This is a genomic window from Salmonella sp. 741265073_HBA, assembly GCF_046569105.1.
GTDB lineage: Bacteria > Pseudomonadota > Gammaproteobacteria > Enterobacterales > Enterobacteriaceae > Salmonella > Salmonella enterica.
Map to the genome: position 1 here is coordinate 230,687 of NZ_JBKFRY010000004.1, position 57,671 is coordinate 288,357.

The following is a 57,671-nucleotide window of genomic DNA, read 5'->3' on the forward strand; positions in this document are numbered from 1 at the left end:
GGCGCTGTCCGCGACGTTGTGGCTGGTGATGAACCTACCGTTTCCGCAGTTAATTAGCTTGCTTAAGCGCGCGCATATTCCACGCCTGCTTACCGAGCAAATCCTGTTAACGTGGCGCTTTCTCTTTATTCTTCTGGATGAGGCGGTGGCAATTCGTCGCGCGCAAACGCTGCGTTTTGGTTATTGCAGCCTGCCGAACGGTTATCGATCTCTGGCAATGCTGACTGGACTCCTGTTTACGCGGGTGTTAATGCGTTATCAGCAAATGACTACCACGCTGGATATCAAACTGTATCAGGGTGATTTTCACCTGTAAGGACTATTATGCTTGCCACTTCAGACCTGTGGTTTCGTTATCAGGATGAGCCGGTACTTAAAGGGTTAAATCTGGATTTTTCGCTTTCGCCTGTTACCGGTTTGGTGGGCGCGAACGGCTGTGGGAAGTCTACGCTTTTTATGAACCTGAGCGGCCTGTTGCGTCCGCAAAAAGGGGCCGTGTTGTGGCAGGGAAAACCGCTGGATTACAGCAAGCGCGGACTACTGGCGCTGCGCCAGCAAGTTGCGACGGTTTTTCAGGACCCTGAACAGCAGATTTTTTATACTGATATCGATAGCGATATTGCGTTTAGTTTACGTAATTTGGGGGTGCCGGAAGCGGAAATCACGCGCCGCGTCGACGAGGCGCTAACGCTGGTTGACGCCCAACATTTTCGCCATCAGCCCATTCAGTGTTTGAGTCATGGGCAAAAAAAACGTGTGGCTATTGCCGGAGCGCTGGTGCTACAGGCGCGCTATCTATTGCTGGATGAACCCACTGCTGGTCTCGATCCCGCAGGGCGCACTCAGATGCTTGCTATCATCAGGCGGATTGTGGCGCAGGGAAATCATGTCATTATCTCCAGCCATGATATCGATCTTATTTATGAAATTAGCGATGCCGTATACGTGTTACGTCAGGGCCAGGTCCTGACGCATGGCGCGCCTGGCGAGGTTTTCGCGTGTACGGAAGCGATGGAACAAGCGGGGCTAACCCAGCCCTGGCTGGTCAAACTTCATACTCAACTGGGACTGCCGCTGTGTAAAACAGAAACGGAGTTTTTTCATCGAATGCAAAAGTGCGCATTCAGGGAGGCGTCATGACACAGGCAGTTATGTTGCAGGGGACGGCATCCGACGTCGGCAAAAGTGTGCTGGCGGCGGGTTTATGCCGCATTTTTTATCAGGATGGTCTGCGTACCGCGCCGTTTAAATCGCAAAATATGGCGCTTAATTCTGGTATTACGCCGGATGGCAAAGAGATGGGGCGGGCGCAGATTTTTCAGGCGGAAGCCGCGGGGATCACGCCAGATGTGCGTATGAATCCGGTGCTGCTCAAACCGACCAGCGATCGCCAGGCGCAGGTCGTGCTGATGGGGAAAGTGGCGACCAATATGGATGCGGTTAGTTACCATGACTATAAACCGCGTTTGCGTGAGCAAATCCTTGCGGTCTATAACAGCCTGGCGCAGGAATATGACGTTATTGTGCTGGAAGGCGCCGGAAGCCCGGCGGAAATCAATCTGCGCGATCGTGATATCGTCAATATGGGAATGGCGGAAATGGCCCAGTGTCCGGTTATTCTGGTGGCGGATATCGACCGGGGCGGCGTATTCGCCGCTATTTATGGCACGCTGGCGCTGCTGCATAAACAGGAGCGTGACAGAGTAAAGGGCGTCATTATCAACAAATTCCGCGGCGACGTGGCGCTACTCTATTCCGGTATCGAACAAATCGAATCGCTTACTGGCGTCCCGGTCCTGGGAGTGATGCCATGGCTGGATGTGGATCTGGAAGATGAAGATGGCGTCGCGCTGCAAAACGATAAATATCGCGGTAACGCCCCCCGTGATATCACTATTGCCATTGTGCAACTGCCACATATTTCTAACTTTACGGATTTTAACGCTCTGGCGGCGCAGCCGGATGTGCGCATACGCTATATTCGCCGCCCGGAAGCGTTGACTGACGTTGATCTGGTGATCCTGCCGGGCAGTAAGAATACGCTGAGCGACCTCTCCTGGCTGCGCGAAAGCGGGATGGCGGATGCGGTATTGCAGACACATCGGCAGGGCGTGCCAGTGATGGGAATTTGCGGCGGCTACCAGATGCTGGGCGACACCATTGTGGATGAGGTGGAGTCGGGGCTGGGTACGCAGCCGGGCCTGGGGCTGCTTAATACGATCACTCGCTTTGCACAGGATAAAACCACGACGCAGGTTAACGCGACAATGTCAGACGAGCTGCCCGGCTGGCTGGTTGCCGCGGCGGGGCTACCGGTACGCGGTTATGAAATTCACATGGGGGAAACGGTGCTACAGGAAGGATGCTGTACGGCCATGACGTTACAGAAAAATGGATGCTCTGTGGCGGATGGCGCGGTCACCGCCGATGGACTGGCGTTTGGCACTTACCTTCATGGCCTGTTTGACAGCGATGCGTTTACCCGTGCGGTGGTCAATGGGTTACGGGCGCGAAAAGGACTTGCGCCGTGGGAAACGACTTTTTGTTATGCGGAGCATAAAGCGCGGCAATTTGATCTGCTGGCGGAAGCGATGCGGCAACATATTGATATTGATAAAATTTATACCATCATGCAACAACATCAGGAGCCGGTATGATGATTCTGGTGACGGGCGGGGCGCGTAGTGGTAAAAGCCGTCATGCTGAAGCCTTAATTGGCGATGCGCCGCAGGTACTGTATATCGCCACCTCGCAGATTCTTGATGACGAGATGGCGGCGAGAATTCAGCATCATAAAGATGGCAGGCCGGCACACTGGCGGACCGCAGAATGCTGGCGGCATCTTGATACGTTGATTACCGCGGATCTTGCCCCTGACGACGCGATTTTGCTGGAATGTATTACCACCATGGTGACGAATCTGCTGTTTGCGCTGGGAGGCGAAAACGATCCCGAGCAGTGGGATTATGCGGCGATGGAGCGCGCCATTGACGATGAAATTCAGATTTTAATTGCAGCCTGCCAGCGCTGCCCGGCGAAAGTGGTACTGGTGACAAATGAGGTGGGAATGGGGATCGTCCCGGAAAACCGTCTGGCGCGCCATTTTCGTGATATTGCCGGTCGGGTCAACCAACGACTGGCGGCAGCGGCGGATGAGGTCTGGCTGGTAGTCTCAGGTATTGGAGTCAAAATTAAATGAGTAAGCTGTTTTGGGCCATGCTCGCTTTTATTAGCCGCTTGCCCGTGCCGTCACGCTGGTCGCAGGGACTGGATTTCGAGCAGTATTCGCGTGGGATCGTGATGTTTCCCTTTATCGGGTTGATTCTGGGGGGCGTAAGCGGCCTGATTTTCATCCTCCTGCAACCCTGGTGCGGTATTCCGCTAGCGGCGTTGTTCTGTATTCTGGCGCTGGCGCTGCTGACCGGTGGTTTTCACCTGGATGGGCTGGCCGATACCTGCGATGGCATTTTTTCCGCGCGCCGCCGTGAGCGAATGCTGGAGATTATGCGTGATAGTCGCCTGGGAACCCATGGCGGGCTGGCGCTTATTTTCGTGCTACTGGCAAAAATTCTGGTGGTCAGTGAACTGGCGTTACGTGGAACGCCAATGTTGGCGGCGCTGGCGGCGGCCTGTGCGGCTGGGCGTGGCAGCGCCGTTTTATTGATGTACCGTCATCGCTACGCCCGTGACGAGGGGCTCGGCAATGTATTTATCGGTAAAGTCAGCGGACGGCAAACCTGCATTACTCTGGGATTGGCGGTAATCGTCGCCACGGTATTACTGCCTGGTATGCAAGGACTGGCCGCAATGGTGGTCACACTCGCGGCGATTTTCATCCTTGGCCAGTTGCTTAAACGTACGCTTGGCGGTCAAACCGGCGATACGCTGGGCGCGGCGATCGAACTTGGCGAACTGATCTTTCTGCTGGCTCTGTTATGAGCCGATTATTACGGACGAGACATCTTATGCAGACACTACACGCTTTACTCCATGACATTCCTGCGCCGGACGCCGAGGCGATGGCGCGTGCGCAGCAACATATTGACGGCCTACTCAAACCGCCGGGCAGCCTGGGCAGGCTGGAGGCCTTAGCCGTTCAGCTCGCAGGAATGCCGGGTCTTAACGGTATGCCGCAGGTAGGTGAAAAGGCGATGCTGGTGATGTGCGCCGACCATGGCGTCTGGGATGAAGGCGTGGCGGTTTCGCCCAAAATCGTGACGGCGATTCAGGCGGCGAATATGACGCGGGGAACAACCGGCGTATGCGTGCTTGCCGCTCAGGCCGGTGCGAAGGTGCATGTCATTGATGTTGGTATTGATGCTGAACCTATTCCTGGCGTAGTTAATATGCGCGTCGCGCGCGGCTGCGGAAATATTGCCGTTGGCCCGGCGATGAGTCGCTCGCAGGCTGAGGAGCTTTTGTTGGAGGTTTCCCGCTACACCTGCGACCTGGCGCAACGCGGCGTGACCTTATTTGGCGTAGGGGAGCTGGGGATGGCGAACACTACGCCAGCCGCCGCGATGGTCAGCGTTTTTACAGGAAGTGATGCAAAAGAGGTGGTGGGGATTGGCGCTAATCTTCCGCCTTCCCGCATCGATAATAAAGTGGACGTCGTGCGGCGGGCGATTGCGATTAATCAGCCCAATCCGCGCGACGGCATTGATGTGTTGTCGAAGGTGGGTGGTTTTGATTTGGTCGGGATGACCGGCGTGATGCTTGGCGCGGCAAGGTGTGGCTTACCCGTATTGCTGGATGGCTTTCTTTCCTACTCGGCAGCGCTGGCGGCCTGTCAGATTGCGCCTGCGGTGAGACCTTATCTGATCCCGTCGCACTTTTCGGCGGAAAAGGGCACCCGCATCGCGCTCGCGCATTTGTCTATGGAGCCCTATTTGCATATGGCGATGCGGTTAGGTGAAGGAAGCGGCGCGGCGCTGGCGATGCCGATCGTGGAAGCCGCGTGCGCCATGTTCCACAACATGGGGGAGTTGGCGGCCAGTAATATTGTCCTGCCGGAGGGGAACGCAAACGCAACATACCCCTGAGGCACAACACCAGCCATGTGAGAAAAAAGCTATACTTAACGCACACCTGCCGCGACAGAGGAAGGGATATAATGCGTCGTACCACACCTTTTTTTCCGTTTTTCGTCTTGTTGGTAAGCCATTTCTCGCTGGCTATAAGCTATCCGTTGCCGCCCGAAGGCAGTCGTCTGGTAGGACAACCTGTCACAATTGCCGTACCGCAGAACAATACTCAGCCCTTAGAGTCATTTGCCGCCCGCTACGGTCAGGGGCTGAGTAATATGCTTGAAGCGAATCCCGGCGTGGATGTGTTTTTACCTCAGTCTGGTTCCACACTGGTGGTGCCGCAGCAGTTGATTCTGCCTGACACCGTTCGTGAAGGTATTGTGGTAAACGTCGCCGAGATGCGCCTTTATTATTATCCCGCAGGCACGAATACGGTTGAGGTGCTACCCATTGGTATTGGTCAGGCTGGCCGTGAAACGCCGCGCAATTGGGTAACTGCGGTTGAACGCAAACAAGATGGCCCGGTTTGGGTGCCAACGGCTAATACGCGTCGGGAATATGCTAAAGAGGGAAAAACGCTGCCCGCGATGGTGCCTGCGGGGCCGGATAACCCTATGGGGCTATACGCAATATATATCGGCAGGTTATATGCCATCCATGGCACTAATGCTAACTTTGGCATTGGCCTTCGCGTCAGTCAGGGCTGTATCCGTTTACGCAATGACGATATTAAATATTTATTCGACCATGTTCCTGTAGGAACCCGCGTTCAGATTATCGACAGGCCCGTTAAATTTTCGGTAGAGCCGGATGGCAGTCGTTGGCTGGAGGTACACGAACCGCTTTCTCGCAACCGTGCTGAATTTGAGTCAGACAAAAAAGTTCCATTGCCCGTTACGCCAGTGCTGCGCACGTTTATCAAAGGGGATGACGTTGATACTTCGCGGGTTAATGAGGTGCTGGAGCGCCGTTCCGGAATGCCGGTCAACATTAGCGCGGGCAGGTCTGGCCTTTAAATATCCTGCCACATTGCTGGTTTTCATGGGCTGGAGTATCTGTATTAGTAGTGAGTGTCATGGCAGGGGCTCCATTTTCTCAACGAACCGTGAGACCCCCGATTAAGTCCCCAAAGACTATGGGGGGCAAAAAACCCGGTAAACCTTATCAGGTCAACCGGGTAAAGATAATTTCTTGTTTTTTAAACGTCTCCGGACTCACCAGGATGTCCCGAAACTAAAATTTGGCTCCTCTGACTGGACTCGAACCAGTGACATACGGATTAACAGTCCGCCGTTCTACCGACTGAACTACAGAGGAATCGTGTGGGGTCGTATATTAGCGGCGGAAAAATTTTTGTCAAACCCCATTTAACCCCTTACAGATTCGATTGCGGGTTATCTCATCACTTTGTTGCATTTGCAGACATTTTTTCTGCAAAAAGCTTTGCAGCCTTACGATTTCTCGCTCATTATTGAAATGTGGTTTCAACTCTCTTCTTTAAGGTCCATTTTGAACGTCTCCACTGCCTTACGCCAGGTTGTCGTCCGTACGCCCTGGTATGCCAAACGCAAGAGTTACAAGGTGTTGTTCTGGCGTGAAATCACCCCACTTGCTATCCCCATTTTTCTGGAAAATACCTGTGTTTTGCTAATGGGCGTGCTCAGTACTTTTCTCGTCAGTTGGCTGGGCAAGGAAGCAATGGCGGGCGTGGGGCTTGCCGACAGTTTTAATATGGTAATTATGGCTTTTTTTGCGGCTATCGATCTTGGTACTACGGTGGTGGTCGCCTTTAGCCTGGGCAAGCGCGACAGGCGACGGGCAAGGGCGGCGGCGCGCCAGTCGCTGGTGATTATGACGCTATTTGCCGTTGTGTTGGCAGTGGTCATTCATTATTTCGGCAGTGAAATTATTAATATTGTCGCAGGCGAGGCGACGCCAGAAGTAAAGGGGCTGGCGTTAACGTACCTTGAACTGACGGTGCTGAGTTATCCGGCTGCGGCAATTGCGCTAATCGGTAGCGGTGCGCTGCGTGGGGCTGGTAATACGAAAATCCCGTTGATGATTAACGGCGGGATGAACATTCTCAATATTATCATCAGCAGCATCCTGATTTACGGGGCTTTCTCCTGGCAAGGGCTGGGTTTTGCCGGCGCGGGGCTGGGGTTAACCATTTCGCGCTACATCGGCGCGGTAGCGATTATTTGGGTGCTGATGATTGGTTTTAATCCGGCGCTGCGCATTCCGCTGAAAAGCTATCTGAAGCCGCTGAATTTCGGCATTATCTGGGAAGTGATGGGTATCGGTATTCCGGCGAGCATTGAATCAGTGCTGTTCAATGGTGGCAAGCTACTGACGCAAATGTTTGTCGCCGGAATGGGCACTAACGTTATTGCTGGCAACTTTATTGCCTTTTCCGTGGCGGCGCTTATCAACCTGCCGGGTAACGCCCTTGGTTCGGCGTCGACTATTATCACCGGTAAGCGTCTTGGTACCGGGCAAATTGGTCAGGCAGAGCGTCAACTGCGCCATGTATTCTGGATGTCAACTATCGTACTTACGGCAATCGCCTGGGGGACAGCGCCGTTCGCGGGTCTGTTTGCCTCATTTTATACCCAGGAGCAGGACGTAAAAGAGGTAGTGAAAGTTCTGCTCTGGCTTAATGCCGCCTTTATGCCAATTTGGGCGGCCGCGTGGGTGTTGCCGTCGGGTTTTAAAGGCGCGCGCGATGTGCGATTTGCGATGTGGGTATCAATGCTGGGGATGTGGGGCTGTCGCGTTGTGGCAGGGTATACGCTTGGTATTGTGCTGGGTATGGGGGTTGTAGGGGTTTGGCTGGGGATGTTTCTTGACTGGGCCGTGCGCGGCGCGCTGTTTTACTGGCGTCTGGTAAGCGGGCGCTGGCTGTGGAGATACCCGCGCGTAAAGAGGGAGTAAGCGCTTTTTGCTGTGAAAATCATCAGGAAACGGTGAATTTTAACCGAAGTGTGGAATAAAACAGCAAACGAACTTTTTTTGTGAAAACAGGCTTTGACAAGCCAGGGGCACCTCGTTAATATTCGCCCCGTTCAAACGATTCCTCTGTAGTTCAGTCGGTAGAACGGCGGACTGTTAATCCGTATGTCACTGGTTCGAGTCCAGTCAGAGGAGCCAAATTTTAGTTTCGGGACATCCTGGCGAGTCCGGAAACGTTTAAAAAACAAGAAATTATCTTTGCCCGGTTGACCTGAGAAGGTTTGCCGGGTTTTTTGACATCCATAGTTTCTTGAGGGCTTAATCGGAGGCTTCACGGTTCGTTGGAAAAATGGAGCCCCCGCCGATGGCATTAACCGATACCGCTATCCGCAAGATCAAACCCGTATCAGTATGCTGACATATAGATGTGTTCGGTTCAAACGGAGCGATCACACAAGCTTGCCAGGTGATGCCCCTGGTGGGAATCGCGACTGTCTCTTTCATCTGATTTCAGATATTTCCCGTGATCTTGATCCGTTCTTTCCCAAAAGATTGATTTCTTTCATTCGAAACAAGGCTGTATAATAAGTAAACCAAAATAGCAGCTATAGAGTTTCTAATGGATACAGTAGAAGAACTAAATGGAACATACTTCTATGCAGGAAAATTCAATCTGACTGCTGCCGAACTTCTGTTTATGATTTTTTGTGAGAATACCGCAAGCCAGTTTGGGATTGGTGTTGCAGATTTCGGGGCCGTTGTTGCTCTGGTATCAGGTCGCAATAATCTCTGGACAAGGGCGAAACCCGCTGGAGCGACTAAAGGCACATCATACGCGTCCAGGACTGCACGTGCAGTGTTTAAAAAGTCAAAATTTCCCTTTGGAATATCCCTTCCGACATGGTTAGGCGGTTACACCCCGTGGACAGCCAGACGTGTTATGGTTCGTAACATTGCGCCGTTTGTTGGACGTTCCATTCCTTTGATCGGGGAAATTATCCTTGCCGCAGATGTGTCACAAATAACATATCGCACTATACGCGACTACAATACCATTGCTCGGGGCAATGATAAGTTATGGTAGACAATATTGAACAGCAAGTTTACGAGCTTGTACGGCCTTATGCTGGCACATATCTGTTCAACATTAAGCAAGTGGAATTAACACCAGAGATTGACCTTGATACTGATCTGAGCATTGATGAACTTGAAGCCGAAGATCTCATGAATAAGTTCTTCGAGAAACTCAATGTCGAGCGAGGTAACTTCAGAATAGAAACCTATTTTCCTAATCACCCTTTTTCATGGCATCCGTTCAAGAAAACGGAGCCTGTACCCGTCCCAGATTTCACTATCAGCATGCTGATCGAGTCAGCAAAAGCCGGGAAATGGTTATATGACTAATTTTAATGAATTTAACAAATGGCTGTACCAGTGCCCTTCTTTTTGAGCGATGATGGTGGCGCTAAGATAGTTCTCTTTTCTTTTTAAAGGGTTCATGTTTACTGCCGCCGCCCTTACGCTAACCCTTTTAGTTTCTTCCTTTGCTGTCATACTATCGAATGACGTGCCTCACCTGTGAACGCTAAGGAGAATAATATGGAAAATAAAGGCACAAACCTGACGCCCGAGCAAGCGCTGGATCGCCTGGAGGAGCTGTACGAGCAGTCGGTTAACGCGCTCCGTGAAGCCATCGCTGACTATGTTGATAACGGCACGCTGCCCGATCCCCATGCCAGGCTTAACGGACTGTTTGTTTATCCTTCGCTGTCTGTAAGCTGGGATGGCGCGACACCGAACCCGCCTAAAACACGCGCTTTTGGACGCTTTACTCATCCCGGCTGTTATACCACTACCGTTACGCGGCCTGCGCTATTTCGCACTTATCTTCTGGAACAGCTTAACCTCGTTTACCATGATTATGGCGCGCATATTACGGTGGAGGCCTCGCACCATGAGATCCCGTATCCTTACGTGATCGACGGCTCAGCTCTGACGCTGGATCGTTCTATGAGCGCCGGGCTAACGCGCCATTTTCCTACCACAGAACTGGCGCAGATTGGCGATGAGACAGCAGACGGTCTGTTCCACCCCGGCGAATTCTATCCGTTATCGCACTTCGACGCGCGTCGTGTTGACTTCTCGTTGGCCCGGTTACGGCACTATACCGGTACGCCGGTTGAACATTTTCAGCCCTTCGTTTTGTTTACCAACTACACCCGCTATGTCGATGAGTTTGTGCGCTGGGGATGCAGCCAAATTCTTGATCCTGACAGCCCCTATATCGCGCTTTCCTGTGCTGGCGGAATTTGGATCACGGCAGAAACGGAAGCGCCGGAAGAGGCTATTTCCGATCTGGCCTGGAAGAAACATCAGATGCCCGCCTGGCACCTGGTAACGGCAGATGGGCAGGGGATTACGCTGGTAAATATCGGTGTTGGCCCTTCAAATGCTAAAACGATTTGCGACCATTTGGCCGTGTTGCGGCCTGACGTCTGGCTTATGATTGGGCACTGTGGAGGGTTACGAGAAAGTCAGGCGATTGGCGATTATGTGCTGGCCCATGCCTACTTACGCGATGATCATGTGCTGGATGCCGTTCTGCCGCCTGATATTCCGATTCCAAGCATTGCGGAAGTACAGCGTGCGCTGTACGACGCTACCAAAGCGGTTAGCGGAATGCCCGGCGAAGAGGTGAAACAGCGACTGCGCACGGGAACCGTCGTCACCACGGATGACCGTAACTGGGAGCTTCGTTATTCCGCATCGGCGCTGCGATTCAACCTTAGCCGCGCGGTTGCGATTGATATGGAGAGCGCGACGATTGCAGCCCAGGGCTATCGCTTCCGCGTGCCTTACGGCACGCTGCTTTGTGTTTCTGACAAACCTTTACACGGTGAAATTAAACTGCCCGGGCAGGCAAACCGGTTTTATGAGGGGGCTATTTCAGAACATTTGCAAATTGGTATTCGTGCTATTGATTTACTACGCGCAGAAGGTGATCGTTTGCACTCACGTAAATTACGCACGTTTAATGAGCCACCGTTTCGCTAACGAAATGAACTGTCGTCTGCTGTTGGACAGGAGCGGAAGAGGCGTATTTATGTGATATGAAAAGCGGCTGAATGAAGCCTTAGCGGGAGGCGATTTTGCATCCCGCTAAGGCCTTATTGTGCCGCGAGCTCCATCACCATCGCCGGAGACCTGTCGCCGATAATCGCGTTTACGCCAGGAAACGCGCCGGAAGGCGAAAACATTGCGCCGCACTTCACGCTCCTTGAGCGCCTGACCCACAAGCCCTGCTTGACAAGCAAATACCGACCGTGAGAAGCGGTCAGCTTAAAGGGGTTATCAGAATGCTTGATACTGCGGATTTGTGCGCTGGTTAGAGACACAGGATGGTCACTCCATTATCGAACTGAAATGGCCTAAAGTTTCGCCGGATGCGCAGGAAAAACCAGATGCGCATCGGGAGAGATTTTAACGCTAACTTATTGAAATCTGCGGTAATAAGAATTTATAAGTAAGCCTGAAAACAGGAATTTGGCTCCTCTGACTGGATACTGATATTGATTTATCATATTGAATTTATGAAGATTTTATTTTTAAAATTGGAGTGAAGCCCTCAATAAGGCTCCAAACGCAATAACTATTCTGAAATGTGATATTTGTCATGTTTTAGATTACTCTTTGGCCGTAAGTGGGCATAACAGACAGCTTTGTGTCAAAGTGGACATCGGTTATGTAATTACCTGAGTGCCAAAGCCAAAATATCAGTACGATAACCAACTCAATACGAAATTTGTGAGTTGGTTTGTAATGGTTCGGTTAAATTTCACTGTGTTCTTTTGGCTTAATTACAAGTAAGGCAATCAAGACACTAATTGATGCAGCAAGCAGAACCATATTATTTACTGCATCATAAGCGAAAATATATGAGAATGGTCTATCAAATTAACATTAATTACTTGTTACTAACTCACTGTAAGTTAATTTAGTTAAGTACTTAACATAGTCTACTGCGTTTTCTTTAATCACTTCTTTGGAAGGGTTATATTCTGCACCATAAAAGGCAAAGTGTGGAACATATTCAGCACCAACATATTTAATCGTCATTTCAAATGGGCGAAGTACTTCTTGCATGGTAAATTTATAACGGCCATTCGCCATATAGTCTGCAAGTTCAATACCGGCAGTTACAGCCAAAGCTATTTTTTTATTCTTCAGCTTATCGCCTGTAGAGCCGTATGCCCATCCATAAAGAAACACTTCATCCAGCCATTGTTTCAACATGGGAGGGCAGTTGAACCAGTAAACTGGGAACTGCAAAACCAGCGACTCATGTTGCTCAACCAGTCTTTGCTCAGTCTCGATATTGATCCTGCCGTCAGGATATGCTTTATAAAGCTCATGGACAGTAAACTGATCAGGATACTTTTTTAACTCATTTATCCAACACTGATTAACAACTGAATTTTCAATATTTGGATGAGCGACAACTATAAGCGTTTTTTTCATCATTTCCTCATTCAGGACTGACTTGCGATTGGGTTACTCAGGAGTATATGATTGGCCCTGTCGTTTGTGAAGTACGCAAATTTAGGTTATATACTTACCAAAAGGAGAGTGTAAATGATGACTGAGACATGCTCACAGACTGGTATCAACCTGGAGGAAACCGATTTTGGTTATACTCTTTCCTTAATTAGCGGGAAATATAAAATGATAGTTATGTACTGGTTAAATGAAAATAAACCAGTCATGCGATACAACGAGCTTAAACGCCGCATCGGTACGATTTCTTTCAAAACTCTGAGTAATACTCTGAAAGAACTCGAACAAGATGGAATAATCAATAGGGTGGAGTATCCTCAAATACCGCCCAAAGTTGAATACAGTCTTTCAAAACGAGGGGAATCATTAATGCCAATTCTGGATTTAATGTGTGATTGGGGTGGGAAAAACCGCAACTAATAATTTAGTGGTGTGGATACAGATGATGAACAACTCTGAGTAATTCTCAACTGTTCATAGCAGACTTCGGCGATCGGTGTAATGATTGGCATCGCTCAATCCGGCTGGTGACTGGTGATGTTTAGCGATTGATCAGATCGCACAATCCGGGCTGAGTTCCTTCAAAGCGATCTGCTATTCCACACTATTTAGGAACACGTTATCGTAGTTTAGCTGATAGCCTGCATATCATGATAGATAAATGCAGATATTTTCTGAATCACTTCAAAGTGTAAGCCTTAGGGGGCGAATGGCTATATCCCGTTTTTAGCCGACTGTCAGAACTGGCTATACACCTGCGCCACATACCGCCCACGCCCGTCACCATGCCCCAAATCCATCGCTACCATCGCCAGCGCCTCTTTCCTGCTAAACCCCTGCGCCAGATAGTAACGAAGGCTAGCTTCTAGCTTCTTCTCTTTGCCATCAACGCGGTACTTCATGTACCAGAGTTTTGAGCCGTTGGGTTTGAGCAGCAGGTTGGGTCCTGAACTGTCGGTGATCTTGAAGGATTTCTCGGTGGATTTGATCTTGCGGATAGCGGTATCGGTTAATGCCATAGGAGGGGGCTCCATTTACTCAACGAACCGTGAGGCCCCGATTAAGCCCCAAAAACTATGGATGTCAAAAAACCCGGCAAATCTTCTCAGATCAACCGGGTAAAGATAACTTCTTGTTTTTTAATACGTCTCCGGACTCGCCAGGATGTCCCGAAACTAAAATCTGGCTCCTCTGACTGGACTCGAACCAGTGACATACGGATTAACAGTCCGCCGTTCTACCGACTGAACTACAGAGGAATCGTGTGAACGGGGCGCATAGTAACGATGTGCGATCGGCTTGTCAAAGGGGGAAATAAGATTGCGCGTTTGTTTGCTGACAAAAACAACAAAACGTTGAAGTTTTGATCTAATCCCTGCTTTGCCCCGGCATGGCGCAACTTTGTCTGTAATTGCACAAGTCAAATGCTGTGACCTTACCGCAATGGCTATGTACCAGCGTCTGATGAAACGTGAAAAACTGGCAGGCACTTGGCAAATAATTCTGAGACATAACGCCGTAGAGATTAAGGGCAGGGGGTAGAATGAACTTTAGACGTGAAATATTTTGTGAAAATGGTTGATACAGGCAGTCTGACGCCGGTAGCGGAAATGGCAGATAAATTTCTGGTGAAGGCGAAAAGATTTCCGTCAATATCATAGGCAGAATTATGGCGCATCAGCTTTTGGCGACGACACGGGACGAGCGGGTTTTATCGCGCTTTTCCTGAAGGATTTTTTCATCAGCCTGTTTTTTGCGTTCGGGTCAATCCCCTGAGCCAGCAGCCTTTTGGCCTCGTCACGGCGTTGTCTGGCATCAGCAAGCGATACAGCAAGGTAAACCCCAATAGAAAACACCTTCTGTTTGCCATCGAAGCGATAGCCTGTCTGCCAGTATTTTGAATCGATAGAGGCCAAACCCGTCAGTGAGCTTGACGGCCTTTTCCGCTGGTCTGGCATTTTTTACTTTGGTATCAGTCGGTGACATGACGGTTCCCTCGGCGTACCGGTAAAACGCAAATCGAACCAGCTTTACCAGCAAAAGGGAATAGCTTCGAATGATTTTTAGTGAACGAGGCTGAACCTGAAGAAGGAGATAACCAGTTGATATAAATGCAGAAAGCAGACGTCAGTGAACGTCTGCTTCCCTAAATTTGGCTCCTCTGACTGGACTCGAACCAGTGACATACGGATTAACAGTCCGCCGTTCTACCGACTGAACTACAGAGGAATTGTTTCAACGAGGCGCATAATACTGGGCCCGCTATAACGTGTCAACAGTAAAATTAACGCGCCAATTCAATTGGTTAATTAACCCACAAAGTGAGGAATTAATGTTCGGATTCCTCGCCGTAGTCGCCTTCGGCAGCGCTTACCCGTAAGCGCTGAGAAGGATCCTGGCGATAGAACTGGCAAAAACGCTGCCATAGCGCCGGGAAACGCGGAGCAAACAGTTCTGGCGCGCTGAAAAAATACTCTGACAACACGGCAAAACATTCTGCAGGGTCGGTGGCGGCATAGGCATCTATACTGGCAGCGCTTTCGCCAACAAGATCGATTTCATCCTGAATATTATTCATTGCCGCGTGGAGATCGTGTTCCCAGCCAGCCACATCGCGCAACGGGATGAAAGGGATACCGCTGGCGCGATCGCCATTACGCATATCCAGTTTGTGCGCGACTTCATGGATAATGAGGTTGAAACCCGAAGCATCGAACGAGTCCTGGATATCCAGCCAGTTCAGAATGATGGGCCCTTGTTGCCAGCTTTGTCCCGACTGTACGACACGCTGGCTGTGCACCAGACCTATGTCATCTTCCCATTCATCATCTACCACAAAGGGCGCGGGATAAATGAGCACTTCATGAAAACCATCAAGCCACTCAATACCGAGCTCCAGGATCGGTAAGCAAAAAATTAACGCAATACGTGCACTTTTTAACGAGTCGAGCTCAAATCCCTGTAGCGCTACCAGTCTTTTCTGCTGCAAAAAACGTTCGGCTAGCGCAATAAGCCGAGCCTGTTCTTGCGCGGTGAGGTTTACCAGAAGAGGTATAGCTAGCGCATCATCCCACGGCCAGTCTTCGTTCTGGGTTATTTCTTGTGCTTTCCAGGGCCACTTAATCATCGTTTTGCTCGTAAACTCGTCACTTGAACAAAATTACCCGAATAGGGTCTGTTAAAATGCCAAATTACCTGGCATCATTGCAATATACGGAGAGATGCCGGAGCGGCTGAACGGACCGGTCTCGAAAACCGGAGTAGGGGCAACTCTACCGGGGGTTCAAATCCCCCTCTCTCCGCCAATCATTCAACAAAATCAATCACTGACAAAGCGTTTTTGATTTCGTCATACATAAATCCCTGCATTAAAATTTCTTTCACTCGTTCGATTTTTCTTACTACTGATGCTGTTTTTTACCATTTTGCTGCGCGTCGGGCATCCACTTTTATCTTCTTTAGCTCACAAGCTCACACTCTTTTGCAACGCCCATCTCACATCTCTGGTGACAAAACAGTTTAACTGCCGTTGCTTCACACGGATCTTGTAAGGGTATCTTAAAGGAAATGGATTGCTGGAGGATGGAGGAAAAGAGGCGAAATCTTTTTCAGTGGTGATACCGCCTCCCCTGGACATGAGCTTGCCAGAACCTACGCGGTAAATCCTACGACACGAAGCCACGCGCAATTTTATGCGAAAACGCTGGCAATAGCCTTGCTGACTGATGCAAGCTATCTAAAATCGCTTGAAGATGACATAATGCAAAACAATCGCTTAAAAGACTCACCTGTTGATAAGCATGTTGAGGACGAAAAGAAGAAGAAAAAAGCAGCCAGGTAAAAAGGGTTACGTTCGCCGTAAGCGAATGTGATCGCATCCAGCCTTAACGAACCTTTTTCCGTTCATCTCTCTTCATATTTTTCAAAAAACTCTTTTATGAATGCCCCTAAAACGTCATAAGCGAATTCGCTATTATTGTTCCCGTCGCGACAACATAGAGATTACGTAAAAAACAGAGGGCAGACAATGAAAAATATTGGAAATAACGTAAAACGATTTGTCCGTGTTTTTTATCTGTCATTTAAACTTACAGAAATGGCTGTACTGCTATCAGTATAAAGATAATTTCAGTTGTCCAGATAAATCATTTTTAAAACTATTTGTATTAACAGGGTTTATTCATTTATTGAATGGATGCGTGCTCGTTTTGTCTTGTCACCTTGACGCTTTGAGATCACATATTCTATTCTATCATAGACAGCAGGGGAAATTGGGTGCTGGGATCGATTTTTGATTAATAAAATACTGGATGGAACCATAATGCAATTACCAGAACAGGATGAGTTTTCTGATTTTTTTGCTGCCAATGATGATGAACAAGCCTCTTTAAGGCGTAAGTTTTTTTTGGAGAAACATAAAGAACCGTGGTTGTCTGAGTCTGCATTAGAGGACTACCAGGCGCTGTTTATGAGTATCTACGGAATTAATATTGACTGGAAAGAGGGGACTTTTAGCCTGCTTGAGGCACTTTCAGATAATCAGGGAGAGAAGCCTGTCACGGTCAAATTCGATTATGATAGTGAGATTGAAACAGCAACGATAAATTTGGTTGATGCGCAGTATGTGTTTCCTCACTACCCAATGGGAAGTGATGGTTTTGATACAGAGCTGGTGCGCATTGAGCATATATTGGCTAATAATGGATATACTTTGCGGGTATATCAGAACAGCACTTTTAGTGATACATTATCGTTCTTACTCATTCCGTCAGATGAGTGGAAACGTGTTGAACAGCGTTATAGCCCAGAGCATATTTCTGCATACTTCGTTCCGTATGGAAAACAACTTGTTATTCCTGAGGTTGCTGCTCCAGTCGTAAATTATGTGCCATCCGTTAAACAAGAAACATCAAATGTCCCTGCGTTGTTTAATGCTCGGGGTATCCGTATTTATTTTTTAAGTATAATGCTAATCGCATTTGCAATTTATATTTTGTGGAATATCCTGACGAAAATAGAACCTTTATCATCAGGCCAACCTGCTGGCTGTGAAAATGTACAAAATTTATACTCAAAATTACGTCCAGAAGTAGCCGAGCCATTAAAAGAAAAAATGCGTAAGAGTTTGGGCTGTAAATGATAAATTTTCAGTTTAAGAAAATTACACTAATGGATAGGTAATAGAGATATATTTAATTTGATATTGTGTGATCGAAATAGTAATAACAGATAATATACATATTCTTGCGGTGGTGGATGAAGCGATTTTTATCTTATTTGTACAGGAAAAGAAAAAGAGTTTTTTTAGTTACCATGACTCTTATTAATTTTGTTGCTGCAAATCAAAAATACTACGCTTTTAATTTGTTGTCAGTGTTTATCATGGTGTTCTGGTCAGTTCAGTACCTCCTGCAGCATCTCCTTGTCCAGACTCAGCTCAGCGACCAGCTTCTTCAGCCGCTGATCCTCATCCTCCAGTTACCGCAGACGCCGCAGTTCCGTCACGCCCGGCCCGGCAAATTTTTTCTTCTAGTTGTAAAATGTGGCCTCAGAAATTCCCATCTTTCTGCAGACTTCCCCGACGCGGGTGCCGGTTTCAGCCTGTTTCAGGGCAAATGCAATCTGTTCTTCGGTATAACGGGTCTTTTTCATGGCAATGCGCCTCTCTGTGAGATGGAAGAAAGACCGGAAACTTCAGTTTAGACTGGCACTGTTTACAGGGGGAAGGTCAAGCGCGAGGGGCAGGGAATACTTGATTGTTATCTTTCAAACGCGGTAAGCCTTCTAATAAAACAACAGCAGCATCAGACAGAGGAACTTGGTGCTTTTTTACTACCGAGAGATACTTATGCAAAGTTTTCTAAAGCGTTTCAGCTAGGGGAGTGGGGCGGTTTTTACAGAATCTACAGCAACTTCCCCATAGCAGCCAAAGGTCCAAAAACAAACCTTTCATCATGAAAATCACAGCAAAAACAATAAGTTAATATACAAAAAAGCCCGTTTACACGAGATTCTTTATGCAGCATTTTATGCAGGACAAAACCAAATATGTATCGTAACTACTTGATTTTGTATTAAATATGGCGGTGAGGGGGGGATTGACTCGCTGCGCTCGCCCTTCGGGCAGTCTCCTCGCAGGCTCGTCGTCTGTCCAACTGGCTGCGCCGCTACTCAGCCCATCCCTGGGCCTCGCCCCTTCGGGGCCAGAGCAAGCTCTGTTCAAAAACGCTCCCGGCGTTTTTGTGTCGAACCCCGGTCGGTGGTTCTCATCCCCCCTTGGTTTGGGGGATATATAAGCAAAAAGCCCGTACTTCTGTACGAGCTCTTTCTTGAATATGGCGGCGAGGGGGGGCCATATTTACGTTCATTATCAGTTGACGAACTTCTTTTGGGATTTTAGAAGATAAATAATAATACTCGTCTGGGGTATATATTTTTGAATATTCTGGCTCCTCGCGTGAATATGATGAGTTGCACACAAAAAGTAAAAAGCATAACAGTAAACGGGTCATGATTATTTCGTATCCTCTGTATAATTAGGAATATCAGCATGCATCAATTGTTCGGCTCTTTGTCTGTTTAGTTCAGCCATACAGAAATATATGCGAGTAAAACTCCCCACACCATTTCCCCATGATTCTGCAAACGAGCACTGAGCAAGACGATAACGAATAAACTCTTGATTAGATTTATCCAGTCTGTAGAGTGCAATCGGGATAGCATCATCCAGTGCTGCATTTTTGACTTCAGACCATTTGTTTATACGTAATCTGATATTTTCTTCGGCCTTTCTCAGCGTTATAGTGCTTTCAATGACTTCATTTCTCAGGCAGTCGACAAGTTCCGCCTCTTCTCCTGATTCACAGTTGTTCTTACTGGGATAATAAACATTATTTGCATATGTACTATGGATTGAGGAAAAGCTAAATATCAACGTGGCTAATATTATAAAAATCCGTACAATACTAATCATTGATTTTTATTTCCTGTTGCAGAGGTAAATAATGCATATACATAAGGAAATTTTTCTGCATACTTAGAATCTCCTCCGCCATTATAACTACATCCACTAGCTCATTAAATGATAGTCGCAAAATCACTCATTACTTTCATTTTTTATTTGCGTCTTTTTATACTCGTCATATATTATGATGGTATCATCATAGACCGTTAGTCTTGCTGAATAATCTTTGTTATTCTTGTATTTGTTTTTCATCGAGAGTAATTTATTTTCAATGTTTGAGCAGTCTCTTTTAATCGAATCCTCTACAAACTGATAAGTCAATTTTTCTTGACGAACATCAAAATCCCTTATCCATCCTTCACAGGAATCAGCGGTTTCAAAAAAATCCCGTAAGTCTTGCGGCATATCATAAATAACGATATGGTTAACATTTTCTGCAAATAAATAGTTACAGTAAAAAAATGCCATAATGAAATTAATTATAATAAGGAACTTCTTGCGCATAATAACCTCTATATATAATCGTTAAGCCATTTTATTTGTGAAATATTCATCTCGGTTTTACAATATAATGAAGATATTGGAACCCTATAACCGGAAAGCGATCCAATACTAAGTGATGCATAGCCGCATTGTTTTTCCCTGTAAATGATAAAATAACGATGAAGTTCGGGGAAGGTTATTCTTGCAAGGTGAATGTTAGAATCGTATGCAAGAGTCCCATCTTCATTAAGGCCTCCTTCCTTTCCTTCATTTTTATCGAATCTTTCCAGCCTTTTTTGTGCATTAATTTCTTCTTTTTTTAAAGCGATAACACTTTGCTGGTATTTATCCATAAGGCACCAATAGACGTCATCCTGTTGTATCTCATTATTGCATTTCGCAGGATCGATGTTATGCGCATTGGCTGCACCACATATAAGAAAAAGACATAGAATTTTTTTTATGTTCATTGATTATTCCTTGTAAACGTTATTTACTCTCATCTGCGACAATGAGAGCGTATGTGAATCTGATTTTATCCGCATAGGTGTGATCCCCTCTATGACCAGGTTGTGCTTTTGTTGGGTCTATATTATATTGTTTTTGAATGTTTTCAGGTGTAAATAAAAGCCATCCTGGTATATACTGTTCCAGATGCGCTTTCTTATACTTAAGTTTATCTCCGGGGTGAATGACTTTAACGCCATTCAGTTTAGTAAGAACACTCTGTGTTGTACCTATTTTCTTGGCTATGGAGCTATAACCACGATCACCCTCAACAACTTCATAGGTATCTTCATTTTCATTGTCATAAACAATTTTATCTTTTTCTGTTTCTGACATTTTTATCATTAAAAGAGCAATGCCCGCCCGGATGTTATATTCTGGATTGCTCCTTATAAGATCTGTCTTATTGATTAAATATGTGTTCCATGTTTTCGGAATTATGATGTTGTACTTTCTAGGGCGAGCAGGAATAACCACTTCTTTGATCCCCTCATCTCCTGTGTTTCCTATCTGTATTGGTCTCGTTTTCCACGCCGCTACCGTCGCACCTGTTTCAGTCCATATCATTGCCTTAATCAATTTCCAGTCCAGTGGCTTATATTTTTCGATGTTTTTAGATGTTGATAAATGCCGATTAATCTCAGATACAAGTTTCCTGATTGTATTATCATAAATATACCAGTCAGGATTGCCAATCGCTTTTTCCCGGCCAGCCTTCCACTCATCAAGAGGACTGAGTTTTTTGGGAGGGTGTCCAGACCCTTTCCCTGTTGTCCGGGTATTTACCTGGGGTCTTTCCCTCGGATTTTCTGTTGTTGGGATGCCTTTGTGTGCCGATGCTGTGCGATTTACCATGTGCAACCCTCCATTCATTTGTAAAATTTTTACTAAAACACCCTCTCATCCCATAAACTGAATGCACTGGTCCCGGCAATACAGTGTTCCCAGTTTATGGATTCATATATAAAAGAAATACTTTCCTGAGGTTGTGCTTCACTGTCAATGACTACATGCGCAATCGAGAAATTAATATCACTAATTCGGGCTTTTTTTAATTCCAGTTTGTAATATTTTTCATTAATACCAAATCGATTTGTTCGATAAAAATCAAAAGTGCAGGTCAATATTTCATTATCGTTAATTGCTTTTCCCAGTAAAGGAGATGATTTATCGACAGGTTTTTTTATCGTAACTGAATGATGATTGACATTTTGATCCCGACTTAACCCATGTGTCAGTTCATATACCATAATATGATCAAGGTGCAGTAACTGTGCTTTATTACCGATAGAGTCAAGGGAACAACAACCTGCTGAAATCAATCCTTGCTTTTCACCGTTCAGTGTTAAATAAATTAAATTGGCCATGTTAATCTCCTTGATTTAACTATTATTTTCGGGGGGTGCTTTAGTTGCCGTTTCCGGCACTACATTGTTTTTCAGCAACAGCCAGCGGCTTAACACCCCATCCAGCCGTTCATTAATTTGTTTTTCCAGCGCCTCCGTATTCCGTCCCTGAGCGCGGGCATCCTGGTACTGCGTCAGCAGGGACTCCAGCGGCGTTTCCTGGTTCAGCAGGCGTTCCGCCTGCCAGGTCACCGTTTTGATATAGGAGAGGGTAAAGCCCTGCTTCTCCGTTTCCCGCTGCATCATCAGGTCGGCAAAGTCACGCAGATTCTGGCGCGCCTGCTGCCAGCCGCGCATTTGTGGGCTGCTTTGCGCGCGGGTTTTCAGGATTTCATTCCACTGCGCTGTCGCCTGCTGCTGTTGCAGACTCTCCGGCCAGCGGCTGTCTGCGGTTCGCATCATCTGCATCCCCGCCTCCAGCAGTTGCAGCGGCGAGGCGTCGGGAAGCTGTTGTAACCGCTGCCCGTAGCTGTCCAGTTCAGGCGAGGCCAGCCAGAGCGTTGCCGCGCCCTGTGCCGTGTCCCTGACCTGTGCCAGTTGCTGTTGCATCGGGTACACCTGCCACCACCAGAGGACGGCTGCGACAGCCGCAGCGCAGACGACACCGGCCATAAAGCCTTTTATAGTCCGGCCTGACGTGGCCCTGGCGACAGGCTCTGGATCCTCCACCGCGCCGTGGTGGACTTCCACCTTCATTTCCGGCAATTCAGGCAGGGGCGGAAGGTTTTCCTCCGTGACGGGCTGCGTGCTCTCCGGGGCGTAGATCAACGTTCTGACGGTGGTCTGCGGCGGAGTGTCCACGCTGCTTTTCGGCGGCGGCTCAAACCGCTTACGTGTGTTCTGCACAAAGTAAAGCAGGTTCTCCACATGCGGCTGGCGTTTCAGTTCCACCTGCTGGAGTTTGTCGCAAATCAACTGTAACGCCCGTTCGGTGCGGTACAGCAACGGCAGGTCCGCGCCGGAGAAGGACAGCTGCTGGCGCAGAATATTGCCGGTGCGCGAATTAAGCCAGTCGAGCATCCCGGTGCGGGCTGACTCATCCTGTGGCCAGAATTTGTCCCAGTCGTGGCTTATCATGGCCGCCAGCAGCTCCACCCCTTCGCAAAATCCGGCCAGGCCGTGCGTGCGGGTGCGCGCCAGGGTGTAATAAGTGGCCGTGTGCAGATCCACGCCATGGGCTTTAAAAATGGCCAGCGCCAGCGATTCCACCAGTTTCCAGTTCAGCTCCGGCTGCGACGGGTGAGACGATTTGTTGATCTCTTCCCGCAGGGCGCTGAACTCCGGCAGGCCGCGCGGATCCTGGCCGGTAACAATAATGTGCGTGAGTGCGTCCTGACTCATTTCAGCCTCCTCAGTACAGGGTATCCGGCAGCCGGAACTGACTGAACAGCCCGCCGGTGAAGGGGTTATCTTCCGTATCGGTATGTACCCGGTACACCATCGCTCCGCCGTCCACGTTAAAGCGCACGCTGAATGTCCCCTCCTGAACGCCGGTAAGTTGCCCGGCGCCGAACAGCCTGAACTGCGCCCACGGTCCGCTGAAACTGATGCTGCGCGGCGCGCCGCCACTGACGCCTATCAGCGTCAGCTTACTTTCATTGCCTTCACGCATGTTGTTCGGCCAGACCAGATGGGCGGTGTAATTGCGGCCCTGGCTGTAGTCCACTAACTGCCCGTCCAGGTTCAGCACGCTGCGCCGTTTGTTGCCGGAAAGCGATACAGTTTCCACGGCAAACTGAGCGCCCAGGCCGTTCTGTCTGCTGAAAAACGCCTCGCGGATTTCCTGTGCGGTATCCAGTTGCTCCCGGACATCCTCACGAATAATCACGTTGTTATCCCCGTCCTTCAGACTCAGATCGTTTTCCATAAACAGCCGCAGGTTCTGCTGATAAAAGGTATCCAGTACGCCATTCGGTTTAAAGAAGCGTTCAAACGCATCCAGCGACGCATCTGACTGTGAGCGTGGGTTAAACGGATAATTGTCGGCGAGTTGTTCATTAAAGGGTTTGACCACGTTGTCGCGCCAGTCCACTTCCATATAGTGAACTGCCTCCACCATCACCACATGCCAGGCCTGATCCGCCAGCTTGCCCACCCAGCGGTTGAGCGGGGCAGGCAGGGTTTTCGCCATCTGGCGGGTGGCGAAAATAGGATCGCTGCTGTTCTGATCCAGCCGTAGCTGCACCGCTTTCAACGCTGATTTTCCCGGCACCGGCGCGTTCTGAATAGCCAGCAGATAACGGTGCAGCTCCGTCAGTTGCTGATAGACCGCCTGGAGGGTGTTTTCTTTGTCTTTCTGTATCGCCAGCGTGCTGTTTTCCGGGGCAAATTCATGCCCCAGGCGGGTTAGCAACTGGTAATCCGGCTCCGCCATCGCCTCCTGGAGCGCCTTGTCATCCAGTTTTTCAGAGAGAACGGCAGGCTGCGTGTTGTCGCGCAGTGCCGTCAGCGCCCGCTGGAGCGGCTGATCGCCGCTGATGATCTGCTCCAGCGCCCCGGTCAGTTGCGCAATGGATTCGTAATTGCGCACGTTAAGGTTGTCCATTCCGGCGCGCCAGGTGGCGGTGTAGTCGCTGAGATACTGTTCAGTGAGCTGGCGCTGGATTTCCGCCCGGTCGGCGTCGCTGTATTTCACGCTGCGGGTCAGGTTCAGCACCCAGGAATCCATCGCCGTCAGTTCGATCAGCGCGTCGCGCTGTTTGACAAAATAACTTTGCAGGCCGTAACGGGTGAGGAACTGCGGAACAATGAGCTTATTATCATCCCCGGAGGTAAAGACCTGATCAAACGTGGCGCCCACCTGGTCGTGCAGGTTCAGGTCAGCGGGCAGCACGCCCATCGCCCGCGTTTTCAGACTCTGGTAAACGCGCTGGTAGACGGGCAGTTTGCTGAGCTCTTTCTGCGCCGCCACGACCGGACTGTCATACGGCGTCCAGCGGCTGATGGCGTCGCCGTCGCCTGCCTGACGCTCCGCGTGCCAGTCGGTGTGTTTCAGCGCGTAGTCCAGATGAGACATCAGCTGTGCCTGAATATCGCGCTGGCCGTGAAATTTATCACTCCAGCGTTTCGCCATATACTGCTTCACCACCTCGTCGCTGCGTCCGCTTTTATCTTCCAGCATTCTGATAACGCGCAATACCGCAAGCTTCTCCTCGCTCTCCGCAGGCGCGGCATTCATCTCTTTGACCAGGCCGTTAAACAGGGCGGGCAGGTAACGCTGCTCCAGCAGTTGCAGGTAGGTCTGCTCCACATATGGGCCGACACGCCTGCCCTGATATAATCCCATATCGGCCAGGCGGCTGCGATCGCCCCAGTCGCCGTAGGCCAGCGTGGCGTCACGCACCGGGTTAAGTAACGGCAGTTGCAGGTTGCCGTATTCGTCCATACCCTGCGGTGGCGGCACGGACATAAAGGCTTTGGCCTGCTCCAGTACGGTGATGCCGGAACGCCAGTTGTTATTGTAATAGTGATGCCAGCCGATAATCAGCAGCAGCGCGGCGATGCCGCCGGTGGCGGAAAACACGGACAACCGGCGGCGGGACTGCATCAGCCAGACGCGGCTTTCACTGGCGAGGTTAGGCTCAGCCAGTAAGGTCTGCGGAAACAGATTACGGGTGAAATACGGTAACGTGTCCACCAGCGGCCAGGCGGTCAGCGGGCTGCTGCCCAGCCGGAACTGACGGGCGGCGGACTGCATAAAAATATCGTCTATCTGGCCGCGTTGCAGGGAGGAGGTGAGGTACACGCCGCGCAGCATCACATCCATATTTTCCCCGTCCAGCAGCCCGTTCAGCAGGGCGATCAGCGGCTCGCGCCCCCCTTGGATCTGGCGGACAAAGCTGAACAGAGAGCTGCGGGAGCCGGGGGCTAACATCCGCTCCGGCAGGGCGTTATTCAACCGTTCGCCCCATGCCTGCCAGAAGGCATTCAGTTCTGTACGCCAGTCGTCATTTTCATGGGCATGACGGGTAAAGGTGACGCCAAGAATGGCGTCGCGATCGTTGCGGTCCAGTGACTGAAACAGGGCGGCGAAACCGTGTAGTAGATCCAGCCGGGTCAGCACCACATAGACGGGGAGCTGGCAGTGAAGATGCTGGCGTATATCCTGCAAACGTCCGCGCAGGATCTGCAACAGGTGCTCACGGCGTGGCTTGTCGGCGGTCAGAAGATCGGGCAGATCCAGCGTCAGTATCAGGCCGTTCAGCGGCTGCCGGGCGCGTTTTTGCGCCAGCCAGTCCAGCATATGGGTCCACAGGCGGCGATGCAGTATATCCGCATCCTGTTGCTCAAAGAGGAGGCCGTCGGCGTCAAAAATCACCGCCTGTTTTCCCACATGCGGGATAACATACCGGCGCTGCTCCACGCCCCGCAGCGCCTCCGGGGCATAAATGATGTCGGACGGATACCCTTCGCGCAGCAGCGTGGTTTTACCGCTTCCCGCCGGGCCAGTGACCATATACCACGGTAGCTGCCACAGATAGCGGCGGCTGTCGAGATGGCGTTGCAGACGCAGTAACCAGTGATCGAGATAGCGTTGCTGGGTGTTCAGTTCCACGCTGAGCGGATCCTGCGCCTCGTCCCGTTGCTGGCGCTGCTGTTTTTCCAGCAGTTGCAGGCGCTTCATGACCCGGACGGTCAGCCACGCCAGCGCAATCAACCCCCAGGCGGCGGTGGCCAGCCAGCGGTTCGCCAGCGGGGCCAGCCAGCGCTGCTCGTAGAGCGTCCATGACGGACCTTTCCACCAGATCCATACCAGCAGCAAAATCCACGCCAGCGCCAGCAGCCAGGCGGCAGAAACCTTAAACCGGGGCATTGCCGGTCTGAGTGCCGATCTCAGTGTGCTGAATAATCGGGGTGTCGGTAATCTGAACACAAAAACTCCTGTTGTCTCTTACTGTTCTGCCGTGAGTTTGTTTTCCAGTTGTTCCAGCAGGGACGGCTCCCATTCAGCCAGCGTCATGCGCAGCCCTGCTTTAAACAACATCCGGTACTGTTGCTGTGCCAGTTGCGCCATCCCGGCTTCTTCTAACATTTGCGCGCCAAGATACTGCCGGTGGAACCGATCGCGCGGATCGCCTTCCGGCAGGGTTTCCAGGTATCGCAGCGCGGCCTCCAGCCCCTGCTCGCTGAAACACTGGCGGACGGCCTCGGTGTCTTCACTGGTCCGCACCATCGGGGCTGTCTGACTGCCCGGAGACGTCGCCAGCCACTGTTTTGTCTGTTCGCTGATAAACGGCGTGCGGTCATTAAACAGCAGGGTGGCAAGTTGCGGCAGGCGGGCGAGAAAGCGAACCACCTCATCCCGGATGGCTTCTGCCGCGCTGGTGTAGCCCAGGCGTTGTGCGGCCTGCGCTGAAAGGTAATGACCATCGAGCCAGTACGGGGCCAGCAGCAGGCTTTTTTCCACCTGTTGCCAGAGCGCCAGATCGGCGTTGTTCAGCCGCGCCTGGTAATCGGCGGTCATGTCGGCAGGCACCGCCGCCAGCGGTGTGCGCCCGTCGCTTTCGGCCTGGGGGACGGATGTAATGGCCTGCCATAACGCATGGCGGCGCAGACGGTAGCCCTGCGGTGAATCCGGCTGGCGCTCACAGAGAATGGCGGCCACTTTCAGCAGCGTGTCGCGCCAGGCTTTGTCGTCATGGCTGTCGATATCCACCGCTGGCGCCGTCGTCGCCGCAGGCGCAGACGGTGATACCGGGGCGGACGGCGAGGCCGAAACCGGAGCCGGAGGCGTGGACGGGCCAGCCGCTGGCGGCACCGGGGCGGCCCCGCGAAATGCCCGGCGATACTGCGACGAGAGGTCATCGACGGCCTGTGCCAGCGCCGGGATATTCTGCTCCTGCCAGCGCTGCGCCAGTTTCGCCAGTTCAGCCAGCAGGCTGTCGCGCTGCGCGGTACGGGCTGTCTCTGCGAAACTCTCCACGCCGGTTTCAAAGCGTTTCAGCACCTGGGCGGCGAAACGCTGTTTATGCGCCGCATTTTGCGGTGCCGCCACCGTCCAGTAATGCTCCACGTACAGCGCCAGCAGACGCAGCGCCAGCAGCGGATCGCCAGCATGTTGCAGGGTGCGCAGCAGGTGGGCCAGCAGGCGAAAATCCTTGCTTTCCGAGGCCAGGATCACCAGCCCCCGGCGCTGAATTTCCGGGATATCCAGCTGGCTGTGCGCCAGCGAGCCGAGTTTAAGCATTTCGCCGTCGATATATTCCCAGTCAGGATCATCGTCTTTCAGCGCGCAGGCCAGTTTGTCATCCGGCAGATTTTCCAGCAGGTGCGAAATCCAGGTATTCGGGTCGCGTAAGTCCATATTATTCTCCCGCCCAGTGACAGGCTTCACGCAGCGGCGCGATGGTTTTTGCCAGTCCATCAATGTTAAACGTCAGTTTTCCGGCTGCGCTGTCGGTACCGGTATCAATGGTCAGCGTTTTTGCGCCGAAAAGTCGTTTTATTTCGGCGATGCCGGATAAGCCCCGGCTGGACTCCAGCAGGGTGCCGTTTTCGCGGATAAACCAGCGCGACCGAATCTGTCGGGTATCGGCGTTCAGCGTCACGTCGATGCTGTCCGGCGTCATGGCGTGGGTCAGCGCCACCTGCATCCGGGTGATGTTGTCCACGCAGCTGAACATCAGCACCGGGCGCGGCGGTACGTTGCCGATGGCGGGCGTGGTGATAATCACCGTTGGCCGCTCGCCGCCGCTCTGCGTCATTATCAGCGCGGTGGAGTTGTCCGGGCGCTGTTTTTCCTGGGCGAAGGCGCGTTTCCAGGCTTCCCCTTCGTATTTTGCCTTCACCAGCGCGCTGGCAAAACCGGGCTGCTCCGGGGTGAGGATTTTGTCGTAGCAGTCCAGACGCTCCAGCGCCGCAGGCTCCCGGCGACAGGCCGTCATGGCGCTGAGTGTCGCCTGTGCGTCTGTTTCCGGGACGCCCGGCACCACAATTCCCGGCAGCGCGGCAGCCGCCTGTTTTGCCGCGGTTTCCGCCTGTACTGCGCCGGGGAGTAACCCCGGCAGTAGCGCCATGATCAGGAGCATTGGCATTCTGCTCATAGAACGGCTTCATCCTCTGTTTCCGTCACAGGCTGAGTATTCTCATCCGGCATATCCTCCACATCCGCGGTAAACGCGCCGTTTGCCACGCCCAGCGTGATACGGGCGATGGCGATATTCGCCGCCATTTTCTGCAACAGCAGCAGGGAGAGCGGCGGCAGCATCTCGCCGTCGATGACCGACTCCAGCATCCGCGCGCCGTTTTCGGCGCGGGTGACGCGCTGCATGATTTCGTCGGTCACCTCCGGCTCAATCACCACCTCCGCGCCGAAGCGGGCGCGCAGCACGTTATCCAGCCGCGCCAGCTTCCCGGCGATAATGACGGCAAGCGTTTCTTTAGATAACGGCAGGTACGGCACCACTTCCATACGCGCCAGCAGCGCCGGTTTAAAGAAGTCCGCCAGTACCGGGTACAGCGCTTCCTGCATGGCTTCCGGGTTGTCGGCATGTTCCACAATCACCTGATAGCCGAGGTTGGAGGTGAGGAAGAACACCACATTTTTACAGTCGATAAGACGGCCTTCGCCGTCGGCCATCTCGCCCTTGTCGAACGCCTGGTAGAACAGGTTGAGCACATCCGGGTGGGCTTTCTCCACCTCGTCGAGCAGCACCACGGAGTACGGTTTCTGGCGAATCGCTTCGGTCAGCACGCCGCCTTCGCCGTAGCCGACATAGCCGGGCGGGGAACCAATCAGGCGCGAAACGGTGTGTTTCTCCTGGAACTCCGACATGTTGATGGTGGTCAGGTACTGGCGGCCGCCGTAGAGCAGTTCGGCCAGTTGCAGCACGGTTTCGGTTTTGCCGACGCCGCTGGGACCGGCCAGCAGGAACGCGCCGAGCGGACGTCCCGGACGGCGCAGATCGGCGCGGGCGGTCAGCAGGTGTTTATGCAGGTGCTTAATCGCCAGCGCCTGGCCTTTAATGGTGTCGCCCAGCCACTGCGGCAGGTCGGTGATGACCGACATTTCGTTTTGTGACAGGCGGTTAAGCGGCACGCCGGTCCATTCGGCAATCACGCTGGCTATCTGTTTTTTATCGACGTGCGGGGAAACCAGCAGTTGCGTGTGGTGCAGGGCGTCCAGTTCGGCGGTGAGCTGCGCGAGGCGGGCGGCTGGCGAAATTTCCGGTTCCGCTTCCGGCGGCGCTGTGACGGATTCATCGTCACTGCCCACCGCTTCTGTTTCAGGCGTTGCGGTTTCATCGTTGCCGGTAGCGTCCGTTTCGTCCAGCAGCCCCTTACGCAGCGCGATAATTTCCTGCACCAGCGTCTGTTGCTGGCGCCACGCGGCCTCCAGCGCCTCCAGTTCGGTCAGCGTTTCATCATACTGCGCCAGAACTTCATTCAGCCGTGAGGTGTCCGACCGCAGGCCGATACGGATTTCACGCTCAAGCTGGCGGATTTCCGCTTCACACTGCTGGCGCAGGGTGGTCAGCGCCGAAATTTGTCTCGGCGGCGAGGAGAGGTTAATCGCCACGCGGGCGCAGGCGGTATCCAGCACATCAATGGCCTTATCCGGCAACTGGCGGCCTGACAGGTAGCGCTCGCTTAACGTCGCGGCGGCCTGTAACGCTTCATCGTCAATCAGCACGCCGTGGGACTGCTCATACACCGCCGACAGGCCGCGCAGAATAATGGTGGCTTCGGCAGCATTGGGTTCGCTGACTTTCACCAGTTGAAAACGGCGCGACAGGGCGGCGTCTTTCTCGAAGTATTTTTTGTATTCGCTCCAGGTGGTGGCGGCGATGGTTTTCAGCTCGCCGCGCGCCAGCGCCGGTTTCAGCAGGTTGGAGATATCCAGCCCGCCCTGCTGGTTGCCCGCGCCAATCAGCGTGTGGGCTTCATCGATAAACAGGATAATGGGTTTTGGCGACTGAATGACTTCCGCCATCAGCCCCTTAAAGCGCTTCTCAAATTCGCCTTTCACCGACGCGCCTGCCTGTAGCGCGCCGAGATCCAGCGTCATAATATCGGTATCGCGCAGTTTGTCCGGCACCTGACCGGCAATAATGCGCAGCGCCAGCCCTTCGATCAGCGCGCTTTTGCCCACGCCCGCTTCACCCACCACCACCGGGTTATTTTTACGGCGGCGGCAGAGGATATCGATCATCAGGTCAATTTCGTTATCGCGGCACAGCACCGGATCAAGCCGTCCCTGCCGGGCATCGTCGGTCATGTTTTTGGCATAGCGGGCCAGCAGGGTGTCGCCGGTATCGGCTATGGCGCTGGCGGCCTGTCCGTCCGCATTCAGGATCACCGATTCGGCGGACTCCTTCGTCCACCCGGCAAAATCCTGCCGGAGCAGGTCGCGGTTGATGGCGGTGAGCAGCCGGGCGGCGGCGGGCGGCAGGTAGCGCAACGGCGAATGCAGCAGGGCGAGCAGCAGCACGCCGCCGCGCAGTTCGGTCTGCTGCATTTCCGCAGAGGCCAGCAGCCAGGCCTCTTTCAGCCATTCAACCAGCATCGGGGAAAACGACGGGTAGCTGTCAGATGAACGGGCGGTGGCGTAATTTTCCACCGTCAGCGCCTGGCGCAAATCATCGGCGCCGATCTCCGCACGTTCGGCAATCACCCGAAAGTCGCTGCGCGGGGTCGCCAGCATCTGTAGCAGCACATGCGCGACGGTAATTTCTGCCGCCTGCTGGCTCATACACTCCGACGCCGCCGCTTCCAGCGCCTGTTTCGCGAAGGGAGCAAGCCGTTTTACCAGGGTGGCTAAGTCAATCTGGATCATGGGATGAAATCCTTACCTGGCAAGCAGCCGGTTTAACTGGTGAAGAATGTCCTGCGTCTGACTGTCCAGACGCAGCAGATAAAACAGATAAAACAGCGCCAGCACGACGATGCCGCCGCACAGAACATGCCGGATGGTCAGCCGCTTAATCAGCTGATAGCGCCCGCCCTGGGTTTTTTTATCCTGGTGCAGCAGCGGAAAGGGCGCATCGCCGCGCAGCTTATGCAGGACGTGATACAGGCGGCGGTATATCTGCTCAAACTCCCCCTGGTCCTGGACGGCGACTTTGTAACGCCCGCGAAAGCCCAGCGAAAAGCAGATGTACAGAAATTCCAGCAGATCCTGGTAGCGTTTGGGTTCGCGCATCAGGCGCTCCAGCAGGATAAAAACCTTTTCACCGCCCCAGGCTTCGTTATGGAAATGCACCAGCAGCGACTGCTTGATCCACTCGTTTTTGTTCGACCAGCCGTTGCCCAGCGCCGCCTCGTCAATAAAGGTACACAGGATGTAACGAAACGAGATAATCACCCCAGGCTCATAGCCCTGCTCCTGGAGTAACTGCTCTACCGCCTGCACATCCGTCACCACCTGGGTGAACAGGTGTTCAGGCATGGCATGACTGTTCATGCCCGAAACGCGCATCACCATCCCCAGCAGCGGGGTGGCGGCATCGATCATCGGGTTCAGGCTGTTGCCGCGCAGCGCCAGCTGATACTGGCGCTGGCCTTCTCTCTCGTATCCGGGTAAAGGGGGCAGTGACAGCTCATCCATCGCCTTATCCTCTTATGGCCCACAGTTGCATGTTCAGATCCGGGAACGTACCGGAAACATGCAGGGCGACAGCGCCGGTGGCCGCCACATCCGCCCAGGCGGCCCCGCTCTTGTCCAGTTCGAAATAGCTAAAACCGGCATGGTACGGAAGCTGGCGGGGGGCCACCATCAGCGTATGCAGCGGGATGCCGGGGATTTGCACGCTGACCATATTGCGGATTTTTTCCGGCGAGGAAATTTTTGACTGCTGGATAAACTGGCGCTGGAGTTGCAGCGTCTCCATTTTCGCCGCCACCGCCAGCACGAAGGTGGCCGACTGCAACAGCGTGGAGTCATGTACGTCAGCCTGCCAGATGCCATCGCGCAGATGCAGCGGCAGGTTAACCGCCCTGGGCGACAGGACGGTATGTAATGCCCGTTTCACTTCCGGCAACAGCGTTTTGAAGGTGTCCGTCAGGTTACGGTGATCGTAGACATCCAGCGGACAGGGCAGGCGGGATGGCTCGGTAAATGTCATCAGCTCGCCCAGCAGCCCGGCCAGATCGAGATAAAAATCTTCCGGATGGAGGTGCGGCCTGCGGGCGCGGTGGGTGAAACGCGTCTGGTTACGGTTGAGCAGTTGCAGCATCATAAATTCCGCAACGTCGGCAATACCGCTTTGCGCCGGAGAGCCAATGCGGTTAGCCAGGTCATTGGCCCGGCCGCCAACCGCTTCCTGGACTTCCCGGAGAAATTCACGCAGCCGTGCGCTGACATAAACGTTCTGGCAGGTGGGGATAAAGTTTTCATCCAGCATCAGGGAGCCGTCCGCACGCCTGTCTTTGATACGGCACAGCGGCAACGTGACATACGCGCTCATATCGTCCGCTCCGCTCATAATGCGGGGGGTTAACTGGCCCAGCGTCAGCGTCCGGGCATCGCCATTCTCGGAATGCAGATCCCGGACACTGGCATCGTTCAGCCGGTAACGCCCAACCTGCTGCCCGTAACTGACTTCGCCTCTCACATCGCTGGCAACGGGTAAGGCCAGATAGACATTGCGGCTTTCTTCATCAGGAAAACTGTCCGGATGCAGCGGATCGGGGAGCGCATCCTGGTCCGGAAGGGAAAACACGGTGCCGTCCGGCAGGGTGCCCGACGCGCTGTCGATCATAATTTTGCCCTGTCCCAGCAGCTCATCATTGAGGGAAAGCTCGGTAAATCCCCAGGACAAATCATGAATGGCCCGGAAACGCAGATTATTCACATAATCGTTATAACGTTGTTGCTGCTGGAGATGGTGCGGACGCATCAGCGTTCCTTCCCGCCACATCACCTTGTTTCGCGTGGTTGCCATCGTTAATCATCCTCTTTTTTCATTTCAATACTGCTCTGCCGGATATGCACCAGCAGGCGGTAGTTGTGTCCTGTCCCTTCTACCGGTTCGATTTGCTTCCATTCCGTGGTCTGGTCGTCGGAAAAATAGGCAATCACGCCGATAAACTGCGTTTTCTCATCCAGCTTCACCGGCGGCAGGGTTTTCATGGTGTCGGGCAGCAGGCTGAAATCCTGGTGATCGATATAGTTTTTCCCCAGCGCGTCGGGCAGTGCGGTGGTGGCTATCTGGTCGTAGTCGGCCGCCTGAAATTTTGAGTCATCGCTCAGATAAACCAGCTGCACGTCCACCGCAGCCGCTTCACCATCCGCGTTGATATTGGCATCCGGCTCCGTCAGCAGCGTAATCGTCACCTGCGAAGACTGGTCTGCCAGCTTACCGACCTGAATATCCGGGTTTTTGATCACCTCGCCGATTTTTTTTACCGTTTCACAACCGCATAAGGCGAGGGTGAACAACGCCACCATCGCCCAGGCGAGGAAACCACGGCCTGTCATGCTTCCGGCTCCCGCTGCTTTTCACGCAACACCCGGTCATACACCTGGGCATACACTTCGTTAAACAGCATCTCAAAACCCTGCTGGCGGCTGGAGGCCAGCTCATCGTAATAATCGCAGTACATCTGCCACGCACCGGCATCATCCAGCGGTTTACGCAGTTCGTGGCTGCGGCGGTACTGTACAAAACGGCGCATCAGGCTCTGTGGCGAGAAGGCGTCCAGCAACACGCGCAGCGATTCCACAATCGCGGCGCGGTTGGCTTCTTCATGATGACGGATATTGCGCAGGCTCTCGCTGACGGCGGCGGGCGCGGCCAGATGTACCGGGCTTTTCCCTTCGGCAAACAGCACGTCCAGCGCCGTGGCGTAGTCCATATTCAGGCGCAGCGGGTTATCTTCCAGCGGGCGCAGATGCTTGTCTGACAGGCTGTTGCGGCGCTGCTGTAGCTCAAGCAACCCCTGAATCGCCGCCTGCAATGTCCTTCCGGCCTCCTCCAGAAAATCATCGGCGTCCTGGGTGTTATGCACGGCAAGCGATCCCCCCAGCCCGCGCAGTAACGGCGTGACGGCGAGGTGGCGCTGCGCCGCGTCTGCCGGTGACATGCCCTCTTCATTATCATGCGGATCGGCATACATGGACGGCAGATCCATAAACGGCGTGTTGATCCCGCCGTTTATCGCCGGATCGGATAACGGGGCGGAGGGCCGGGCCGGGGTGATACCCGCAAGCGGATTGTCCCTGGTGGTCAGACTTTCAGCCTGGAGCACCTGCAACGGATCGGTGGAAAAGCCATTAACAACGGTATCCGCGAGCTGATGGCGGGACGGCATTCCCGGATATTCCGGCGCGCCGTCCGTGGACAGTAGCGTGTCCGACAGGAGGTCGTGGTTAGAAACGATGGTTTCAGGCGTCGCCATCTCCTCATCGTAATGCCGCATCCCGCCCTGGTTCAGATAAACCCGGAGTATCAGATGCCCGGTCTGGATCTCATCGCCCTGACGTAACTGCACCTGGTCTGAGGCCGCCGTGACTTTAGCCTGGTTCAGCCATAATGGCGATGCCAGCGGATGCAGGCAGAATGCGCCATCATGCAGGCTGATGCTGAACGCCTTCGCCGGAACGTTCTGGTGCCGGTCCTGAACAGGCCAGTGGCATTCGCTGCCGTGGCCCACATCGCCGTCTCCGGTGAACAGACACCGTGCGGTACGTCCGCTCTCCAGCTCGTTACCGTTAACGACATGCAGTGAAAGCGTCTGTTGCCGCGCTTTTTCTTCCGCCATATTCTGCTCCATGATAGTAATATTTTACTCCCTGACCCTGATGGTGACTGAGGGATGCTCTCCCGGCTCGCCGAGAAATGACGTCCAGCCCAGCAGCGCGCTCTTGTTATCGCCCAGCCGCATAATCCCCACCTGATCCGGGGCCAGCCCCAGGTGTAAATCCCAGGCAAGCTGATCGCGCAGGACGAAGGAGACAAACATCGCCAGCGGCAGAAAATTTTCTCCTGACGGCAGGAACGAGAGAAACTGCTTGCGGCTCAGGTGGTTAATACTTAACTGAAATTTACCGCTGAGATCGGGAACCCGCGTACCGAGGACAAAATTACCCAGCACCGATCGCCCGGCCAGTTTTTCGCCATTTTTAATCGTGTAACATCCAAGACTGTTCTGCTGATCCGGCTCGATATCCACCATCCGCCGCTGCCAGTTTTGCAGCGTCACGTCCGATAAATTTAAATCGAAACAGTGCGCAACCAGCGTGCAGACGATCTCCGGCGAACGTCCCGGATTTGCCAGTATCCCGGCATAGGCCAGCATCTTACTGTGGTTAACGGGCAGGCTGTCGCGAAGCTGCCGGTGGCCCAGCCCCACCAGGGAATACATCCGCTGCGAGAACGCATCCACGCCGCCGTTACGGAAAGCGACGTGGTAACGGTACTTACGCCAGATATGCCAGACAAACTGCGTCAGGCGATGGCTGAACATATCCAGAAAATCGCTGACCGGACTCTGCTCGTGCGCGGATTTCCAGGCCAGGTGATCAAGGTAATAGCCGGGGAGGGGCGACTGGCTGCCCTGCAATCCCATAAAGGTGGTGGTCATCCGGAACAATCCGGAAGCATCCTGCTCCAGCGCGCTGACATCGCTTACCGGAAATCCCAGGCTGGCGTCCGCATGGAAACGAATGGTTTCCTGCGCCGGAGGGGTATCCAGGGATAACACTGGCGTTTCGCCGCCTTCTGATGCCAGCCGGTGCAGCAGCTCAGAGAGCGCGAAAAAATTACAGGCGCAGGCATCCTGAAACAACGGCTCCCGCAGCGTGCGTTGTTCATCCTGCGCCGGAGTCTCGTCCGGACTCAGATGAGCGGGTGTTGCCCGGTTCTTTCCGCCCATTTCCATGACTCCTGGCTTTCCGTATTAACGACGGTCAGCATGTGGAACGAATTGACGCTGGCGTACAGCGACAGAAAATGCGACAGCACCGCGCCCAGCAGATACATTTCACCCTCGCAGACAAACGGCTCCGGATGCATGGACAGGGTGGACGCCAGCCCGCGTACCGGTATGCCGGTAAACAGGCGATCAACAGGCGTAGTTTCCAGCCGTTCAATGGCGTCCAGCTTCTGTTGTGACAGACGGGCCATCTGCGGATGATGAATGGCGTGGCGATCAAAATTGGCGATAACCTGTTTGAGCGCATCAGCATCCAGCAACGACAGATAATTCAGGTTCATGGCAGACAGCAACGACCAGTGCAGGCTGCCGTCAATCACCGGCCAGAGCGGTCTGGTGGGGCGGGTGATATTGCGAAATGACGCCACCGACGCGTTTTTACCTGTCGTACCGGTGATATCGCCGGGCCGTAGCTGTACCGGCAACTCCCGGTTGGTGCAGGTCAGCGATACCGAAACCACTTCATTATTAAGCAGTGAGGCATCCGGGAGGCTGCCATCGGCATGAATAAAAGCCAGGGTATGATCAAAACCCCGGTGAAACAGCGAGGTTCTGGTCCGGTGCTGCCAGTAGACCACTTCCCGCTTACGGCTGTACTCCATCTGGTGGCGGAAACTCTCAAAAGCAGGCCAGTGGCGCGCGGCCTCTGTGATCACCGGCCGTCCAAGATCCGCTTTTCTGTGCTTCCCCTGTGTCTGACTCACCACGCTGTTAACCGAAAAAATATCGTAATGATCCGGAAAATGACGGCTGGGAACCAGAGCGTAATCCTGCCGCTGATGATCCAGCGTGATGGCTTCGGCATGGTGGGCAAACAGATTAATGGCGGGCGCACAATATAAGCGCAGGGAATCATCCCGCAGCCGGATATCTGCCGGTAAGGGGCGTGAAAACCGTAGCCGCAGAGTGAAACGGTTCTCCTTCAACCGGTCTGGCAATGCCGGAATGCCATAGGCATCGAAAAACAGAAAACTGTCGGCGTAGCAGAAAAATTCCTGGAGAACACGGTAGCCGCTGTGGACATTGCCGGGCCAGGGCAGCATGGCGTCCTCTGACTCAAAACCCACCGCTTTCAGCATAAATTCAGGCATCGGGATCGATTGCCCGCCCGCCATCAACTCTGCGCCCTGTAAATATTCACAAAACCACAGATAAAGCTGATAGCGGGTATAGTTATCATCGTTGCCCAGCCAGAAGCGCAGCCTGTTCAGATCCAGCGTGGCAAAATCAGTGCCCGGTGCGACGGCAAACGTAATATCAATAATGCCGTGGCGGGGCGTACTGCGATTTTCAACCTGATCCAGTTGAACGGGTAACAGCCAGATATCCCGGCAGAGAGTGAACGTACAGGGCGGGGCTACATCGTGCTCATTGCCGGAATACGCAGACAATACCGGGTTTCCCTGAGTCCCTTTCGCCCCGGTTGTGAACTGCTCATTACGGGGGATCAGTACCGACACGGAGGTTTTATCCATATCCGGCGCATATTCAATCAGCGTCATCGACGGCACCGGGCGCAGATAATTGGGCCACAGCATCCGGATCAGTCCGTGCGTCAGCTCCGGAAACTCATCCTCGATTTTCTGGCGCAGATTGCCGGTCAGAAAGGCCACGCCCTCCAGCAAACGCTCGATATCCGGATCGGCCTCTTTTTCTGCCAGAAACCGGGCCAGATGCGGCTTTTCGGTCGCCAGCAGCTTGCTCAACTGCCGCAGGTGATCCAACTCCTGCCTGTAATAGCGTTCTTCGAATTCCATTCTGCTACTCCACCCGATAATGCTGACTGCCGTCCGGTGCCATATCAAACTCCAGCACATCGTCGATATCGTTAAATGTCACCCAGGCGGTGATACGAAAAATTATCTCCTGTGGGCTGGCGGCCTGTGGCAGGATTGCCCGGACCTCCGCGTGCGAAATCCGGGGTTCATAACGCTCAATACACTGCACGATGGCCTGGCTCATGGCGCTGCGGTAATTATCCGACCCTTCCGGCTCTTCAATACCCAGCCCCGGCGTTCCCCGACAACTGCCGGAACGGGTGTTCAGGATATTGCGCAGACTATGGCGAATGGACTGCCTGAACGCCTCTATATTACTGCCCCCCCGCCAGTTTCTGGCAGGAGGGCTTTCCAGACGCTCAAACAGCGATCCGGCAGGCCTTTCGCGCGCCGGTATCACTTATCTAACCGTCCGACTAAAGACAATTCAAACGACGCGCCCATATATTTAAAGTGGGGCCGTGCGGAAATCGCCACCTGATACCAGCCCGGCTCGCCGTCCACATCCAGCACCTCCACTTTAGCGCCACGCAGCGGCTTACGGCTGCGGACATCAGCAGGCGGATTCTCCTGGTCGGCGACATACTGGCGCACCCAAATATTCAGCTCCCGCTCCAGATCGCTTCTCTCTTTCCACGACCCAAGCTGCTCGCGTTGCAGCACCTTAATGTAGTGCGCGAGGCGGTTAATAATGAACAGATAAGGCAACTGCGTACCCAGCTTGTAGTTGGTCTCGGCGTCTTTGCCCGGAAAATGCTTGGGTTTCTGAACGCTGTTAGCCGAGAAAAACGCCGCATTATCGCTGTTTTTACGCATGGTCAGGGTGATGAACCCCTCTTCGGCCAGCTCGAACTCACGGCGGTCGGTGATCAACACCTCCGTCGGGATCTTGGCCTGAATCTGCCCCATTGACTCATATAAATGTACCGGCAGATCTTTTACTGCGCCGCCGCTCTGCGGCCCGATAATATTGGGCGCCCACCGGTATTTCGCGAACGAATCGGCTATATTACTGGCCAGCATCCAGGCGGTATTGCCCCACAAATAATGCTCGTGGCTGTGGCTCACATCTTCGGCGTAGTTGAAGCTTTTAATCGGGTTTTCGGTCGCGGAATAGGGCTGGCGAAGCAGAAAACGCGGCGCGGTCAGTCCCAGGTAGCGGGAATCTTCGGAATCACGCAGGGCGCGCCATTTTGTGTAGGCCGGGCCTTCGAAAATGGCGTAGAGATCCTTGATATTGGGCAGCTCGGTCCATGATTTCAGGCCCATAAACTCCGGCGACACGGAAGAAAGGAACGGCGCGTGAGCCATTGCGCCGACGGCGCTGACATAGTTCAGCAGCTTCATATCCGGCGTGGTATTTTTGAACTCATATGCGCCCAGCACAGCCGCAATCGGTTCGCCGCCAAACTGCCCAAACCCGCTGGAATAAACATGCTTATAGAAGCCGGACTGGGTAATCTCCGGCGCGAACTCGAAATCCTCCAGCAATTCCGCTTTGGTGACATGGAGGACATGCACCTTAATATTCTCACGAAAATCAACGCGATCGACCAGCGCTTTCATTGAACGCCAGAACGACTCCAGTTGCTGAAACTGAGGGGCGTGAATAATAGCATCCATCTGACGGCTGATACGGGCGTCGATGTCCGCAATCATGCTGTCCACGGCCAGTTTGTTTACGGGTTCTGCAGGTGAACTGGATTGCAGGAGGCTGGCAACAAAAGCCGTTACGCCCTGACGGGCAATATCGTAACCATCAGCGCCGGGCTGGATGCGGGTTTGCGCCATGATCTCATCAAGCAGAGACGGGGCATGGCTTCCCTGTTCAGTGCGGGTGGAAACAAGTTCCTCTTCCTGTAAAGACATACTGAAAAATCCTTCTGTTGAGCGGTATTTCTGGAGTCACGTTTGCAGGGATAATTTCCTCCATCAAACAACCGATGCGGCAGTCGATGTCACCCTGCCTGACCGGCACCCGTGGCCAGATCGCAACTATTTGCCTTCTGCCTGGCTGATTTCCCGGAGTAACTGCTCGCGGGATTCTTCATCTTCCAGCATGGCCTGGAGCTGGGCGCGGAACGCCGGAAGATTGCCGAGCGGGCCTTTTAAGGCCGTCAGCGCTTCGCGCAACTCCAGCAATTTTTTAACTTCCGGCACCTGTCTTGCCACGTTGTCCGGTGAAAAATCGTCCAGAGATTTGATCTCCAGCGCGACATTCATCTCGTCACTCTCTTTCGCGTCATCCTCCAGCTTTGCCGGAACCGCAAAATTCAGACTGATGGATGCCTCAGACATCACTGAGTTGAATGAATGCTTATCGATGGAAACCATCTGGCGTTCGTCAAGTGGCGCTGTTTCCTGTGAGTTTCCGGTATCCCCCACTATCAACATATTAAGGGGTAATTCCACCTCAGAAGGCTCACCGTCCGTTTTTGGAATGTAAGAAATATTAATGCGTTCTTTGGGTGCCACGCTGCCGTTATAATCTTTGCTCATAGAGATCATCCATCAGGTTACGTTATGTTTTTTTGCATCTCCGTACAGACTATGGAATGCCGTGTAATAAAAAACCTGGTAATCATTTTACGCGCAGAAAATTTTTTGAGAAGCACTTTTTCAAAATGGAATACAGGAGTATTCTTCTTTTGTGGTTATTTTTGGATGACATTGTTTTTATAAGGAATATCTTAAAAGATATTTTAATGAATGGTGTTTTGTTTTTTTTAGTTGATTGATATATATGTATTTTTTATTTAATCATGTATTGGGTAAATGCTATCTATATTTATTCGTACACTTTTCATTCATCATTAATGAAATGGCATGGTGAATGAGGTTTACGAAGATGGTGATGGTGAAAAAAAGAATGGATATAATATTTATTCATGAGTAAGTATCGTCCTTATTTTATAAAAATAAATGCTGATATATTATCATGTGAATATGTTGGCATGTAATTTAGTCATCATGTGAATGCTTTTTAGTCTCAGATTGTACGATTCAGCTTGCTATATGAAGAGAGCTTAAGCTACAGGATTTTTAATGTAATCCACATATTTTTATCTGTCGGATATCTTTCTGCAGATGTATGTAAGTGTCATTAATCGTTAACAAGGAGTTTATAAATGCCAACACCGTGTTACATCTCAATTACGGGGCAAACCCAGGGCAATATCACCGCTGGTGCATTCACCGCAGATTCTGTCGGCAACATCTACGTGCAGGGCCACGAAGATGAAATGCTGGTACAGGAATTTCTGCATAACGTGACCGTACCCACCGATCCACAGTCCGGGCAGCCGAGCGGCCAGCGTTCGCACAAGCCGTTCATTTTTACCGTGGCGCTGAACAAAGCCGTACCGCTGCTGTACAACGCGCTGGCGTCCGGTGAAATGCTGCCGAAAACCGAACTGCACTGGTGGCGTACTTCCGTTGAAGGCAAGCAGGAGCATTACTTCACCACCCGCCTGACGGACTCAACGATTGTGGATATGAAACTGCATATGCCGCACTGTCAGGACCCGGCAAAGCGCGAATTCACGCAGTTGCTCGAAGTCTCGCTGGCCTACCGCAAAATCGAGTGGGAACACGTCAAATCCGGCACCTCTGGCGCGGATGACTGGCGCGCGCCGCTGGAAGCGTAAAACGGAATCAACAGCATCCCGCCCTGACGGGCAGGGTGCTGTTTTTGCCCGGAGACGGAGGTAAAAAAAGTAGTGCCAGTAAGGGGTTACGTTTTTATTACGGGAGATGGCGGACGCCGGATACTTCGGCGGTAGCGTGCCCGGAGGCAGGCGTAACACTGTACTGTCATTCGCCGCAGTCCGGCAGGCGGTTTCTTTTCCCCGTTAATTCATGAGGTTATTCATGTCAACAGGATTACGTTTCACACTGGAGGTGGACGGCCTGCCACCGGATGCGCTGGTCGTGGAGTCCTTTCACCTGAGCCAGTCCCTTTCCACGTTATTTTCCCTCGATATCTCGCTGGTCAGCCAGCAACTTCTTAATATTGACTTCTCTCAGGTACTGGAAAAACCGGCGCACCTGAAAATCTGGCAGGGCACGGAGATACAGCGCCGGGTGAACGGCATCGTGACCTGGTTTGAACAGGGGGAAAACGACGGACACCAGATGCTGTACAGCATGAAAGTTCGCCCGCCGGTGTGGCGCGCCGCGCTGCGGCAGAACTCGCGTATTTTCCAGAACGAAGACATAAAAAGCATTCTCGGGACGATACTGCAGGAAAACGGCGTGACGGAGTGGAGCCCGCTGTTCAGTGAGGCGCATCCGGCGCGGGAGTTTTGCGTGCAGTACAGCGAAACGGATTACGACTTTCTGGCGCGGATGGCGGCGGAGGAAGGTATTTTCTTTTACGAGGAACATGCGCAGACCAGCGACGACCAGAGCCTGGTGCTGTGCGACACGGTGCGTTTTCTGCCGGAAGCGTTTGAAATCCCCTGGAACCCGAACACCCGCACCGAGGTGAGCACGCCGTGCATCAGCCAGTTCCGCCACAGCGCACAAATCCGCCCCTCTTCTGTCATTGGCAAGGACTACACCTTCAAACGCCCCGGCTGGGCAGGCCGCTTTGAGCATCAGGGTGAACATCAGGATTACCAGCGCACGCAGTACGAGGTGTTTGACTATCCGGGGCGCTTCAAGGACGGCCACGGTCAGAACTTCACCCGCTGGCAGATGGAGGGCTGGCGTAATAATGCCGAAGTGGCGCAGGGGAGAAGCCGTTCGCCGGCGATATGGCCGGGGCGGCGTATTCAGCTGACGGAACATCCGCAGGCGGGCCTGAACCGGGAATGGCAGGTGGTGAGCAGTGATTTACACGGCAGCCAGCCGCAGGCGGCGGCGGGGCGCTCAGGTTCCGGGACAACGCTGGATAATCATTTTACGGTCATTCCGGCAGACAGGACGTGGCGGCCACGCCCGTTATCCAAACCGTCAGTGGACGGCCCGCAGTCGGCGGTGGTCACCGGCCCGGCCGGGGAGGAAATCTTCTGCGACGAACATGGCCGTGTGCGGGTGAAATTTAACTGGGACCGGTATAACCCGGCGAACCAGGACAGCTCGTGCTGGATACGGGTGGTACAGGCGTGGGCGGGGCCGGGGTTCGGCAACCTGGCGATACCGCGCGTGGGGCAGGAAGTGATAGTGGACTTCCTCAACGGCGACCCGGACCAGCCCATCATCATGGGGCGCACCTACCACCAGGAAAACCGCTCGCCGGGTAGCCTGCCGGGCACCAAAACGCAGATGACCATCCGCTCGAAAACCTATAAAGGCAGCGGGTTTAACGAACTCATGTTTGATGATGCGACAGGGAAGGAGCGGGTGTATATCCACGCGCAGAAGAACATGAATACCGAGGTGCTGCACAACCGCACCACCGATGTGACGAATAACCATGCTGAAACCATTGGCAATAACCAGGTGATCGCTGTCACCAATAACCAGATACAGACCATCGGCGTCAACCAGATCCAGAACGTTGGCGTCAACCAGGTGGAGAAAGTGGGCAGCAATCAGGTGATCAAGGTGGGGACAAACCAGATTGAAACGGTGGGACTCCTCCGCGCCCTGAATGTGGGCGTGGTGTACCAGACTACGGTGGGCGCCATTATGAACACCTCAGTGGCCATGATGCAGTCTTCACAGGTGGGCCTGCATAAATCGCTGATGGTGGGGATGGGGTACAGCGTTAATGTGGGGAACAAAGTCACCTTCTCGGTGGGGAAAACAAGGTCAGACAATGCCGGGCAGACAGCGATTTATTCTGCGGGTGAACATCTGGAGCTTCGCTGCGGTAAAGCCCGGCTGGTAATGACGAAGGACGGAAAAATTTTCCTTAACGGAACGAAAATTGATCTGGAAGGTGCGGAAAGCGTCAATGGTGATGCGCTGACGATCAACTGGAACTGCGGCGCAACAGAAACCGTGCCGGATGCGCCGAAGGATGACTCGCCGGAGCCGAAGATGCCGGATATGAGGAAGTTCTGATCGGTGAGCGATCAACCAGGCAGTGGTATGACGGGATAAAAAAGAAGAAGGACATTAAGGAGTAAGGTATGAGCGGAAAACCGGCGGCCCGGATGGGCGATATGACGAAATACGGAGGCCCGATTGTCCAGGGGTCGGCAGGGGTGCTGATAGGCGCGCCGACGGGCGTGGCGTGCTCGGTGTGTCCTAACAGCCCGATAGAAGAGGTGAAAGGTCATCCGGTAAACCCGCTGCTGGGAGCAAAGGTACTACCCGGTGAGACGGATTTTGCGCTGCCCGGCCCGCTGGCGTTCATCCTTAGCCGCGCCTACAGCAGTTACCGGACGAAGACGCCCGCGCCATCGGGGCTGTTCGGTCCTGGCTGGAAGATGGCTGCCGATATGCGCTTACAGATTTGTGAGCGGGCGCTGATACTGAACGACAACGGAGGCCGGAGCATTCACTTTGAGCCACTGTCGCCGGGTGAGTCGTCATACAGTCGCAGCGAGTCGTTCTGGCTGGCGCGGTGCGGGGTGCTTATGCCGGATAAAAGCAACCCGCTGCATGACCTCTGGCAGGCACTGCCGGAAGAGATACGGTTAAGCCCGAACACGTACCTGGCAACGAACAGTATACAGGGGCCGTGGTGGGTGCTGGGGTGGGCGGAGCGGGTACCGGGTGCGGATGAGGCGTTGCCCGCGCCGCTGCCGCCGTACCGTGTGCTGACGGGGCTGGCGGACAGCTACGGACGGACGCTGACGTATCACCGCGCCGCAGAGGGTGAACTGTCCGGGAATGTCACCGGGGTGACGGACGGTGCGGGACGGCGCTTTCATCTGGTGCTGACCACGCAGGCGCAGCGTGCGGAGGCGGCACGTGGGGCGGGTTTACCCGCCGCACCGGCATACCCTGAGACGCTGCCCGCCACGGAGTACGGCACGGATAACGGTATTCGCCTCTCGCAGGTATGGCTGACGCATGAGCCGGACGCTGAGGGCGACCAGGAGCCGGCAATGCTGTCGCGCTATGAGTACACGCCGGGCGGAGAGCTTGCCGCCGTGTATGATCGTGGGGGTGTGGAGGTGCGCCGCTTCCTGTATGACGCGGACCATCCGGGGCGGATGACGGGCCACCGGTATGCAGGCAGGCCGCAGATGCGCTACCGTTATGATGAGACAGGGCGTGTCACGGAGCAGCTTAACCCGGAGGGCTTAAGCTACCGCTACGATTATGAGAAGAGTCGCGTCACCATCACGGACAGCCTGGGACGGCGCGAAGTGCTGCACACGGAAGGTGAAGGCGGGCTGAAACGGGTGGTGATGAAGGTGTCGGCTGACGGGAGCGTGACGCGCAGCGAGTACGACCCGGCGGGGAGGCTGAAAGCGCAGACGGACGCGGCAGGGAGAAGGATGGAGTACAGCCTGCACATGGCATCGGGTATGGTGACGGCGGTGACGGGGCCGGACGGGAGGACGGTACGCTATGGCTATAACAGCCAGCGGCAGTTAACGTCCACGACGTACCCGGACGGGCTGCGGAGCACGCGGGAGTATGATGATAAAGGCAGGCTGACGGCGGAGACATCGCGTACCGGTGAGACGACGCGGTACAGTTATGACAGACCGGACAGTGAATTACCGTCCGGGATACAGGACGCCACCGGCAGCAGTAAGTCAGTGACCTGGAACCGCTACGGGCAGATGGTGGCGTTCACGGACTGTTCGGGGTATGAGACGAAGTATGAATATGACCGGTTCGGTCAGATGACGGCAATTCATCGTGAGGAAGGGCAGAGCATCTACCGCAGCTATAACCGCCGGGGACAGTTAACTGCCGTCAGGGACAGCCAGGGCCGTGAAACCCGCTATGACTATAACGACGCAGGCGATCTCATCACGTTAATCGGCCCGGACGGGAGCCGCACTGAAACGCAGTACGACGGGTGGGGCAAGGCGCTCAGTACCACACAGGGCGGGCTGACGCGGCGGATGGAATATGACGCTGCGGGCCGTGTGACGCAACTGACCAACGAGAACGGCAGCCACAGCGCATTTACCTGGGATATGCTGGACCGTCTCACACAACAGACGGGTTTTGACGGACGGGTACAGCGGTACGGTTATGACGTGACGGGGCAGCTTATCCGCAGCGAGGATGAGGACCTGGTCACACACTGGCACTACGATGCGTCAGACCGGCTGACGCACCGCACAGTCAACGGCCTGGAGGCTGAACGCTGGCAGTATAACGAACAGGGCTGGCTGACGGAGCTGAGTCACCTCAGTGAAGGACAGCGTGTGGCGGTGCATTACGGCTACGATAATAAAGGCCGTCTTATCCGCGAGCGGCAGACGGTAACGGACCCGCAGACAAATGAACTGTTATGGCAGCATGAGACGCTACAGGGGTACAGTGAGCAGGGGCTGGCGAACCGGTTTAAGCCGGATAACCTGCCGCCGGTGGAGTGGCTGACGTACGGGAGTGGTTATCTGGCGGGGATGAAGCTGGGCGATATGCCGTTGCTGGAGTACACGCGTGACAGGCTGCACCGTGAGGTGTTGCGGCGGTTCGGCGCGGGCGCAGCACCAGAAGCGGGTGCTTATGAACTGACCACAACATACACACCGGGCGGTCAGCTTCATGGTCAGCACCTGACGCTGCCACAGCTCAACCGGGAGTACGGTTACGATAAGGGCGGCAGGCTGGTACGCATCAGCGGGCCGCAGCAGACGAGGGAGTACCGCTACAGCGGGAGCGGACGCCTGACCGGGGTGCATACCAGTGCCGAGAATCTGGACATCACCCTTCCGTATGCCACGGACCCGGCGGGGAACCGGCTGCCGGACCCGGAGTTTTACCCCGACACGGGTGCCACAGTATGGGCGGATAACCGCATCACGGAAGATATGCAGTACCTGTACCGCTACGACAAATACGGCAGGCTGACGGAGAAAACGGACCGCATCCCGGAAGGGGTGGTGATACGGATGAACGACGAACGTACACACCGGTACGAATACGATAACCAGCACCGGCTGGTCCACTATGTGCGCACGCAGCACGGAGAAACGCAGGCGGAGGGGCGGTATGTGTATGACCCGCTGGGCCGCCGGGTGGGTAAGCGGGTATGGAAGCGGGAGCTGGTTCACTGGAGCGACACGCAGATGGAGCTGTCGCGCAGGCCGTATGTGACGTGGTACGGCTGGGAGGGAGACAGGCTGACGACCATCCAGACCGGACAGAGCCGCATCCAGACGGTGTATGCGCCGGGGAGTTTTACGCCGCTGGTGCGCATCGAAACAGATGCGGCTGAACAGGCGAAGGCACAGCACCGCAGCCTGGCGGAGAAGCTGTCGCAGGAGGGAAGTGAGGAGGGCCAGGCGGTACAGCTTCCGGCGGCGCTGACGGCGATGCTGGACAGGCTGGAGGGTGAGCTGAGGCGTAACACGGTAAGTGAAGAGAGCCGGGCGTGGCTGGCGGGATGCGGGCTGACGCCGGAGCAGATGGCGGGGCAACTGGAGCCGGAGTACACACCCCAAAGGAAAATTCATCTTTACCACTGCGACCAGCGTGGACTGCCACTGGCGCTGATTACCCCGGACAACACGGTGGCGTGGCGCGGGGAGTATGATGAATGGGGAAATTTGTCGGGTGAGGAAAACCCTGAGCACCTGGAGCAACTGATACGGCTACCGGGCCAGCAGTACGATGAGGAGTCGGGGCTGTATTACAACCGGTACCGGTATTACAATCCGGGGCAGGGGCGATACATCACACAGGATCCGATAGGGTTGATGGGGGGATGGAACCTGTATAAGTATCCATTAAATCCGATGCAAGGAATCGATCCTCTTGGATTAGATGAGGTGGATGAGGGAGAGATCTTCTCTGAATTTTTCAGTGATCCAATGCCACCTAATGATAGCGAAACAACTCCTAAATCAACACGACCTGATGGGCAGCCATGGGGATATGGTTGTGGTTCAGAGGGATCCGACTGGTTTGTTCCTGATGGATTATGGGGGGTTAGTTTCATGGATGCCTGTCGAAATCATGATAAATGCTATGCGACTAAAGGCAGTGATAAAACAACTTGTGATGTTAATTTAGGCAATGACATTGCGTTAGCATGTGGTGTACTGAAAAGTGAAGATCCACGATATAATGATATTTATACTCAATGTTTAATTACTTCTGCTGCTTATCGGGTCGCAGTGGGGACCTTCGGTAAAGGTGCTTATAATGATGCACAAGCTGGTGCCGAATAATAAAAAGGTGTAACCATGTCCTTGAGATTAGTGGTTGTATTTATATTGGCATATATTATGGCTGTATGTGATTTATATGGAGATGATAACCAACATGACTTTCGATTAAGCTTAATAGCAGGTTCTATTGCATCTGTAGATGAGTTAAAGGAACGATGGTTTTTCTGTGAGAAATGCTTGAATGATTTCCAATGTAAATTTGATTATGTAGAACAATGTAAGTCAGTAACAATTCCGGAAAGAAACAACGCGTTAAGTGTGGCGGTAACACATGCTAATACTGAAGCAGTTTATTTTCTTGTAAATCAAGCAAAAACGGATGTAAATGGAATTACTGGCAGATATCACGAGACACCGTTAATGATAGCAGCATATTACGGTACTAAAAAACATCAGGAGATAGCCAGTTTCCTCATTTCTCGTGGAGCAAATGTGAATGCAATAGATTTGACAAAAATGACTATACTTCAAACAGCTATATGGAAAAATAATATGGATTTTGTCAAGATGCTTCTTGAAAATGGAGCAGACCCATCCTTAACATATAATGGTAAAAAGGAAGGGGCAGCATGTATGACTGCAATCAGGAGAAAACGTTTTGAATTTATCTCAATTATCCCAGGATGTTGCTCTTTAGTTAAAGATAATTCAGAACCAATACCTAATAACGTGTATGTATGTCAGTAAATGAAGTTAAATATAAATAGGTCGTACCGTTACGATAAAGACACGCTGCAACTGACAGAGGTGATAAATCCACAGGACGAATCTTACCGCGATCTCTAGGATAACAACTAGGTGGAAAACGTCATCAGGTCGGTGGCGGTGAACCGTAGGGCAAGATCACGATGTGCCGTAGGCACAAAGATGCAAAACGGGACGTTTTGCATGTAATAAGCATAAGCTTATGAAGAGATGGTGGCAGGCCCACCGGGATCTGCTGTCGGAAGTCGGTCCCAAACAACCCCGGCTGCTGTGGTAAAGAGCCATGGTGGTGAGCGCAGGGAGAATGGCAGTAACAGACGGCAGGGAGGTGCAGTATAACCTCCGCCTGCTGTCGGAAATTTTATAATTATATTCAGGTGAAAAGTTTTTTTATAAAATATGGTTGTTGTGAAAATATCGCGAAAATAGACTCCACCACCCCTGGTGAGATGTTCTATTAAATATCTGATGGTTCTGCTTGATAATATTTATCAGAATGTATAAATGCACTTTTTTTCTTAAAGTGAAATGACTGGTTTTACATTGTGAATATTTAAAATGTAATCGAAAGTATCGCAGATTTTTCTTTGCTGAAATATCACTTCAAATTGAAAGTCCAGTACCGGGTTGTAAAAAGTAGACTCCGTGTGAACCATCCGCAGCTAAACCGGGAGTACGGTTACGATGAGGGCGGCAGGCTGGTACGCATCAGCGGGCCGCAGCAGACGAGGGAGTACCGCTACAGCGAGAGCGGGCGCCTGACCGGGGTGCATACCAGGGAAAGAACATCAGAAGTATGTTTTTTGTACTAATAAATCAGCATTTTTTTGTTTAAAAATTAAGCTAATCCTTATCCAGTGCAACTGTCCTTCTGACTTTACATATGATCAAATATCTCCTGGAAAATAAGGAGAACAGATTATGAATCTTGAAAAATTAATGGCACATATTTCAATTATCCCTGATTACAGACAACCCTGGAAGTAGAGCATAAATTATCAGACATTCTGCTTTTGACAATCTGTGCTGTCATTTCTGGTGCTGAGGGTTGGGAAGATATCCAGGATTTTGGCGAGGCCCATATAGAATTTTTAAAAGAATATGGTGATTTTGAAAATGGCATTCCGGTTCATGATACCATTGCCAGAGTTATATCCTGCATAAGTCCTAGAAAATTCCATGAATGTTTTATTAACTGGATGCGAGATTGTCACTCTTCAGATGATGGTGATATTATTGCTATTGATGGAAAAACACTTCGACACTCTTACGATAAAAGCCGTCGCCGGGGGGCGATTCATGTAATAAGTGCGTTTTCCACAATGAACGGTCTTGTACTGGGACAGATAAAAACCAATGAGAAATCCAATGAGATTACTGCAATACCAGAACTGCTTAACATGCTTGATATCAAAGGGAAACTGATTACAACGGATGCAATGGGATGCCAGAAAGATATTGCTGAAAAGATACATCATCAGGAAGGTGACTATTTATTTTCAGTAAAAGGTAATCAGGGACGATTGCAAAAAGCGTTTGAAGAAAAATTTCCGTTAAAAGAACTAAATAATCCAAAGTATGACAGTTATGCCACAACCGAAAAGGGACATGGAAGAGAAGAAACCCGGCTTCATATTGTCAGCGATGTTCCTGATGAGTTAATTGATTTTACATTTGAATGGAAAGGTTTAAAAAAACTATGTGTGGCGGTATCTTTTCGTTCAGAGAAAGATAGCGGAAAGAAAGAACCAGAAATGCTGGTGAGATATTATATAAGCTCAGCGGATTTAACAGCAGAGAAATTTGCCAGTGCGATGAGAAGTCATTGGGATGTGGAAAATAAATTGCACTGGCGTTTAGACGTGGCGATGAACGAAGATGATTGCAGAATAAGAAGAGGAAATGCAGCGGAATTATTTTCTGGCATAAGACATATAGCGGTAAATATTTTGACGGAAAACAAGGAATTCAAAGCAGGGCTGAGAAGAAAGATGAGAAGAGCGGCGATGGACAGAGAGTACCTCGCGTCAGTCCTTGCGGGGTGCGGGGTTTCGTAATCTTGCCCTGTCCACGCAGGCAATCAGGATATCTTCCATGCCTCGGTTTTGCAGGTCGCTTAATACCGACAGCCAGAAGTTCGCCCCTTCGCTTTCCGACAGATACAGGCCCAGAACTTCCTTTTTGCCTTCCAGATTCAGCGCCAGCACGGTATAAACCGCCTTGTTCTGGTAACGGCCATCCTCCCGGATTTTATAATGAATAGCGTCCAGCCAGACGAAGGGGTAAACCTTCTCCAGTGGGCGTTGTTGCTACTGTTTTAGTTCAGGGATGACTTTGTCGGTTACCGCACTGATGGTGGCGGTTGAAACGCTGAAGGCATAAAGCTCTTCAATCTCCCGACTGATGTCCTGATAACTCATCCCCAGTGCAAACAGGCGAATGATCTTGTCGGACAGCGTGGTCTGATGCTTCTTCACCAGTTGTGGCTCAAAAGTACCGTTACGATCGCGCGGGGTTGTCAGTTCAAAACTGCCTGTCGGGGCTTTAATGGTCTTTTTGCCGGAACCATTTTTACGGTTCGCTTCCACATCCTGAGCCAGATGGGAGTCAAGCTCAGCAGACAGGACTGCCTCGGTTAACTGCTTGATTAATGGAGTTAAGATACCAACTTTGCCCGTTAATGCCTGACCGGACTGAAGGGCTTTAAGTGCTTTGTCGAAATCGAAGGGCTGGGACATGTGTCATTCCTTTTTGATTGTATATTACTGGAATGACACAGAATTTCTAACACTCCTTTACTGGTAGCGGTTCACCAGATCTTTCACCATTGACGCATAGGTTCTTTGCCTGAGCTGCGAAATCTGCTGTTCTGTAGTTGCCTCTGCGGAATCTTTTTTCCCCGGCTGCGGTGGAAGTACTGTATTTTCATAGTTGAGTGGCGACCAGGTGGCCCATTCGCCCGTAGCCACGTCCACTAAGGTGAAACGCACCAGATAACGCAACGATACGCTGTCGGTCAGTTTTTCATTTTTAAAATCTGACCAGACGGTGTTTTTTGTCATGGCGTCATATTTGCCAGACTGCAACGTATCCTGATAAACGATAATGGCTTTCTGATGTCCTTTCGCGGCAACATAGCGCAGCGCCTGCATCCAGTTCATATTTTCGGCAGTAGCAATGTCCTGATTTCCGTCTTTAATTTTGTCTTTACTGCAGGTCACAGTCTTTTGTCTGTCCGGGATGCCAGAGAACGTCGAAACAGTATAATACTTGCTCATTTCCTGCTGCATAATAGCTTCCGGTGCGCGATTACCAGACTGAACCAGAATGACGGCAGAATTCAGCGGTACGCTGAATTTCTCACCTTCCAGTGCGGCCTGGATATCTTCTTCTGAAACGGCAAGTGTGGTCTCGTTACCAAAGATATCTTTATCTGTTAACTGACTGGCCGTATTTTTACTGATACTGCTTTCCGTTCTGGAGATGTCCTTTTTCTTTGCGTCAATGGGGGAACGCACACAGGCGCTCAATAAAAATATTGTTGTGCATAAATAAATCACTGAACAGATTTTCATATGTTTTCCTGAAGTGTGTATTGGATGGCGATGTAATTAAAAGATTCTGATTGTTGTTTTTATTATATCCTGTTATTGATAATTTCAGGAGAATTGTTTTGTATTCATAAATCAAATGAAATGCTCTATTTTGATATTTCCTGATTATTGTTAATGTGTCTGGTATCAATTTTAGTATTTGATTTTTATTTGGCAGTGGTGTTTCTGTTTGTAATAACTGACGATGATATTGAGTCCCTCTGGAAGATAAATAAAGAAGAATGTGATATGAGTTCGGTTCCTTATCACAGTAACAATTCCGTCATGCCGGTCCGGGTAACGATTTATGAAGCCGTTAATATTTTAAAAAGCAAGCTAATGAAGAGTTTACAGCCAGTGAAATATGGCGTTATGCGCTCTATGGGCACCTTACGCTATCCATCTATTTTCAGTCTCCGGTGATCTTTCGACGGATTAAGACCAGAAAAAATAAAATATTTTTAATGAAGGGAAAGGATGATCCAGTTAATCGACTCTGTTACCTGAACAGTGATATCATTTTATGAGCAATAGCTGGAGGGTGAAAACTGAAGGTGATTACATCTCTCCACCCAGTCATATAATGGATACACCATTACTAGGCTATGAATATGTTATGCTGCAACGATTACTGGCGCATTCACTGAATCTACCGCTACCAGAGAGCGGGCAGTGTAATATCTATTGTGGCGTTCTTGTCAGTGATGGAAGTAATATTTTTCAGGTTTTTGAATGTCAGTCTCTGGAGCAAAAGATTTTTCAGCAGTTACAATTAATTCCGGTAGATAAAGCAAGCCTTTGCCATGACGAAATCAATAAAATACAGTTCGACAGAACAAAGAAAGATTACTTTCCTGTCTATCATTTTCCAGGAGATGCCTGTTTCGTTGTAAAAATGTAGCATCTTGAGTCATTCATCAGCCGGTTTTATTCCTCTCAGACTAAGCCATCAACACAGATTTCAACGCCGCTGTCGCGGTTATTATGGCTTGCCTGTAAACATAATGAACACACTAATTCTCTGCTTGACCACCCTTATAAACTGGTCGCACGAGATCACAGGAACCTCTCACGATGATGCGCATGTATCCTGGTTTACGACATAAGTAAATGTGGCGCGTTTATTGCCAGGTAGGCGTTGTGAGACGTAACTTATTTACGCCAGGTTTCAGCCGTAGCGACGGACATGGATAAAAAGAGTATGGCAATCAGCGTGATAATGCTAAAAAACAATTAATATTTTTTTAACAAAACTAAAGCTTGCTATGTTCAGTTAACCATGCGTTAATGGTTGTGCGGTTTGATACAAACTTATCTGAAGTAGTGATTGTAATATTTCTCATCATTTGTTCCTCTTGAGATCTCCTTTAGGTTTTTTTCTCTCTGATAATTTTCTTCAGGCCATTTTGCCCAAGGGCTCATTCAAAAGGTAACAATATTATGACGACGAAAATCACTGGTTTAGTAAAATGGTTTAACCCTGAAAAGGGCTTTGGTTTCATTACGCCTAAAGATGGCAGCAAAGATGTGTTTGTGCATTTTTCCGCCATTCAAAGTAATGAATTCCGCACTCTGAATGAAAATCAGGAAGTGGAGTTTTCAGTAGAGCAGGGACCAAAAGGTCCATCAGCGGTCAACGTTGTGGCGCTTTAAGGTATCTGATATTACTAATAAAATTCACTTCCGGTGTCCATGTTGCCATGGTTCACAATACAGAACATCGACATTTGATGTTACTGAGCAAAACCCATTTGGCGCGAAATGTATTTTTTGTAAGTCAACCATGATCACTTTTGATAATGTTGGATTATACATTCGCTCAGGACAGGTTCCGCCAGATTTTAGAAAATAATTCATATCAGCTCCGTACAGGAGCTTTTTTTATGCCCGGATGATTATCATCTATAGACGCTGGCATCCATCATCTATAGTGGCATTTTCCTTTCCCCAAAAGTGTTATTTCTCTTGCAGACAGCGCCTGAAAAGAGCGAAATTGTCCTCATCTATCCGATGAAACCAGGTCACCTGTCTTTGCGCCGTTATCCGTTATTTAATTCTTGCCCTATAATAACAAGCCCGCGCTAAGCACGGGCTTGAATAACATAAAGCGTCTTAGAACTGGTAGACCAGACCAACACCTACGATATCATCGGTTGCAATACCGTTGTTTGCGTAGAAGTCATCATCTTCGTCCAGCAGGTTGATTTTATAATCAACGTAGGTGGACATATTTTTGTTGAAGTAGTAAGTCATACCGACGTCAACATATTTAACCAGATCTTTGTCGGTGTAACGATAGTTACCATGGCTATCCATATCCTGGCCGCCTAAATCTTTGCCCTTAGACTGCAAGTAGGCGATGGACGGACGCAGACCGAAATCGAACTGATACTGTGCAACCACTTCAAAGTTCTGGGTTTTGTTAGCGATACCGCCGCCACCCAACTTACCGTCTGCAGAGTGATAGTCGCTGTCTCCATAAGAGGTCATATTGCGGGTTTCAGAGTACATCGCCGCCAGGTATACGTTATAGGCGTCATATTTGACACCTACGGTCCAGGCTTCGGCAGTTTCACCGCCGGCATCATTGTTGCCATAGTAACGATGACCATCACCATATCCATTACCTACTTGGGCATCGGTACGGTCAGAACTTGAATAAGCAGCCCCCAGGCTCAACCCGAAGTCAAAATCATAAGAGGTAGAGATGCCGAAACCGTCACCGTTTTCTTTATCTATACCGCGGCTAGTTCCATTACCGGAGCCTTCCTGGCCAAATCCGTTATTGCCACTTTCATTATTACCCTGGTATTGCAGCGCGAAGTTCCAGCCTTCCACCAGGCCGAAGAAGTCGGTGTTACGATAGGTGGCCAGGCCGTTAGCACGCTGAAGCATATATACATCTGTCTGGGTGTAAGAGTCGCCGCCGAATTCCGGCAGCACATCGGTCCAGGCTTCAACGTCGTAGATAACACCATAGTTACGGCCATAATCGAAAGAGCCGTACTCGCCGAATTTCAAACCGGCAAAGCCCAGACGAGTCCAGGACGTATCCCTGTTACCTTCAGTGCCACTCGCCTGCATGTTGTATTCCCACTGACCATAGCCGGTCAGCATATCGTTGATTTGCGTCTCACCCTTAAAGCCAATACGGGCGTAGGACTTATCGCCGTCGTCGCCTGCATTGTCAGAGAAGTAACGCAGACCATCAACTTTGCCGTACAGGTCGAGTTTGTTGCCATTTTTATTATAAACTTCAGCCGCATTTGCTGCGCCTGCCACTAATAACGCCGGGACAAGCAGTGCCAGAACTTTTCTGTTCATTATGTATTCCCTTATGATAATAATTTATATGAATATGTAGCCACTTCAACAAAACTACAAATTGATACTATTCTATGAAGTTCATGGAATTTAAAAAATAACATGTAACAAAGGTATTTAAAATATTTCAATTTGTTTCTATTTGGTTTTTTATAATAAAGACTATATAAGTAACTAAGAATATATATTCTATAATTATCATTTTTTATCAATGGGTTATGTGTTTTGATTTGATGGTTGTTGGTGTGAATATAATTTGTTTTTTATATGTATTTGATGCTTTGATTATGAAAAAACATAAAAAAAACCGGCATAAATGCCGGTAATGTGGGTAATGATAAAATAAATGATAAAAGGCTAATAACCGAATCATTCTGACACTTAATGCTAATAAAATAAAACGCTATCGCGGTGCGTAAAAATAAGTTGTTCTGGTTATGGGTTATTCTGCATCAAAGTGCGATTCAATCACCATTCCCTTATTTAACAGCAGGTTCAGCGCCAGGCGTAACATTAACTGAGAATAAACTATTTGTGGAATGAATAACCAAAACAGGTGGATAAGGTATTCTATGGTCGAAATGTGACTAATGTCACATTATAATGTAATTAATGTCATATGACTTACATCACAAAAGCGGAGTAAAGTTTGAGTACCAGGGAGGACAACGCCACCCGTAGCATGGGTGGCAAATTAGCGTTATGGGTTTTTTATACCTTTTGCGGCTACTTCATCTGGGCGATGGCGCGTTGCGTGTGGCTGATGTCCGCCATACAAACCGAGCCGGTTCTCGGCCCAATCAGCACTCCTGGCAGCGCAACGGAAAAATGGCTTAACGCGCTTTCGCTGGGCGTCGTCTGGCTTATTCTGGGGAGTATTGCCTGGTATACCCGGCCTCGCAAAAACAGGGCTTATCCCGCCGACACTAAGCCAGAAACGCGCAAGTAAGCAGGGATGTAAAGTGGTGGCGGATATGTCAGGATAGCGAACCCTGTGCTCAGGCATGTAATAAAAATGGTCTGCTATAAAGAGAGGGCGTATGGACTCAGGATACTGGCAATCGCAGTTTGAAGACTGGCTACGTCACCACCATCAGGAACAGGATGCCGCCCATGACATCTTCCATTTTCGTCGTGTTTGGGCAACCGCGCAAACGCTGGGGGAAAACAGTCCTGTCGACTGGCTGGTGGTGCTATCGGCATGTTATTTCCATGACATCGTCAGCCTGGCGAAAAATCATCCGC

48 protein-coding genes, 5 tRNA genes and 6 pseudogenes (2 of these 59 running past the window's edge) are annotated in these 57,671 nt (G+C 51.6%); 28 read left to right on the forward strand and 31 right to left on the reverse strand.

Annotated features, from left to right (window positions below):
- From ACLD3P_RS08440 to ldtA, 7 genes are all read left to right on the forward strand, one after another.
- Positions 1-316: the final stretch of an energy-coupling factor ABC transporter transmembrane protein gene (locus ACLD3P_RS08440; RefSeq protein ID WP_000147138.1), read on the forward strand. The gene continues 362 nt to the left of window position 1, outside the view; the window shows 316 of its 678 coding nt (coding positions 363-678); its start codon lies off the left edge, out of view; the stop codon is at positions 314-316.
- Between the two features lie 8 nt (positions 317-324).
- Positions 325-1,140: an energy-coupling factor ABC transporter ATP-binding protein gene (locus ACLD3P_RS08445; RefSeq protein WP_000881544.1), complete on the forward strand. Its 816-nt coding sequence runs from the start codon at positions 325-327 to the stop codon at positions 1,138-1,140.
- Entirely contained in the window at positions 1,137-2,657 is a 1,521-nt protein-coding gene (locus ACLD3P_RS08450) for a cobyric acid synthase (RefSeq protein WP_024798300.1), read from the forward strand. The genes ACLD3P_RS08445 and ACLD3P_RS08450 overlap by 4 nt, the downstream gene beginning before the upstream one ends.
- The gene (gene cobU, locus ACLD3P_RS08455) at positions 2,654-3,199 is read left to right on the forward strand and encodes a bifunctional adenosylcobinamide kinase/adenosylcobinamide-phosphate guanylyltransferase (RefSeq protein ID WP_000973145.1); all 546 of its coding nucleotides are present in this window, start codon (positions 2,654-2,656) and stop codon (positions 3,197-3,199) included. Before ACLD3P_RS08450 ends, cobU begins: the two co-directional genes overlap by 4 nt.
- The gene (gene cobS, locus ACLD3P_RS08460) at positions 3,196-3,939 is read left to right on the forward strand and encodes an adenosylcobinamide-GDP ribazoletransferase (protein WP_023201846.1); all 744 of its coding nucleotides are present in this window, start codon (positions 3,196-3,198) and stop codon (positions 3,937-3,939) included. Before cobU ends, cobS begins: the two co-directional genes overlap by 4 nt.
- A 26-nt stretch (positions 3,940-3,965) precedes the next feature.
- Entirely contained in the window at positions 3,966-5,042 is a 1,077-nt protein-coding gene (cobT, locus tag ACLD3P_RS08465) for a nicotinate-nucleotide--dimethylbenzimidazole phosphoribosyltransferase (RefSeq protein ID WP_115285895.1), read from the forward strand.
- 71 nt (positions 5,043-5,113) lie between these two features.
- Positions 5,114-6,043, forward strand: coding sequence for a L,D-transpeptidase (gene ldtA, locus ACLD3P_RS08470; protein WP_001255048.1), 930 nt, complete (start codon positions 5,114-5,116; stop codon positions 6,041-6,043).
- 225 nt (positions 6,044-6,268) lie between these two features.
- On the opposite strand, the gene ACLD3P_RS08475 is transcribed toward ldtA, so the two are convergent.
- Positions 6,269-6,344, reverse strand: a tRNA-Asn gene (locus ACLD3P_RS08475).
- Between the two features lie 159 nt (positions 6,345-6,503).
- Here ACLD3P_RS08475 and ACLD3P_RS08480 point away from each other — a divergent pair.
- The 4 genes from ACLD3P_RS08480 to ACLD3P_RS08495 all read left to right on the forward strand — a co-directional run bounded on the left by ACLD3P_RS08480 (position 6,504) and on the right by ACLD3P_RS08495 (position 9,383).
- Entirely contained in the window at positions 6,504-7,961 is a 1,458-nt protein-coding gene (locus tag ACLD3P_RS08480; RefSeq protein WP_001542574.1) for an EmmdR/YeeO family multidrug/toxin efflux MATE transporter, read from the forward strand.
- Between the two features lie 140 nt (positions 7,962-8,101).
- Positions 8,102-8,177: transfer RNA gene (locus ACLD3P_RS08485), tRNA-Asn, on the forward strand.
- A gap of 421 nt (positions 8,178-8,598) precedes the next feature.
- Complete coding sequence (locus ACLD3P_RS08490) at positions 8,599-9,063, forward strand: STM2901 family protein (protein WP_047605665.1); 465 nt, start codon at positions 8,599-8,601, stop codon at positions 9,061-9,063.
- Complete coding sequence (locus ACLD3P_RS08495) at positions 9,057-9,383, forward strand: DUF1493 family protein (protein WP_000228159.1); 327 nt, start codon at positions 9,057-9,059, stop codon at positions 9,381-9,383. The genes ACLD3P_RS08490 and ACLD3P_RS08495 overlap by 7 nt, the downstream gene beginning before the upstream one ends.
- Here ACLD3P_RS08495 and ACLD3P_RS08500 read toward each other — a convergent pair.
- The gene (locus ACLD3P_RS08500) at positions 9,372-9,533 is read right to left on the reverse strand and encodes a cytoplasmic protein (protein WP_079944179.1); all 162 of its coding nucleotides are present in this window, start codon (positions 9,531-9,533) and stop codon (positions 9,372-9,374) included. The two genes, ACLD3P_RS08495 and ACLD3P_RS08500, sit on opposite strands and share 12 nt — an antisense overlap.
- Positions 9,534-9,578: 45 nt before the next feature.
- On the opposite strand from ACLD3P_RS08500, the gene ACLD3P_RS08505 reads away from it, so the two are divergent.
- A complete protein-coding gene (locus tag ACLD3P_RS08505) occupies positions 9,579-11,033 on the forward strand; it encodes an AMP nucleosidase (RefSeq protein ID WP_131046411.1) in 1,455 nt (484 codons plus the stop codon).
- 906 nt (positions 11,034-11,939) lie between these two features.
- Here ACLD3P_RS08505 and ACLD3P_RS08510 read toward each other — a convergent pair.
- Positions 11,940-12,497 carry an NAD(P)H-dependent oxidoreductase gene (locus ACLD3P_RS08510; RefSeq protein ID WP_131045164.1) on the reverse strand — a complete coding sequence of 186 codons (558 nt, stop codon included), beginning with the start codon at positions 12,495-12,497 and terminating at the stop codon, positions 11,940-11,942.
- A 114-nt stretch (positions 12,498-12,611) separates the two neighbouring features.
- Between ACLD3P_RS08510 and ACLD3P_RS08515 the strand changes: the two genes are divergently transcribed.
- Entirely contained in the window at positions 12,612-12,953 is a 342-nt protein-coding gene (locus ACLD3P_RS08515) for a winged helix-turn-helix transcriptional regulator (protein ID WP_023226656.1), read from the forward strand.
- A gap of 317 nt (positions 12,954-13,270) precedes the next feature.
- Here the strand turns inward: ACLD3P_RS08515 and ACLD3P_RS08520 are convergent, their stop codons facing one another.
- From ACLD3P_RS08520 to mtfA, 5 genes and pseudogenes are all read right to left on the reverse strand, one after another.
- Entirely contained in the window at positions 13,271-13,552 is a 282-nt protein-coding gene (locus ACLD3P_RS08520; protein ID WP_001219035.1) for an Arm DNA-binding domain-containing protein, read from the reverse strand.
- Positions 13,553-13,716: 164 nt separating this feature from the next.
- Positions 13,717-13,792: transfer RNA gene (locus ACLD3P_RS08525), tRNA-Asn, on the reverse strand.
- Positions 13,793-14,213: 421 nt separating this feature from the next.
- Positions 14,214-14,519, reverse strand: a pseudogene (locus ACLD3P_RS08530) (Arm DNA-binding domain-containing protein); the annotation flags it as partial.
- Between the two features lie 167 nt (positions 14,520-14,686).
- A tRNA-Asn gene (locus ACLD3P_RS08535) sits at positions 14,687-14,762 on the reverse strand.
- Between the two features lie 100 nt (positions 14,763-14,862).
- Positions 14,863-15,660: a DgsA anti-repressor MtfA gene (gene mtfA / locus ACLD3P_RS08540; protein WP_000598920.1), complete on the reverse strand. Its 798-nt coding sequence runs from the start codon at positions 15,658-15,660 to the stop codon at positions 14,863-14,865.
- Between the two features lie 88 nt (positions 15,661-15,748).
- On the opposite strand from mtfA, the gene ACLD3P_RS08545 reads away from it, so the two are divergent.
- From ACLD3P_RS08545 to ACLD3P_RS08555, 3 genes and pseudogenes are all read left to right on the forward strand, one after another.
- A tRNA-Ser gene (locus ACLD3P_RS08545) sits at positions 15,749-15,838 on the forward strand.
- A gap of 290 nt (positions 15,839-16,128) precedes the next feature.
- A pseudogene (locus ACLD3P_RS08550) lies at positions 16,129-16,374 on the forward strand (hypothetical protein); the annotation flags it as partial.
- A 480-nt stretch (positions 16,375-16,854) separates the two neighbouring features.
- Complete coding sequence (locus ACLD3P_RS08555; RefSeq protein ID WP_131046410.1) at positions 16,855-17,673, forward strand: hypothetical protein; 819 nt, start codon at positions 16,855-16,857, stop codon at positions 17,671-17,673.
- A gap of 260 nt (positions 17,674-17,933) precedes the next feature.
- On the opposite strand, the pseudogene ACLD3P_RS08560 reads toward ACLD3P_RS08555, so the two are convergent.
- The 20 genes and pseudogenes from ACLD3P_RS08560 to tssB form a co-directional block, all read right to left on the reverse strand.
- Positions 17,934-18,185, reverse strand: a pseudogene (locus tag ACLD3P_RS08560) (transposase); the annotation flags it as partial.
- A gap of 862 nt (positions 18,186-19,047) precedes the next feature.
- Positions 19,048-19,506: a lysozyme inhibitor LprI family protein gene (locus ACLD3P_RS08565; RefSeq protein WP_131046145.1), complete on the reverse strand. Its 459-nt coding sequence runs from the start codon at positions 19,504-19,506 to the stop codon at positions 19,048-19,050.
- Positions 19,507-19,629: 123 nt separating this feature from the next.
- The gene (locus tag ACLD3P_RS08570) at positions 19,630-20,001 is read right to left on the reverse strand and encodes a hypothetical protein (RefSeq protein WP_001227393.1); all 372 of its coding nucleotides are present in this window, start codon (positions 19,999-20,001) and stop codon (positions 19,630-19,632) included.
- Positions 20,002-20,009: 8 nt separating this feature from the next.
- The gene (locus ACLD3P_RS08575) at positions 20,010-20,450 is read right to left on the reverse strand and encodes a hypothetical protein (RefSeq protein ID WP_131046144.1); all 441 of its coding nucleotides are present in this window, start codon (positions 20,448-20,450) and stop codon (positions 20,010-20,012) included.
- Positions 20,451-20,469: 19 nt separating this feature from the next.
- Complete coding sequence (locus ACLD3P_RS08580) at positions 20,470-21,342, reverse strand: LysM peptidoglycan-binding domain-containing protein (protein WP_000248214.1); 873 nt, start codon at positions 21,340-21,342, stop codon at positions 20,470-20,472.
- Between the two features lie 32 nt (positions 21,343-21,374).
- Positions 21,375-21,854, reverse strand: coding sequence for an Hcp family type VI secretion system effector (locus tag ACLD3P_RS08585; RefSeq protein WP_001284962.1), 480 nt, complete (start codon positions 21,852-21,854; stop codon positions 21,375-21,377).
- A 15-nt stretch (positions 21,855-21,869) separates the two neighbouring features.
- Entirely contained in the window at positions 21,870-23,234 is a 1,365-nt protein-coding gene (locus tag ACLD3P_RS08590) for a VasL domain-containing protein (protein ID WP_411006623.1), read from the reverse strand.
- 10 nt (positions 23,235-23,244) lie between these two features.
- On the reverse strand, positions 23,245-26,706 hold the full coding sequence (gene tssM, locus ACLD3P_RS08595; RefSeq protein WP_411006699.1) for a type VI secretion system membrane subunit: 3,462 nt from the start codon (positions 26,704-26,706) through the stop codon (positions 23,245-23,247).
- A 78-nt stretch (positions 26,707-26,784) separates the two neighbouring features.
- Positions 26,785-28,197, reverse strand: a complete 1,413-nt coding sequence (gene tssA, locus ACLD3P_RS08600) for a type VI secretion system protein TssA (RefSeq protein ID WP_131046142.1) — start codon at positions 28,195-28,197, stop codon at positions 26,785-26,787.
- A gap of 1 nt (position 28,198) precedes the next feature.
- Positions 28,199-28,936 (reverse strand): type VI secretion system-associated protein VasI, encoded by a 738-nt coding sequence (vasI, locus tag ACLD3P_RS08605; RefSeq protein WP_131046141.1) that lies wholly within the window; start codon positions 28,934-28,936, stop codon positions 28,199-28,201.
- Positions 28,933-31,668, reverse strand: coding sequence for a type VI secretion system ATPase TssH (gene tssH, locus ACLD3P_RS08610; protein ID WP_411006597.1), 2,736 nt, complete (start codon positions 31,666-31,668; stop codon positions 28,933-28,935). Before tssH ends, vasI begins: the two co-directional genes overlap by 4 nt.
- A 12-nt stretch (positions 31,669-31,680) precedes the next feature.
- A complete protein-coding gene (gene icmH / locus ACLD3P_RS08615; protein WP_000343978.1) occupies positions 31,681-32,439 on the reverse strand; it encodes a type IVB secretion system protein IcmH/DotU in 759 nt (252 codons plus the stop codon).
- A 4-nt stretch (positions 32,440-32,443) separates the two neighbouring features.
- A complete protein-coding gene (gene tssK, locus ACLD3P_RS08620) occupies positions 32,444-33,775 on the reverse strand; it encodes a type VI secretion system baseplate subunit TssK (RefSeq protein WP_000246455.1) in 1,332 nt (443 codons plus the stop codon).
- A 2-nt stretch (positions 33,776-33,777) separates the two neighbouring features.
- Positions 33,778-34,311, reverse strand: a complete 534-nt coding sequence (tssJ, locus tag ACLD3P_RS08625; protein WP_000147702.1) for a type VI secretion system lipoprotein TssJ — start codon at positions 34,309-34,311, stop codon at positions 33,778-33,780.
- Entirely contained in the window at positions 34,308-35,594 is a 1,287-nt protein-coding gene (tagH, locus tag ACLD3P_RS08630) for a type VI secretion system-associated FHA domain protein TagH (RefSeq protein ID WP_000796942.1), read from the reverse strand. Before tagH ends, tssJ begins: the two co-directional genes overlap by 4 nt.
- Positions 35,595-35,618: 24 nt before the next feature.
- Complete coding sequence (gene tssG, locus ACLD3P_RS08635; RefSeq protein ID WP_000509052.1) at positions 35,619-36,707, reverse strand: type VI secretion system baseplate subunit TssG; 1,089 nt, start codon at positions 36,705-36,707, stop codon at positions 35,619-35,621.
- The gene (gene tssF, locus ACLD3P_RS08640) at positions 36,671-38,524 is read right to left on the reverse strand and encodes a type VI secretion system baseplate subunit TssF (RefSeq protein ID WP_411006596.1); all 1,854 of its coding nucleotides are present in this window, start codon (positions 38,522-38,524) and stop codon (positions 36,671-36,673) included. Before tssF ends, tssG begins: the two co-directional genes overlap by 37 nt.
- Before the next feature lie 4 nt (positions 38,525-38,528).
- The gene (tssE, locus tag ACLD3P_RS08645; protein ID WP_023137077.1) at positions 38,529-38,945 is read right to left on the reverse strand and encodes a type VI secretion system baseplate subunit TssE; all 417 of its coding nucleotides are present in this window, start codon (positions 38,943-38,945) and stop codon (positions 38,529-38,531) included.
- On the reverse strand, positions 38,942-40,414 hold the full coding sequence (gene tssC, locus ACLD3P_RS08650) for a type VI secretion system contractile sheath large subunit (protein ID WP_000058003.1): 1,473 nt from the start codon (positions 40,412-40,414) through the stop codon (positions 38,942-38,944). Before tssC ends, tssE begins: the two co-directional genes overlap by 4 nt.
- Positions 40,415-40,540: 126 nt before the next feature.
- Positions 40,541-41,044, reverse strand: a complete 504-nt coding sequence (gene tssB, locus ACLD3P_RS08655) for a type VI secretion system contractile sheath small subunit (RefSeq protein WP_411006595.1) — start codon at positions 41,042-41,044, stop codon at positions 40,541-40,543.
- Between the two features lie 56 nt (positions 41,045-41,100).
- Between tssB and ACLD3P_RS08660 the strand changes: the two genes are divergently transcribed.
- The 7 genes and pseudogenes from ACLD3P_RS08660 to ACLD3P_RS08690 all read left to right on the forward strand — a co-directional run bounded on the left by ACLD3P_RS08660 (position 41,101) and on the right by ACLD3P_RS08690 (position 51,566).
- Positions 41,101-41,283, forward strand: coding sequence for a hypothetical protein (locus ACLD3P_RS08660; protein WP_131046137.1), 183 nt, complete (start codon positions 41,101-41,103; stop codon positions 41,281-41,283).
- A gap of 390 nt (positions 41,284-41,673) precedes the next feature.
- Entirely contained in the window at positions 41,674-42,192 is a 519-nt protein-coding gene (locus tag ACLD3P_RS08665; RefSeq protein WP_001142966.1) for an Hcp family type VI secretion system effector, read from the forward strand.
- A gap of 223 nt (positions 42,193-42,415) precedes the next feature.
- Positions 42,416-44,557 carry a type VI secretion system tip protein VgrG gene (locus ACLD3P_RS08670; protein WP_131046135.1) on the forward strand — a complete coding sequence of 714 codons (2,142 nt, stop codon included), beginning with the start codon at positions 42,416-42,418 and terminating at the stop codon, positions 44,555-44,557.
- A gap of 68 nt (positions 44,558-44,625) precedes the next feature.
- Entirely contained in the window at positions 44,626-48,804 is a 4,179-nt protein-coding gene (locus ACLD3P_RS08675) for an RHS element core protein (protein WP_411006594.1), read from the forward strand.
- A 15-nt stretch (positions 48,805-48,819) separates the two neighbouring features.
- On the forward strand, positions 48,820-49,491 hold the full coding sequence (locus ACLD3P_RS08680) for an ankyrin repeat domain-containing protein (RefSeq protein ID WP_000058650.1): 672 nt from the start codon (positions 48,820-48,822) through the stop codon (positions 49,489-49,491).
- Positions 49,492-49,515: 24 nt separating this feature from the next.
- Positions 49,516-49,578, forward strand: a pseudogene (locus ACLD3P_RS08685) (hypothetical protein); the annotation flags it as partial.
- A gap of 852 nt (positions 49,579-50,430) precedes the next feature.
- Positions 50,431-51,566, forward strand: a pseudogene (locus tag ACLD3P_RS08690) (ISAs1 family transposase).
- A gap of 9 nt (positions 51,567-51,575) precedes the next feature.
- Here ACLD3P_RS08690 and ACLD3P_RS08695 read toward each other — a convergent pair.
- A pseudogene (locus tag ACLD3P_RS08695) lies at positions 51,576-52,247 on the reverse strand (transposase); the annotation flags it as partial.
- A gap of 57 nt (positions 52,248-52,304) precedes the next feature.
- A complete protein-coding gene (locus ACLD3P_RS08700) occupies positions 52,305-53,084 on the reverse strand; it encodes a hypothetical protein (RefSeq protein ID WP_000686702.1) in 780 nt (259 codons plus the stop codon).
- A gap of 541 nt (positions 53,085-53,625) precedes the next feature.
- Between ACLD3P_RS08700 and ACLD3P_RS08705 the strand changes: the two genes are divergently transcribed.
- The 3 genes from ACLD3P_RS08705 (at position 53,626) to ACLD3P_RS08715 (ending at position 54,954) form a co-directional block, all read left to right on the forward strand.
- A complete protein-coding gene (locus ACLD3P_RS08705) occupies positions 53,626-54,003 on the forward strand; it encodes a hypothetical protein (RefSeq protein ID WP_131046133.1) in 378 nt (125 codons plus the stop codon).
- 539 nt (positions 54,004-54,542) lie between these two features.
- The gene (locus ACLD3P_RS08710; protein ID WP_000208509.1) at positions 54,543-54,755 is read left to right on the forward strand and encodes a cold shock domain-containing protein; all 213 of its coding nucleotides are present in this window, start codon (positions 54,543-54,545) and stop codon (positions 54,753-54,755) included.
- A 10-nt stretch (positions 54,756-54,765) separates the two neighbouring features.
- On the forward strand, positions 54,766-54,954 hold the full coding sequence (locus tag ACLD3P_RS08715; RefSeq protein WP_024131109.1) for a hypothetical protein: 189 nt from the start codon (positions 54,766-54,768) through the stop codon (positions 54,952-54,954).
- Positions 54,955-55,214: 260 nt separating this feature from the next.
- Here ACLD3P_RS08715 and ompC read toward each other — a convergent pair whose 3' ends face one another.
- On the reverse strand, positions 55,215-56,426 hold the full coding sequence (ompC, locus tag ACLD3P_RS08720) for a porin OmpC (RefSeq protein WP_079982661.1): 1,212 nt from the start codon (positions 56,424-56,426) through the stop codon (positions 55,215-55,217).
- 649 nt (positions 56,427-57,075) lie between these two features.
- Here ompC and drpB point away from each other — a divergent pair.
- Together drpB and ACLD3P_RS08730 are read left to right on the forward strand one after the other, a co-directional pair.
- Positions 57,076-57,375 (forward strand): cell division protein DrpB, encoded by a 300-nt coding sequence (drpB, locus tag ACLD3P_RS08725; RefSeq protein ID WP_000107430.1) that lies wholly within the window; start codon positions 57,076-57,078, stop codon positions 57,373-57,375.
- 91 nt (positions 57,376-57,466) lie between these two features.
- Positions 57,467-57,671 carry the beginning of a phosphohydrolase gene (locus ACLD3P_RS08730; protein ID WP_131046129.1) on the forward strand. 491 nt of this gene lie beyond the right edge of the window, so only the first 205 of its 696 coding nucleotides appear in the window; it begins with the start codon at positions 57,467-57,469; its stop codon lies beyond the right edge, outside the window.

Excerpts from the sequence above, each read along its gene's own strand:
- ACLD3P_RS08495 (WP_000228159.1), top strand. The coding sequence starts at position 9,057 with ATGGTAGACAATATTGAACAGCAAGTTTACGAGCTTGTACGGCCTTAT.
- ldtA (WP_001255048.1), top strand. The coding sequence starts at position 5,114 with ATGCGTCGTACCACACCTTTTTTTCCGTTTTTCGTCTTGTTGGTAAGC.
- ACLD3P_RS08570 (WP_001227393.1), bottom strand. The coding sequence starts at position 20,001 with ATGCGCAAGAAGTTCCTTATTATAATTAATTTCATTATGGCATTTTTT.
- tssH (WP_411006597.1), bottom strand. The coding sequence starts at position 31,668 with ATGATCCAGATTGACTTAGCCACCCTGGTAAAACGGCTTGCTCCCTTC.
- ACLD3P_RS08680 (WP_000058650.1), top strand. The coding sequence starts at position 48,820 with ATGTCCTTGAGATTAGTGGTTGTATTTATATTGGCATATATTATGGCT.
- ACLD3P_RS08675 (WP_411006594.1), top strand. The coding sequence starts at position 44,626 with ATGAGCGGAAAACCGGCGGCCCGGATGGGCGATATGACGAAATACGGA.
- tssA (WP_131046142.1), bottom strand. The coding sequence starts at position 28,197 with ATGGACTTACGCGACCCGAATACCTGGATTTCGCACCTGCTGGAAAAT.
- ACLD3P_RS08520 (WP_001219035.1), bottom strand. The coding sequence starts at position 13,552 with ATGGCATTAACCGATACCGCTATCCGCAAGATCAAATCCACCGAGAAA.
- ompC (WP_079982661.1), bottom strand. The coding sequence starts at position 56,426 with ATGAACAGAAAAGTTCTGGCACTGCTTGTCCCGGCGTTATTAGTGGCA.
- ACLD3P_RS08575 (WP_131046144.1), bottom strand. The coding sequence starts at position 20,450 with ATGAACATAAAAAAAATTCTATGTCTTTTTCTTATATGTGGTGCAGCC.
- tssK (WP_000246455.1), bottom strand. The coding sequence starts at position 33,775 with ATGGCAACCACGCGAAACAAGGTGATGTGGCGGGAAGGAACGCTGATG.
- tagH (WP_000796942.1), bottom strand. The coding sequence starts at position 35,594 with ATGGCGGAAGAAAAAGCGCGGCAACAGACGCTTTCACTGCATGTCGTT.
- ACLD3P_RS08505 (WP_131046411.1), top strand. The coding sequence starts at position 9,579 with ATGGAAAATAAAGGCACAAACCTGACGCCCGAGCAAGCGCTGGATCGC.
- ACLD3P_RS08665 (WP_001142966.1), top strand. The coding sequence starts at position 41,674 with ATGCCAACACCGTGTTACATCTCAATTACGGGGCAAACCCAGGGCAAT.
- ACLD3P_RS08480 (WP_001542574.1), top strand. The coding sequence starts at position 6,504 with ATGTGGTTTCAACTCTCTTCTTTAAGGTCCATTTTGAACGTCTCCACT.
- tssC (WP_000058003.1), bottom strand. The coding sequence starts at position 40,414 with ATGTCTTTACAGGAAGAGGAACTTGTTTCCACCCGCACTGAACAGGGA.
- ACLD3P_RS08555 (WP_131046410.1), top strand. The coding sequence starts at position 16,855 with ATGCAATTACCAGAACAGGATGAGTTTTCTGATTTTTTTGCTGCCAAT.
- ACLD3P_RS08580 (WP_000248214.1), bottom strand. The coding sequence starts at position 21,342 with ATGGTAAATCGCACAGCATCGGCACACAAAGGCATCCCAACAACAGAA.
- ACLD3P_RS08500 (WP_079944179.1), bottom strand. The coding sequence starts at position 9,533 with ATGACAGCAAAGGAAGAAACTAAAAGGGTTAGCGTAAGGGCGGCGGCA.
- mtfA (WP_000598920.1), bottom strand. The coding sequence starts at position 15,660 with ATGATTAAGTGGCCCTGGAAAGCACAAGAAATAACCCAGAACGAAGAC.
- cobU (WP_000973145.1), top strand. The coding sequence starts at position 2,654 with ATGATGATTCTGGTGACGGGCGGGGCGCGTAGTGGTAAAAGCCGTCAT.
- ACLD3P_RS08705 (WP_131046133.1), top strand. The coding sequence starts at position 53,626 with ATGAGCAATAGCTGGAGGGTGAAAACTGAAGGTGATTACATCTCTCCA.
- ACLD3P_RS08565 (WP_131046145.1), bottom strand. The coding sequence starts at position 19,506 with ATGATTAGTATTGTACGGATTTTTATAATATTAGCCACGTTGATATTT.
- ACLD3P_RS08490 (WP_047605665.1), top strand. The coding sequence starts at position 8,599 with ATGGATACAGTAGAAGAACTAAATGGAACATACTTCTATGCAGGAAAA.
- ACLD3P_RS08700 (WP_000686702.1), bottom strand. The coding sequence starts at position 53,084 with ATGAAAATCTGTTCAGTGATTTATTTATGCACAACAATATTTTTATTG.
- ACLD3P_RS08590 (WP_411006623.1), bottom strand. The coding sequence starts at position 23,234 with ATGAGTCAGGACGCACTCACGCACATTATTGTTACCGGCCAGGATCCG.
- ACLD3P_RS08585 (WP_001284962.1), bottom strand. The coding sequence starts at position 21,854 with ATGGCCAATTTAATTTATTTAACACTGAACGGTGAAAAGCAAGGATTG.
- ACLD3P_RS08510 (WP_131045164.1), bottom strand. The coding sequence starts at position 12,497 with ATGAAAAAAACGCTTATAGTTGTCGCTCATCCAAATATTGAAAATTCA.
- ACLD3P_RS08670 (WP_131046135.1), top strand. The coding sequence starts at position 42,416 with ATGTCAACAGGATTACGTTTCACACTGGAGGTGGACGGCCTGCCACCG.
- tssG (WP_000509052.1), bottom strand. The coding sequence starts at position 36,707 with ATGGGCGGAAAGAACCGGGCAACACCCGCTCATCTGAGTCCGGACGAG.
- ACLD3P_RS08445 (WP_000881544.1), top strand. The coding sequence starts at position 325 with ATGCTTGCCACTTCAGACCTGTGGTTTCGTTATCAGGATGAGCCGGTA.
- ACLD3P_RS08710 (WP_000208509.1), top strand. The coding sequence starts at position 54,543 with ATGACGACGAAAATCACTGGTTTAGTAAAATGGTTTAACCCTGAAAAG.
- ACLD3P_RS08450 (WP_024798300.1), top strand. The coding sequence starts at position 1,137 with ATGACACAGGCAGTTATGTTGCAGGGGACGGCATCCGACGTCGGCAAA.
- cobS (WP_023201846.1), top strand. The coding sequence starts at position 3,196 with ATGAGTAAGCTGTTTTGGGCCATGCTCGCTTTTATTAGCCGCTTGCCC.
- vasI (WP_131046141.1), bottom strand. The coding sequence starts at position 28,936 with ATGAGCAGAATGCCAATGCTCCTGATCATGGCGCTACTGCCGGGGTTA.
- ACLD3P_RS08660 (WP_131046137.1), top strand. The coding sequence starts at position 41,101 with ATGCCGTGTAATAAAAAACCTGGTAATCATTTTACGCGCAGAAAATTT.
- tssB (WP_411006595.1), bottom strand. The coding sequence starts at position 41,044 with ATGAGCAAAGATTATAACGGCAGCGTGGCACCCAAAGAACGCATTAAT.
- icmH (WP_000343978.1), bottom strand. The coding sequence starts at position 32,439 with ATGGATGAGCTGTCACTGCCCCCTTTACCCGGATACGAGAGAGAAGGC.
- tssJ (WP_000147702.1), bottom strand. The coding sequence starts at position 34,311 with ATGACAGGCCGTGGTTTCCTCGCCTGGGCGATGGTGGCGTTGTTCACC.
- tssF (WP_411006596.1), bottom strand. The coding sequence starts at position 38,524 with ATGGAATTCGAAGAACGCTATTACAGGCAGGAGTTGGATCACCTGCGG.
- cobT (WP_115285895.1), top strand. The coding sequence starts at position 3,966 with ATGCAGACACTACACGCTTTACTCCATGACATTCCTGCGCCGGACGCC.
- tssM (WP_411006699.1), bottom strand. The coding sequence starts at position 26,706 with ATGCCCCGGTTTAAGGTTTCTGCCGCCTGGCTGCTGGCGCTGGCGTGG.
- ACLD3P_RS08515 (WP_023226656.1), top strand. The coding sequence starts at position 12,612 with ATGATGACTGAGACATGCTCACAGACTGGTATCAACCTGGAGGAAACC.